The organism is Corynebacterium sp. zg254, from assembly GCF_024701495.1.
Classification (GTDB): domain Bacteria; phylum Actinomycetota; class Actinomycetes; order Mycobacteriales; family Mycobacteriaceae; genus Corynebacterium; species Corynebacterium zhongnanshanii.
Genome location: NZ_WIAR01000002.1, coordinates 1 through 57,671 on the forward strand (window position 1 = coordinate 1; position 57,671 = coordinate 57,671).

At 61.0% G+C, this 57,671-nt stretch carries 49 protein-coding genes and 1 tRNA gene (1 of these 50 running past the window's edge); 18 read left to right on the forward strand and 32 right to left on the reverse strand.

Features of this window, described 5'->3' with window-relative positions:
- Window positions 1-299: 299 nt before the first annotated feature.
- From tyrS to infC, 17 genes are all read right to left on the reverse strand, one after another.
- The gene (gene tyrS, locus GC425_RS05630) at window positions 300-1,571 is read right to left on the reverse strand and encodes a tyrosine--tRNA ligase (protein WP_151844316.1); all 1,272 of its coding nucleotides are present in this window, start codon (window positions 1,569-1,571) and stop codon (window positions 300-302) included.
- A 51-nt stretch (window positions 1,572-1,622) separates the two neighbouring features.
- Window positions 1,623-1,787: a Trm112 family protein gene (locus GC425_RS05635; protein WP_151843167.1), complete on the reverse strand. Its 165-nt coding sequence runs from the start codon at window positions 1,785-1,787 to the stop codon at window positions 1,623-1,625.
- 28 nt (window positions 1,788-1,815) lie between these two features.
- The gene (locus GC425_RS05640) at window positions 1,816-3,075 is read right to left on the reverse strand and encodes a hypothetical protein (RefSeq protein WP_151844317.1); all 1,260 of its coding nucleotides are present in this window, start codon (window positions 3,073-3,075) and stop codon (window positions 1,816-1,818) included.
- 54 nt (window positions 3,076-3,129) lie between these two features.
- The gene (gene argH, locus GC425_RS05645) at window positions 3,130-4,581 is read right to left on the reverse strand and encodes an argininosuccinate lyase (RefSeq protein ID WP_151844318.1); all 1,452 of its coding nucleotides are present in this window, start codon (window positions 4,579-4,581) and stop codon (window positions 3,130-3,132) included.
- Window positions 4,582-4,641: 60 nt separating this feature from the next.
- Window positions 4,642-5,838, reverse strand: a complete 1,197-nt coding sequence (locus GC425_RS05650; protein ID WP_151844319.1) for an argininosuccinate synthase — start codon at window positions 5,836-5,838, stop codon at window positions 4,642-4,644.
- A gap of 103 nt (window positions 5,839-5,941) precedes the next feature.
- On the reverse strand, window positions 5,942-6,406 hold the full coding sequence (gene argR, locus GC425_RS05655) for an arginine repressor (RefSeq protein WP_151844320.1): 465 nt from the start codon (window positions 6,404-6,406) through the stop codon (window positions 5,942-5,944).
- Complete coding sequence (argF, locus tag GC425_RS05660) at window positions 6,391-7,305, reverse strand: ornithine carbamoyltransferase (protein WP_151844321.1); 915 nt, start codon at window positions 7,303-7,305, stop codon at window positions 6,391-6,393. Before argF ends, argR begins: the two co-directional genes overlap by 16 nt.
- A gap of 3 nt (window positions 7,306-7,308) precedes the next feature.
- A complete protein-coding gene (locus GC425_RS05665) occupies window positions 7,309-8,568 on the reverse strand; it encodes an acetylornithine transaminase (RefSeq protein ID WP_151844322.1) in 1,260 nt (419 codons plus the stop codon).
- Window positions 8,561-9,487, reverse strand: coding sequence for an acetylglutamate kinase (argB, locus tag GC425_RS05670; RefSeq protein ID WP_151843542.1), 927 nt, complete (start codon window positions 9,485-9,487; stop codon window positions 8,561-8,563). Before argB ends, GC425_RS05665 begins: the two co-directional genes overlap by 8 nt.
- A 73-nt stretch (window positions 9,488-9,560) precedes the next feature.
- Window positions 9,561-10,769: a bifunctional glutamate N-acetyltransferase/amino-acid acetyltransferase ArgJ gene (argJ, locus tag GC425_RS05675; RefSeq protein ID WP_151844323.1), complete on the reverse strand. Its 1,209-nt coding sequence runs from the start codon at window positions 10,767-10,769 to the stop codon at window positions 9,561-9,563.
- A 6-nt stretch (window positions 10,770-10,775) separates the two neighbouring features.
- Window positions 10,776-11,801: an N-acetyl-gamma-glutamyl-phosphate reductase gene (gene argC, locus GC425_RS05680; protein WP_151843158.1), complete on the reverse strand. Its 1,026-nt coding sequence runs from the start codon at window positions 11,799-11,801 to the stop codon at window positions 10,776-10,778.
- Between the two features lie 111 nt (window positions 11,802-11,912).
- Window positions 11,913-14,468 (reverse strand): phenylalanine--tRNA ligase subunit beta, encoded by a 2,556-nt coding sequence (gene pheT / locus GC425_RS05685; protein WP_151844324.1) that lies wholly within the window; start codon window positions 14,466-14,468, stop codon window positions 11,913-11,915.
- Between the two features lie 53 nt (window positions 14,469-14,521).
- Window positions 14,522-15,577 carry a phenylalanine--tRNA ligase subunit alpha gene (gene pheS / locus GC425_RS05690; protein ID WP_151843188.1) on the reverse strand — a complete coding sequence of 352 codons (1,056 nt, stop codon included), beginning with the start codon at window positions 15,575-15,577 and terminating at the stop codon, window positions 14,522-14,524.
- Window positions 15,578-15,669: 92 nt separating this feature from the next.
- Window positions 15,670-16,515: an RNA methyltransferase gene (locus tag GC425_RS05695; RefSeq protein WP_192930398.1), complete on the reverse strand. Its 846-nt coding sequence runs from the start codon at window positions 16,513-16,515 to the stop codon at window positions 15,670-15,672.
- A gap of 115 nt (window positions 16,516-16,630) precedes the next feature.
- Window positions 16,631-17,014 (reverse strand): 50S ribosomal protein L20, encoded by a 384-nt coding sequence (gene rplT, locus GC425_RS05700; RefSeq protein ID WP_151843155.1) that lies wholly within the window; start codon window positions 17,012-17,014, stop codon window positions 16,631-16,633.
- A gap of 73 nt (window positions 17,015-17,087) precedes the next feature.
- Complete coding sequence (gene rpmI / locus GC425_RS05705; RefSeq protein ID WP_151843154.1) at window positions 17,088-17,282, reverse strand: 50S ribosomal protein L35; 195 nt, start codon at window positions 17,280-17,282, stop codon at window positions 17,088-17,090.
- Window positions 17,283-17,340: 58 nt separating this feature from the next.
- Entirely contained in the window at window positions 17,341-17,862 is a 522-nt protein-coding gene (gene infC / locus GC425_RS05710; protein WP_151843153.1) for a translation initiation factor IF-3, read from the reverse strand.
- Between the two features lie 367 nt (window positions 17,863-18,229).
- On the opposite strand from infC, the gene GC425_RS05715 reads away from it, so the two are divergent.
- Complete coding sequence (locus tag GC425_RS05715; RefSeq protein ID WP_151844326.1) at window positions 18,230-20,158, forward strand: hypothetical protein; 1,929 nt, start codon at window positions 18,230-18,232, stop codon at window positions 20,156-20,158.
- A 37-nt stretch (window positions 20,159-20,195) separates the two neighbouring features.
- A complete protein-coding gene (locus GC425_RS05720) occupies window positions 20,196-20,891 on the forward strand; it encodes an NAD(P)H-binding protein (RefSeq protein ID WP_151844327.1) in 696 nt (231 codons plus the stop codon).
- Between the two features lie 33 nt (window positions 20,892-20,924).
- On the opposite strand, the gene GC425_RS05725 is transcribed toward GC425_RS05720, so the two are convergent.
- Together GC425_RS05725 and uvrA are read right to left on the reverse strand one after the other, a co-directional pair.
- Window positions 20,925-22,472 carry a SulP family inorganic anion transporter gene (locus tag GC425_RS05725; protein ID WP_231699739.1) on the reverse strand — a complete coding sequence of 516 codons (1,548 nt, stop codon included), beginning with the start codon at window positions 22,470-22,472 and terminating at the stop codon, window positions 20,925-20,927.
- Window positions 22,473-25,376, reverse strand: coding sequence for an excinuclease ABC subunit UvrA (uvrA, locus tag GC425_RS05730; protein ID WP_151843150.1), 2,904 nt, complete (start codon window positions 25,374-25,376; stop codon window positions 22,473-22,475).
- Between the two features lie 120 nt (window positions 25,377-25,496).
- On the opposite strand from uvrA, the gene GC425_RS05735 reads away from it, so the two are divergent.
- The 3 genes from GC425_RS05735 to GC425_RS05745 all read left to right on the forward strand — a co-directional run bounded on the left by GC425_RS05735 (window position 25,497) and on the right by GC425_RS05745 (window position 29,627).
- Entirely contained in the window at window positions 25,497-26,126 is a 630-nt protein-coding gene (locus GC425_RS05735) for an MBL fold metallo-hydrolase (RefSeq protein ID WP_231699740.1), read from the forward strand.
- Between the two features lie 189 nt (window positions 26,127-26,315).
- On the forward strand, window positions 26,316-27,176 hold the full coding sequence (locus GC425_RS05740) for a DoxX family membrane protein (protein WP_151843148.1): 861 nt from the start codon (window positions 26,316-26,318) through the stop codon (window positions 27,174-27,176).
- 75 nt (window positions 27,177-27,251) lie between these two features.
- Window positions 27,252-29,627, forward strand: coding sequence for an ATP-binding domain-containing protein (locus GC425_RS05745; protein WP_151844329.1), 2,376 nt, complete (start codon window positions 27,252-27,254; stop codon window positions 29,625-29,627).
- On the opposite strand, the gene GC425_RS05750 is transcribed toward GC425_RS05745, so the two are convergent.
- From GC425_RS05750 to GC425_RS05765, 4 genes are read right to left on the reverse strand one after another with little or no spacing between them, the layout of a single operon-like run.
- Window positions 29,624-30,067 (reverse strand): universal stress protein, encoded by a 444-nt coding sequence (locus GC425_RS05750; RefSeq protein ID WP_151844330.1) that lies wholly within the window; start codon window positions 30,065-30,067, stop codon window positions 29,624-29,626. The genes GC425_RS05745 and GC425_RS05750 overlap by 4 nt on opposite strands.
- Window positions 30,068-30,094: 27 nt before the next feature.
- A complete protein-coding gene (uvrB, locus tag GC425_RS05755) occupies window positions 30,095-32,221 on the reverse strand; it encodes an excinuclease ABC subunit UvrB (RefSeq protein WP_151844331.1) in 2,127 nt (708 codons plus the stop codon).
- A gap of 9 nt (window positions 32,222-32,230) precedes the next feature.
- A complete protein-coding gene (gene coaE / locus GC425_RS05760) occupies window positions 32,231-32,830 on the reverse strand; it encodes a dephospho-CoA kinase (protein ID WP_151844332.1) in 600 nt (199 codons plus the stop codon).
- A gap of 18 nt (window positions 32,831-32,848) precedes the next feature.
- Window positions 32,849-34,159, reverse strand: coding sequence for an acetyl-CoA C-acetyltransferase (locus GC425_RS05765; protein ID WP_151843144.1), 1,311 nt, complete (start codon window positions 34,157-34,159; stop codon window positions 32,849-32,851).
- A gap of 194 nt (window positions 34,160-34,353) precedes the next feature.
- On the opposite strand from GC425_RS05765, the gene GC425_RS05770 reads away from it, so the two are divergent.
- The 3 genes from GC425_RS05770 to GC425_RS05780 all read left to right on the forward strand — a co-directional run bounded on the left by GC425_RS05770 (window position 34,354) and on the right by GC425_RS05780 (window position 37,363).
- Entirely contained in the window at window positions 34,354-35,700 is a 1,347-nt protein-coding gene (locus GC425_RS05770; RefSeq protein ID WP_151843143.1) for a 3-oxoacyl-ACP reductase, read from the forward strand.
- A gap of 13 nt (window positions 35,701-35,713) precedes the next feature.
- Window positions 35,714-36,646 carry a MaoC/PaaZ C-terminal domain-containing protein gene (locus tag GC425_RS05775; protein WP_192930399.1) on the forward strand — a complete coding sequence of 311 codons (933 nt, stop codon included), beginning with the start codon at window positions 35,714-35,716 and terminating at the stop codon, window positions 36,644-36,646.
- A 156-nt stretch (window positions 36,647-36,802) separates the two neighbouring features.
- On the forward strand, window positions 36,803-37,363 hold the full coding sequence (locus GC425_RS05780; protein WP_151844333.1) for a DUF421 domain-containing protein: 561 nt from the start codon (window positions 36,803-36,805) through the stop codon (window positions 37,361-37,363).
- A gap of 87 nt (window positions 37,364-37,450) precedes the next feature.
- On the opposite strand, the gene rpsA is transcribed toward GC425_RS05780, so the two are convergent.
- A complete protein-coding gene (gene rpsA / locus GC425_RS05785; protein ID WP_151843141.1) occupies window positions 37,451-38,917 on the reverse strand; it encodes a 30S ribosomal protein S1 in 1,467 nt (488 codons plus the stop codon).
- 167 nt (window positions 38,918-39,084) lie between these two features.
- On the opposite strand from rpsA, the gene GC425_RS05790 reads away from it, so the two are divergent.
- On the forward strand, window positions 39,085-40,008 hold the full coding sequence (locus tag GC425_RS05790) for a DUF368 domain-containing protein (protein WP_257822460.1): 924 nt from the start codon (window positions 39,085-39,087) through the stop codon (window positions 40,006-40,008).
- Here GC425_RS05790 and polA read toward each other — a convergent pair.
- Window positions 40,005-42,653, reverse strand: a complete 2,649-nt coding sequence (gene polA, locus GC425_RS05795; protein ID WP_151844335.1) for a DNA polymerase I — start codon at window positions 42,651-42,653, stop codon at window positions 40,005-40,007. The genes GC425_RS05790 and polA overlap by 4 nt on opposite strands.
- Window positions 42,654-42,898: 245 nt before the next feature.
- Between polA and GC425_RS05800 the strand changes: the two genes are divergently transcribed.
- Together GC425_RS05800 and GC425_RS05805 are read left to right on the forward strand one after the other, a co-directional pair.
- Window positions 42,899-43,150, forward strand: coding sequence for a helix-turn-helix transcriptional regulator (locus GC425_RS05800; RefSeq protein WP_151843138.1), 252 nt, complete (start codon window positions 42,899-42,901; stop codon window positions 43,148-43,150).
- Window positions 43,147-44,388: a type II toxin-antitoxin system HipA family toxin gene (locus GC425_RS05805; protein ID WP_151844336.1), complete on the forward strand. Its 1,242-nt coding sequence runs from the start codon at window positions 43,147-43,149 to the stop codon at window positions 44,386-44,388. Before GC425_RS05800 ends, GC425_RS05805 begins: the two co-directional genes overlap by 4 nt.
- A gap of 46 nt (window positions 44,389-44,434) precedes the next feature.
- On the opposite strand, the gene pdxT is transcribed toward GC425_RS05805, so the two are convergent.
- Window positions 44,435-45,013 (reverse strand): pyridoxal 5'-phosphate synthase glutaminase subunit PdxT, encoded by a 579-nt coding sequence (gene pdxT, locus GC425_RS05810; RefSeq protein WP_202879024.1) that lies wholly within the window; start codon window positions 45,011-45,013, stop codon window positions 44,435-44,437.
- 34 nt (window positions 45,014-45,047) lie between these two features.
- A complete protein-coding gene (pdxS, locus tag GC425_RS05815; RefSeq protein WP_151843135.1) occupies window positions 45,048-45,950 on the reverse strand; it encodes a pyridoxal 5'-phosphate synthase lyase subunit PdxS in 903 nt (300 codons plus the stop codon).
- An 81-nt stretch (window positions 45,951-46,031) separates the two neighbouring features.
- Between pdxS and GC425_RS05820 the strand changes: the two genes are divergently transcribed.
- Window positions 46,032-47,372, forward strand: a complete 1,341-nt coding sequence (locus GC425_RS05820; RefSeq protein ID WP_151844337.1) for a PLP-dependent aminotransferase family protein — start codon at window positions 46,032-46,034, stop codon at window positions 47,370-47,372.
- 25 nt (window positions 47,373-47,397) lie between these two features.
- Here GC425_RS05820 and GC425_RS05825 read toward each other — a convergent pair.
- Window positions 47,398-47,471: transfer RNA gene (locus tag GC425_RS05825), tRNA-Leu, on the reverse strand.
- 144 nt (window positions 47,472-47,615) lie between these two features.
- Between GC425_RS05825 and GC425_RS05830 the strand changes: the two genes are divergently transcribed.
- A complete protein-coding gene (locus GC425_RS05830) occupies window positions 47,616-49,001 on the forward strand; it encodes a PepSY domain-containing protein (protein WP_231699741.1) in 1,386 nt (461 codons plus the stop codon).
- On the opposite strand, the gene GC425_RS05835 is transcribed toward GC425_RS05830, so the two are convergent.
- Window positions 48,976-50,910 (reverse strand): acyltransferase family protein, encoded by a 1,935-nt coding sequence (locus GC425_RS05835; protein ID WP_151844338.1) that lies wholly within the window; start codon window positions 50,908-50,910, stop codon window positions 48,976-48,978. The genes GC425_RS05830 and GC425_RS05835 overlap by 26 nt on opposite strands.
- Window positions 50,911-51,012: 102 nt before the next feature.
- Window positions 51,013-51,528 carry a methylated-DNA--[protein]-cysteine S-methyltransferase gene (locus GC425_RS09895; RefSeq protein ID WP_151844339.1) on the reverse strand — a complete coding sequence of 172 codons (516 nt, stop codon included), beginning with the start codon at window positions 51,526-51,528 and terminating at the stop codon, window positions 51,013-51,015.
- 43 nt (window positions 51,529-51,571) lie between these two features.
- Here GC425_RS09895 and GC425_RS05845 point away from each other — a divergent pair, with 43 nt between their 5' ends.
- From GC425_RS05845 to GC425_RS05855, 3 genes are all read left to right on the forward strand, one after another.
- Window positions 51,572-52,549 (forward strand): ABC transporter substrate-binding protein, encoded by a 978-nt coding sequence (locus GC425_RS05845; protein ID WP_151844340.1) that lies wholly within the window; start codon window positions 51,572-51,574, stop codon window positions 52,547-52,549.
- Window positions 52,546-53,475 carry an amino acid ABC transporter permease gene (locus GC425_RS05850; RefSeq protein ID WP_151844341.1) on the forward strand — a complete coding sequence of 310 codons (930 nt, stop codon included), beginning with the start codon at window positions 52,546-52,548 and terminating at the stop codon, window positions 53,473-53,475. Before GC425_RS05845 ends, GC425_RS05850 begins: the two co-directional genes overlap by 4 nt.
- A gap of 65 nt (window positions 53,476-53,540) precedes the next feature.
- Window positions 53,541-54,293 carry an amino acid ABC transporter ATP-binding protein gene (locus GC425_RS05855; RefSeq protein ID WP_151843182.1) on the forward strand — a complete coding sequence of 251 codons (753 nt, stop codon included), beginning with the start codon at window positions 53,541-53,543 and terminating at the stop codon, window positions 54,291-54,293.
- Here the strand turns inward: GC425_RS05855 and GC425_RS05860 are convergent.
- Entirely contained in the window at window positions 54,290-54,703 is a 414-nt protein-coding gene (locus tag GC425_RS05860; protein ID WP_151844342.1) for a hypothetical protein, read from the reverse strand. The genes GC425_RS05855 and GC425_RS05860 overlap by 4 nt on opposite strands.
- 58 nt (window positions 54,704-54,761) lie before the next feature.
- On the opposite strand from GC425_RS05860, the gene GC425_RS05865 reads away from it, so the two are divergent.
- Window positions 54,762-56,129, forward strand: coding sequence for a DUF4921 family protein (locus GC425_RS05865; RefSeq protein WP_151844343.1), 1,368 nt, complete (start codon window positions 54,762-54,764; stop codon window positions 56,127-56,129).
- Between the two features lie 21 nt (window positions 56,130-56,150).
- The gene (locus GC425_RS05870; RefSeq protein ID WP_151844344.1) at window positions 56,151-57,386 is read left to right on the forward strand and encodes an amidohydrolase; all 1,236 of its coding nucleotides are present in this window, start codon (window positions 56,151-56,153) and stop codon (window positions 57,384-57,386) included.
- Here the strand turns inward: GC425_RS05870 and GC425_RS05875 are convergent.
- Window positions 57,364-57,671, reverse strand: the 3' portion of a protein-coding gene (locus GC425_RS05875; protein ID WP_151844345.1) for a hypothetical protein. Its footprint extends 1 nt past the window's final position; 308 of the gene's 309 nt are visible here — the last part of the coding sequence; only part of the start codon is in view: it crosses the right edge, with 2 bases visible at window positions 57,670-57,671; the stop codon is at window positions 57,364-57,366. The two genes, GC425_RS05870 and GC425_RS05875, sit on opposite strands and share 23 nt — an antisense overlap.

A 57,671-nucleotide genomic window follows, 5' to 3' on the forward strand; every position in this document is an offset into this window, starting at 1 on the left:
TTCCTGCCCCTCCCCTAACAACAACCCCACACAATCACTCTGTGTGGCCTGTCCGGGAGCCGGTGTCGGTCGCTCTGACTTGAACTAATCTACACACAACCCACACACAACACAAATCCCCAGCTCACAGCCCCAAAAACACCACACACAAACACACCAAAAACACAACCAACGGCACAAGGCGTGCACAGGCTGCGACTGGGTTAATTGCAGGAAGTGTAGCGAGGTCGATGCCAGGCAGCTCTCACAACGAAAGAAGGTCCGTGTTCCTCATGTCGAGGATCACGGACCTTGAACCCTTACGCCGTGCGCACCTTCGCTCCGGCAAAGCGCTTCTTGCCCTTGCGCAGCACCAGCCACTGTCCATGCAAAAGATCATCCGCTGATGGCGACCACTCAGGATCCTCAATGCGCGCGTTGTTGACATACGCTCCGCCCTCACCCACGGTACGACGCGCAGCGCCCTTGGACTTCTCCAAACCGGATTCCACCAACAGATCCACGATGGTGGCCTCCTGGCCGACCTCAGCAATCTCGGTCTCCTGCAAGGACGCGGCCAGCGTCGATTCATCCAGATCGGTGAGCTCCGCACGGCCGAACAAGGCCTGCGCGGCCAACTCCACGGCCTCCGTGGCCTCGGCACCGTGCACCAGTGTGGTCATCTCGCGCGCCAGAGTGCGCTGCGCCTCGCGCTTGAACGGCTCCGTCTCCACCTTCTCCTGCAGTGCGTCGATCTCCTCCTTGCTGAGGAAGGTGAACCAACGCAAGTAGTCGATCACCACAGAATCACCGGCGTTGATGAAGTACTGATACCAGGAGTACGGGCTAGTCAGCTCCGGATCCAACCACAGCTTGCCGCCACCAGTGGACTTTCCGAACTTGTTGCCTTCGGCGTCGGTCACCAAGGGGACGGTGAGTCCGTGGACCTTCGTACCACTCACGCGGCGGTTGAGATCCACGCCGGAGACGATGTTGCCCCACTGATCTCCACCGCCGATTTGCAGCACGCAGCCAAATTCCTTGTTCAGGTGCACATAGTCGTTGGCCTGCAGAAGCATGTAGGAAAACTCGGTGTAAGAAATGCCATCGGATTCCAAACGGCGCTTCACCGTGTCTCGATCCAGCATGGTGTTCAGGGAAAAGTTCTTTCCGAGGTCGCGCAGGTAATCAATCACGCTCATGCGCGCGGTCCATTCGGCGTTATTCACCATGATGGCGTGATTGTCACCGTAGTTGTCCGAAAAATCGACGAAGGCTTGCAGCTGCTTTTTAATGGATTCCAGGTTTTCCGCGACCTGCGCGTCGGACAGCATGGAACGCTCCCCCACATCACGCGGGTCGCCAATCATTCCCGTTGCTCCACCCGCCAACGTAATCGGACGGTGACCAAACTCCTGGAAACGCTTCAGCATAATCAGCGGCACCAAGTGACCGGCGTGCAAGGACGCTCCCGTGGGGTCAAAGCCGCAGTACAGCGTAATCTTGTCTTCGGCAGCCTCACGCAGCGCCTCAATATCTGTGGACTGGTTAATCAATCCACGCCACTGGAGCTCATCGATAATATTTGACATTACTATTCCACCATTTCTCTCACGTGTTATCGAAAACTGTATGGCCGCGCTCTACAGCGGCCAGTCCACGGCCTCATCAACCAGCAAGACAGGGATTCCGTCTTGAATGGGATAGGCCTTGTTCAGACGGGGGTTAACCAGATAATCGCCGTGATCCTCAAGTGGTTGCTTATCTTGTGGACATGCCAAGATCTCTAGGAGCTGTGGATCAATCATGCAGATCAGTCTAGCCGCTTGAATGCGTTCAGGAGCGATCAGCCTGGCACGGCGGCTTAATTGCTTTTTCGGAGTCCGTGACCTGCATGAACGCCGATGTGACTGTGCTGGAAGCCGGCACCTCCAGTTCAATGTTCCTCCGGCAGCTCGGCTGGTTGAAGTCCATGATGACTGCGCTGGCGCGCGACGAACCATCTTCCGCCGATTCTGAAGCCCCGCCGAAAAGCGCATAGACGTAGGCCCCATCAGCACTAGTCGCAGTCAAGTTACGGCGATCCATATAGTGCTGCGAGAACTCCACCGATGATGCCACCTCGCCCTTATACATATCAATGACGGTGACTGTGCCCTTGTCATTGATCGTGGTGAGCATATCGCCGTTGATGGCACCGTAAGAACCATCGATATCGTCGGAGTTAGCCTTCTTCACCGGGCGCTTCCCCGCCACCTTATAGCGCGGGCCATCCTTTTGGATTCCCAGATTAATCACACCCCCGGAGCCGTCATCGGCAACCAAACGATGATGCTTCCTCTCACAATCCAATTGATTAATGTCCCACGGGCGGGCGGCGAATTCATAATCAATAGGGTACGTTTCCACACCATTTTCTTCGGTCCAGGTCACCAGACTTGCCACACCTGCACCCGAATTACCCACAAGCGTGGAGGGCTTAAACTCCAGCCACAGCGCCGATCCATCATCGCACGCGGTGAGGGATGTAATATCCGCCTTGCGGGTAATCACCCGATTGTTGATGTCTCCACTGCCCTGACCTGATGCTGAATGTAATTTAGCGATGCGTGTCCGATCCGCCGTTCCGCCGTCTTCGGGAGGCAGGTCAAAGGCCATGATCGTCGTGGAAAAATGTGGGGAAGAATCCGACGCCGCCAGCGCGGCGTTCTCATCAACCTCCGGCACAGGCAAGGCCTTCACGCGCGTGCCCGAGGAGTTCAAGACCGCGATGGCGTTCTTATCGGCCACAGCATAGCCGTCGGCGAAGCGCTCCAAGCGGGAATCCTTCACGGCAGCTACCTGCGTAGACACGTCCGCCACGGGCTTTCCTTCAGAAGAAAAGCCTTGAACCTGCGCAGTTGAGCCCGAGCTCACGAGCGCCATTAGAGGTGCGGCACCCGCGAGCTGTTCACCCGGCGTCTGGTCCAAACGATGCTTCACGACGGTGCCGGACTCTTCCACAGGGGAGCTCGGCTCCTCCGAGTCCCCGCAGGCGACCAGCATCGCCCCGCAGACAAACAGCGCTGCGAGTGTTTTAGAGTTCTTCAGGAGCATGCTTCACCACGTCGCCCACGTACCACAGCACGTCAACCAGAACACAACCACGAACTAGTGATTGCTAGGGATTGGAGACTGCTCCGCCCATGCGCGGTCCTGCTGAGCTTGCTCACGCACGCGCTCGCGCTGCTCAGCCACCCGCACACCCGCGGTACCACCGCGGGTGGCGCGGGAGGCAACGGCGCCGTCCACGGTCAGCACCTCGCGAACCTCTGGGGTCAGCGCCTCGTGAACGCTCGCGAGCTCGGCGTCGGTCAGATCGATGAGATCCACACCCCGGGATTCGGCGATACGGACGCACGATCCTGACGCCTCGTGTGCCACGCGGAACGGCACGCCCTGGCGCACCATCCACTCGGCCAAATCGGTGGCGAGGGTGAACCCTGCAGGGGCGAGCTCGCGCAGACGCTCGGGGTGGAACGTCAGCGTGTCCACTAGGCCGGCCATCGCGGGCAGCAGGAGGTTCAGCTGGGAGACGGAATCCACGATCGGTTCCTTGTCTTCCTGCAGATCGCGGTTGTAGGCCAGCGGCTGAGCCTTCAACGTGGCGAGCAGGCCCGTTGCGTTACCAATCAAGCGTCCAGTCTTGCCTCGGGTGAGCTCCGCAACATCCGGGTTCTTCTTCTGAGGCATGATCGACGAACCAGTGGACCACTCATCGGCCAAAGTGACGTACCCAAACTCCGGCGTGGACCACGCGATGATCTCCTCCGCCAGACGCGACAAATCCACCGCGGTTTGGGCCAGCACGAACGCGGTCTCGGAGGCGAAGTCGCGAGAACTCGTGGCATCAATGGAGTTGTCCGCTGCCGAATCAAATCCCAATTCCTCAGCGATCGCCTCCGGATCCAGAGCCAAGGAGGAGCCGGCCAAGGCACCCGAGCCGTACGGGGAGACAGCTAGGCGTCGATCCAGGTCACGGAAACGCTGAATGTCTCGCTGCAACGGGTGAGCATGTGCCAGCAGCTGGTGGGCCAGCAGCACAGGCTGGGCGGCCTGGAAGTGGGTCTTGCCCGGCATAATCGCCTCAGGATGGCGGTCGGCCTGCGCCAGCAGAGCATCCACCACATCCGTCACACCGGCGGCGATGTCACGCAGAGCATCGCGCACCCACATGCGGAACAACGTAGCAACCTGATCGTTGCGGGAACGGCCAGCACGCAGGCGACCTCCCACCTCAGGACCCACGCGGTCAATCAAGCCGCGTTCCATGGCGCCGTGAACATCCTCGTCGGAGGCTTCGGGGCCAAAGGTTCCGTCAGCCACATCCTTGCCCAGCTGCTGCAGACCCTCGATCATCGTGGCGAGGTCTTCCTCAGACAGCAGTCCCGCACGGTGCAGCACGCGGGCGTGGGCCTGGGACGCCAAGACGTCGTACGGTGCCAGAACCCAGTCGAAATGGGTGGACTTGGACAATGCCGCCATGGCGTCCGTTGGGCCGCCCGAGAAGCGGCCTCCCCACAGTGCGCCTTCGTTGGTGCCGTGTGCGGATGGTGCAGACATGAAGAGTCCTTTACTGAAAGGTTGGGAACGGGTGTGAGGTGGCCGGGCTGTTCCCGGCCGTTAGTTGGCCAAGTCGCGGCGTGCGGCGATCTTGGAGGACAGACCGTGCAGCTCCACGAAACCACGAGCCATGGACTGGTCGAAGGAATCGCCCTCGTCGTAGGTGGCCAGGTTGAAGTCGTACAGGGAGCTGCCGGAGCGGCGGCCGTTGACCGTGATGGAGCCAGCGTGCAGCACCAGGCGGATGTCGCCGTTGACGTGCTCCTGGGTGGAGTCGATGAAGGCATCCAGGGAGCGCTTCAGTGGGGAGAACCACAGGCCGTCGTAGACCTGGTTGGACCACTCGGCATCAATGCCGCGCTTGTAGCGGGCCAGCTCGCGCTCAATGGTAACGGCTTCCAAAGCCTCGTGAGCCTTGATGAGGGTCACGGCACCTGGGGCCTCGTAGACCTCGCGGGACTTGATGCCGACCAGGCGGTCCTCCACCATGTCCAGACGACCGACGCCCTGCGCACCCGCACGACGGTTCAGCTCCTCGATGGCCTGCAGGACGGTAACCTTCTTGCCGTCGATGGCCACAGGCTTGCCCTTTTCAAAGGAGATGATCACTTCGTCAGGAGCCTGGCCCAGTGCTGGGTCCTCGGTGTAGGCGTAGACGTCCTTTGTGGGGGCGTTCCACAGGTCCTCCAGGAAGCCGGTCTCCACGGCGCGGCCCCACACGTTCTGGTCGATGGAGAATGGGGACTTCTTGGACTGTTCGATAGGGATGCCGTTGTCCTCGGCGAAGGCGATGGCCTTCTCACGGGTCCATGCGTAGTCGCGGACAGGAGCGATGATGTCCAGGTCTGGGGCGGTGTTAGCGAAGCCCACTTCGAAGCGGACCTGGTCATTGCCCTTACCGGTGCAGCCGTGGGCCACAGCGGTGCCGCCGTGCTCCTTCGCGGCATCAGACAGGTGCTTCACGATGAGCGGACGGGAGATGGCGGAGACCAGTGGGTACTCCTTCATGTACATGCCGTTCGCCTTGATGGTGGGCAGGCAGTACTCTTCAGCGAACTCGTCGCGGGCATCGACAACGATGGACTCCACGGCGCCGGCGCCCAGTGCGCGCTGGCGCACGGTCTCCATGTCCTCGCCTCCCTGTCCCAGGTCGATAGAGACGCAGACAACCTCCGCGTTACGCTCCTTAGCAATCCAGCTAATGGCAACGGTGGTGTCCAAACCGCCCGAGTATGCGAGAACTACGCGATCCTTCATGGTGTTCCTTTCCTTCATGCCCGTGTCACCGCTGTCTGTCCCAGCGGTTGAGCTAATCGTATGTGTCTAGTCTATAGGGTTGTGTGTGTTGTTCCGACGGAGGCTAGGCCTGCGCAAGCCCCTGGAAGTACTCGCCTAGCTCCTGGCCGTTGAGTGGCTCCCTCGCCAGGACGAATACCGTGTCATCGCCGGCGATCGTGGCCACCACTTTGGACACGCCCGAGCGGTCCAGGATGCTGGCCAGGTATTGCGCCGCTCCTGGGGGTGTGCGCAGCACGGCGATGTTGCCGGAGTGGTCGTAATCCACCAGCAATTCGCCCAGCACGCGACGGAGTTTATCCGGCCCATCCACGCGCAGCTCGTCGGTGAGCGTGTAGTAGATGTCGCCGTTGCTGCGCACTTTCTTCGCGCCCAGGTCCACCAAGTCACGAGACAGCGTAGCCTGGGTTACCTCGATTCCGCGTTCCTCCAGAATGCTCAGCAGCTTGCGCTGGCTGGATACCTTTTCTGACCCGATGATCTTTCCGATGAGATCCTGCCGGGCAGTCCGGGTCATCGGAGCAGCCATACCAGCAATGCCTTCTGTGCGTGGAGGCGATTTTCTGCCTCGTCGAAGACCACGGACTGTGGCCCGTCGATGACCTCCGCCGTGACTTCGCTGTCGCGGTAGGCCGGCAGGCAGTGCATGAAGATCGCGTCCGAGGCAGCCGTGGCCATCAGCTCGGCGTTGACCTGGTAGGCCCGCAGCGCCGAGCGGTCGATGCTGGGGTCCATGCCCATGGAGACCCAGGTATCGGTGATGACAACATCCGCGCCGTTGGCATCGATGGCATCCGTGACAGTCACCGTGGCTCCGGTTTCGGCGGCGCGCGCTCGCGCTCGTTCCACGAACGTGCTCTCCGGCTGGAACCCCTCCGGCGCAGAGATGGTGATGTTGACGCCCGCCGTGGCGAATCCCAGCATGTAGGAGTTGGCCATGTTGTTTGCACCGTCGCCGAAGTAGACGGCATTCAAGCCCTTCAGCGTGCCCTTGTGCTCCTTGATGGTCTGCAGGTCCGCCAGGATCTGGCAAGGGTGAAAGTCATCGGACAGGGAGTTCACAATCGGCACCGTAGCAGTCTCCGCCATCTGGTGCAGGTTGTCGTGCGCTCCGGTGCGCCACACGATCGCGTTGACGAACCGGGACAGCACGTTGCCTGTGTCCTGGAAGGTCTCACCCTTGCCCATTTGCGAGCTGCCGGCGTCCACCACAATGGGGTTGCCGCCGAGTTCGGTGATGCCGGCGTCGAAGGAAAAACGGGTGCGGGTGGAGGTTTTATCGAACAGCACGGCGATGCTGCGTCGGTCCAGCAAGTCGCGGTACTGATTGTCGTAGCGTTGCGCTTTAACTTCTTCCGCCAGCGCGAGCACCTCTGCCTGCTCTTCCGGCGTGAGGTCATCATCTGCGAGGAAATGACGAATGGCCATGTGTTACTCCGATTCCTTGGTTGGTGCGCCCGACTGTGCCGCGCGGTTATCGTCCAGCATTTTTTTAATTTTTTCGACGCCCAAGCGCGCGTCCTCCCGGCTCAGATTCAGCGGCGGCACAATGCGCAACACATCGGGCGCCGGGCGATTAATAATCACTCCATACTCGAGCGGGTCGACCTCCAGCGGACTGTCCAGCACCACGCCCAGCATCAGTCCGCGTCCGCGGATCGTGGTGACGGATGGGTCCTTCTCCAGTTCGGACGTGATGTAGGCGCCAATCTCGGTCACGTTGTCCAGGATGTGCTCGTCCTCGATGGTGGTGATGACGGCGTTGGCTGCAGCGCAGGCAATGGGATTGCCGCCGAACGTGGTGCCGTGCGAGCCCTTGACCAGCAGCTGCGCCGGTGGCAGAGCAATGCACGCGCCGATCGGCATGCCGCCGCCCAGTCCCTTGGCCAGGGTGATGACGTCAGGGACGATCTGCTCCACCTGATAGCCAAACCACGCGCCCGTGCGCCCCATGCCGGCCTGGACTTCGTCCACGATCATGAGGATTCCCAGCTCATCGCACAGCTGGCGTACCTCGGTCAAAAAGCCCTCCGGAGTGGGGATCACTCCCGTTTCGCCCTGGATAGACTCCAGGACGATCGCCGCGGTGTCCTCATCGGCCATGCGGCGCAGCGCCTCGATGTCGCCGTAGGGGTAGTACTCCACGCCGCCCGGCAACGGCAGGAATTGCTGTTGCTTATCCGGCTGCCCGGTCAGCGCCAACGCTCCCATCGTGCGCCCGTGGAAGCCGCGTTCCGCGGCGAGAATCTTCGTCCGACCCGTCGCGCGGGCAATCTTGAAGGCCGCCTCGTTGGCCTCCGCACCGGAGTTTGCGAAAAACACCTGCGCGGACTGTGGGTCGTGCGCCCACTCCCCGTCCAGATGCTGCGCGATCAGGCCTTTCAGGCGCGTGGCCAGCGTGATGACCTGGGGGTGCGCGAAGTTGTTGGACACGTGGCCCAGCGTGCTGACCTGTTCGGTAACAGCTCGGACAATCGCAGGATGGGCGTGTCCCAACGCATTCACCGCGATGCCAGACAGGAGGTCCAGGTACTGCGCGCCGTTGGCGTCGAATACGAAGGATCCCTCGCCCCGCACCAGTTCCAATTGAGGGGTGCCATACGTGGGCATCAGGGCACTATCCCATTGCTGCTGCCATGGCGCACTCTGGTTTTCCTGCGCACTCTGCTCAGGATTCGTTGTTTTAGGCATGAACGCCCTCCCAATCGTCTTCCACAACCATCGTTCCAATACCGCCAGAGGTCATCAGCTCCAGCAGCACCGAGTGAGCAATACGCCCATCAATCACATGCGCGGCCTTCACCCCTGTGCGCAGCGCGTTCAGGCACGCCTCCATCTTCGGAATCATGCCCGAATCCAGCGTAGGCAGGATGTCCGACAACGCCTGCGGATCAATCCGGGACACCAGCGAATCCTGGTTCGGCCAATCCGTGTACAGTCCCTGCACGTTGGTGAGCATGACCAGGCGCTCCGCGCCCAATGCCGACGCCAACGCACCCGCCGCGGTATCCGCATTGATGTTGTAAATATCACCGTTGACATCGGGGGCGACGGTGGAAACCACCGGGATGCGACCTGCCTCAATGAGGTCCATCAGCGAATCCGCCTGGACGTGGGCGATAGAACCCACCCGCCCCAGGTCGACCTCTTCCCCATCAACGACGCCGAAACGCTTCTCTGCCGTGAACAGCCCGGCATCTTCACCGGAGGTACCCACCGCATAGGGACCGTGCTCGTTGATGAGCCCCACGAGCTCGCGGCCGACCTTGCCGAACAGCACCATGCGGACGTACTCCATCACCTCGGGCGTGGTGACGCGGAAACCGCCCTTGAACTCGGATTCCAGTCCCACGGCGTCCAGCATCTGGTTGATCTGTGGGCCTCCGCCGTGAACGACCACGGGGCGGGCGCCCACGGCGCGCAGGAACACCATGTCGGCGGCGAAGGCTCGGCGCAGCTCATCGTCGATCATGGCGTTGCCGCCGTATTTCACCACCACGATTTTTCCCTGGAAATGCAACAGCCAGGGCAGAGCCTCTGCCAGCACATGGCTGCGCATCTCCGGGGTGAGGTTGGTGATGTCGGGAAGGGCTGAAAAGTTATTAGCCATAGCTCTCACTTAAAAACTAGGAACGGGTGCGGTCGGGCGTTGACGCTTTTTATGACGGTATATCCAGCTCTTTTTATGTGGAGTATTCCGAGTTAATTTCCACGTAGGCATAGGACAGGTCCGTGGTCCACACAGTGGCGGTTCCGCCCTTGCCTGTGCCTAGGTCCACGGTCACCGCGATGTCCGTGCCCGTGAGATCCACCTCGCGAGCATTCGGAGCACCCGTGGAATTGATGCAGACCGGCGAGCCGTTGAAGGACACGCTGATCTTCTCCGCCTCCATCTCCACCGGGGCCATGCCCACAGCGGCCAGCACGCGGCCCCAGTTCGGATCACTTCCGAACATCGCGCACTTAAAGAGGTTGTCGCGGCCGATCACCCGGGCGGCCTCCTTGGCCTCGGCGTCGGTGGCCGCTCCCTCCACCGTGATGGACACGCGCTTGGTCACACCTTCCGCGTCCGCCTGCAGCTGCATCGCAATATCCAGGCACACCTGGTGGATTGCGCGCTGGAACTCCTCCTCATCGGGAGTCACACCGGACGCGCCCGAGGCGAGCAACAGCACCGTATCGTTGGTGGACGTGGAGCCGTCCACATCCACGCAATCAAACGTGGTGGCAGTAGAGGCACTCAAGGCTTTCTGTGCAGCCTCGGGGGAGGCAAGCTTGGCGTCGGTGGTAATAAAGACCAACATGGTGGCCAGGGACGGAGCGAGCATGCCCACCCCCTTGCCCATGGCACCAATCGACCAGCCATCGCCCTGGTAGACGGCCTGCTTGGAGACCGTATCGGTGGTCATGATCGCCTCGGCGGCGGGGCCTCCGGCTTCGACATCGGAGGACAGCTGCGGCACCAGCGCGTCCACGCCAGCTAAGACCTTCTCCATGGGAAGAACATCACCGATCAGCCCGGTGGAGCACACGGCAACGTCCTCGGTATCAATGCCCAACGCCTGGGCCACGTGGTTCGCGGTGGTGGCTGCGTCCTTATCTCCCTGGGCGCCATTGCACGCATTGGCGTTGCCGGCATTGACAATCACGGCCTTGAACTGTCCATTGTGGTGGGACTGGGTCAGGCGCACCGGGCTTGCCGTGACCTTGTTGCGGGTAAACATCGCCGCAGCATGAAAATCCGGGCCGTCGTTGCGCAACAGGGCCATATCCGGCTTGCCCGACGGCTTGATGTGCGCCGTGGTAGAGGCAACGGAAAAGCCCTGGGGAACGGTCACGCCCACAGGACGTGGCTGCGTGGCCGTGGACTGCTCACTGTGGAGGTCGCTCATCGTTTCTTACATTCCTGTCTGCGGCAGACCCGCGGTTTCGTCCCACCCCATCATGAGGTTGAGACACTGCACAACGGCACCGGCGGTGCCCTTCGTCAAATTATCAATGGCGCTGGTGGCGACGATCATCCCGTCATTCACCGTGACCTGGAGGTGCACCATGTTGGACCCCACCACGTTCTTGGTTTCTGGCTGCTGGCCTTCCGGCAGCAGGTGCAGGAACGGTTCGTCTGCGCAGAAGGCCTCATAGGCGGCACGTACTTCCTGGGCGGATGCCTGGGTCCTGGCCGTCACGGTGGTGAGAATGCCGCGCGTAAGCGGTGCGAGGACCGGGGTGAAGGTGACGTGCACGTCCGTGTTTTCTGCGGGTGCGACCTCCGCGAGGTTCTGCGTGATCTCCGGGGTATGGCGATGCGTGCCCACGCCGTAGGCCCGGAGGTTACCCATCGTTTCTGCACCCAACAGGTTGACGGCAGCCTTCTTTCCTGCGCCGCTCACTCCCGTGACGGACACCACGCTTACCTGTGGTTCCATCACCCCAGCGTGGATGCCCGGCAGTGCTGCAAGGGTGGCTCCGGTGGGGAAACAGCCAGGGGCGGCCACGAAGCGGGAAGTCTTGATGGCCTCTCGATGGCCGGGCATTTCCGGGATGCCATAGGTTTCGTGGCCCGCGTATTCGGTGCCGTAGTACTTCTCCCAGTCCGCCTGGCTCTTCAAGCGGAAATCAGCACCGCAGTCGATGACCTTCACGGACTCGGGCAGCTCCGCGGCCAATGCGGCGGATACGCCATGCGGCAGGGCGAGGATGGCAACGTCTGCGGTGGCGAGCACCTCGGGCGTGGTGTTTTCTACTACTCGCTCTGCCAGTGGCGGAAGGCTGGGGACCAGATCACCAAAGCGGGCACCCGCGTTAGACGCTCCAGTCAGGGGACCGATCTGGAAATCTTTGGTGTAGCCTGGGTGATTCAACAGCAGGCGGAGGGCTTCTCCGCCTGCATATCCTGTGGCACCGGCAATCGCGATAGTGAGCATGCCCCTATCATGCCCGACGATACTCCGCATTGCAAATTATGCAATATAATGAGAATTATTCATTGTGGGGTTGCGGGAGGGTCCGCACGAGAGGGCGCTATGCGCGCTGCCTTATGCGCGCTGCACCGCGCCCACGCGACGAGACGCCTCGGCCAGAGCAGACTCGCGTGCTTCCGAGGCCTCTTCCTCCGTCAACGTCCGGTCCACGGCGCGGAAGCGCATGCTGAACGTCAACGAGCGCTTGTCGGCACCCACGACCTCCGACTGGTACACGTCGAACAGGCGAATCTCCTCCAGGAGCTCCCCGGCGCCCTCACGGAGGGCATCCTCCACATCCTGCGCCGGCGTGGATGCGTCCACCACAACCGCCAGATCCTGCAGCACCGCCGGGAAGCTGGACAGCACCGGACGGGGGAACTTCTCCTCCAGTGGCAGCAGATCCGCGTTCAGCTCCATCGCTACGGTACGGGCAGGGATCTGCGCGCGCTCACACACCTGAGGGTGCAGCTCACCGGCATGGCCCACCACGGTATCTCCCACCAGGATCTCCGCGCAGCGTCCTGGGTGCCACGGCAGGTACTCCGCGTTACGGAAGCTAAACTCCACGCCCGCAGCGCGTCCCACCACGCGTGCCGCCTCAATGGCATCGGCAGCCTCAAACGGCACCGCGGGACCCCACGTACCCTGCAGTTGGCGCTGACCCGAGGCAATCATCGCAACGTGCAACGGCTGCTCCGGCAGGGACTCCAGCAGGGAGCGCAGCTCCTCATCCTCTGGACGCTGCGCAACCGAGAGCATCGGAGACTTCTGCTCCGCCTGAGTTGGACGGGACACCTGCTCCACGCCATACAGCGCCACATCGCGCTGACCACGCGTCACATTGCGGCGCAAAGAGTCAATCATGGACGGAAGCAAGGTGGTTCCGATGGTTGCGTAATCCGCCTCCAGCGGGTTCAACACCTTCACAGCAACCCGACGCGGGTCCTCGTCATCCAAGCCCCACACGTCGAACACATCGTTGGCGATAAACGGAGTAGGAAGAATCTCCGCATAGCCCGCCCACGCCAGCGCGTGGTTGACGCTGCGACGCATACGCTGACGTGGGGTGTAGCCACGTCCAGCCGGCGCAGTAGGAACAATCGACGGGATATCCTCCAGGCCCTGCAAGCGCAGAACCTCTTCCACCAGGTCAGCCGGCATCGTCAGATCTGGACGCCAGGATGGTGGGGTCACCTCGATCTCACGCGCACCCAGGCCATCGCGGTGGCCGGTCTCGCGAACGGTACAGCCCACCTCGCGGAGTCGAGAGATAGTGGTGCCGTCCGGGTACACCATGCCAGCGGTGCGGCCCGGGCGGGAGGTGTGCATCAGGATCTGCGGCATCTCTGGCGCAGATCCCACCACCGTGCGGCCTTCCACAACCTCGCCGCCGGCGATCTGTGCCAGAAGGGCGACGGCAAAGTCCAGTGCCTCATTGATGACCTGCGGATCCGTGCCGCGCTCGAAGCGGCGAGACGCCTCCGAGGACAACTTGTGCCGGCGGCACGTGCGCGCCACCGTGATCTGATCCCAGTGCGCCGCCTCGAACAGGACGTCCACAGTCTCATCCGAGATCTCGGACGTGGAGCCGCCCATCACGCCTGCCATGGACTGGATGCCGTTATCGTCGCAGATCACCACGTCTTCGGCATCCAGGGTGCGTTCCACCCCATCCAAGGTGGTGAGCTTCTCTCCCGCCTCAGCGCGGCGCACGTGCAATCCGCCCTGAACCTTCGCCGCGTCGAAGGCGTGCATCGGCTGACCCAGCAGGAACATCACATAGTTCGTCACGTCGGTCGCAGCATTGACCGGACGCTGTCCACACAGCATCAGCTCACGCTGCATCCACAGTGGGGACTCGGCCGTTGGGTCGATCCCCACGACCTTGCGCATGCCGAACACGGAGCACCCGGTGTTGTCGTCCACGGACACATCGTAGATCTCTCCGTCGGTACCCGGCAGGCCCGCGAACAGATCGTTACTGAGTGCCGCCGCCGACGGATCCGTCGCAGGATCGCGGAACTGCAACGCGAAGCTGGAGCCCAGCTCGCGGGCCAACCCGCGAGCGCTCAACGCGTAGCCGCGGTCCGGCGTGATGTTGACATCAAACACGGTGTCACCCAACCCCAGAATCCCACGAGCGTCATCTCCGACGGACAGCCCGTGGTCCGCAAGCTCGGCGTCGGAAATGGTAATAATCCCGGAGGACTGCTGCGTCAGGCCCAGCTCGGCGGCGGAGCACATCATTCCCTCGGAGATCTTCCCATAGGTTTTGCGCGCGGAAATCTCGAAATTGCCCGGCAATACACTGCCTGGAAGCACCACGACAACGTTATCGCCCTCGCCAAAGTTCCGAGCACCGCAAATGATGTGCTGCAACTCGCCCGTACCATTGGCCTGCCCCACGTTCACATCGCAGTAGCGGATCGGCTTCTTAAAGCCGTCCAGCTCCTCGATGCTCTCCACGCGGCCGATGCACAGCACGCCGGTGGTTTCCGGGAGTGCCTCGTAGCCCTCCGTCTCGAAACCTACCTTCACGAAGCCAGCATCGAACTCCTCGCTCGACACAGACCATCCAGGGTTTGCGGTCTGCAGGATCCTGGTCAGCCAAGACTGGGAAATCAGCATGTTGTTCTTAATTCCTTTTCTTTTACCCTGCGAAGATCTACGTTCGCCTAGGACTATCCTCGGACACCAAAGGGAAGAGTGAAACGAACATCTCCCTCCACCATGTCACGCATGTCCGGCAAACCATTACGGAATTGCAGGGTGCGCTCGATGCCCATTCCAAAGGCAAAGCCCTGGTACTCATCGGGGTCAATGCCCGCCGCGGTCAGCACATTGGGGTTCACCATGCCGCAGCCGCCCCACTCGATCCATCCTGCGCCTCCCTTCTTGTTCGGGAACCACACGTCCACCTCCGCAGAAGGCTCCGTGAACGGGAAGTAGTTCGGACGGATGCGCGTCTTGGTCTCCGGCCCGAACAGCGTCTTTGCCAGGTGATCCAGCGTGCCCTTGAGATGAGCCATCGTCAGGCCCTTGTCCACGGCCAGCCCTTCCACCTGGTGGAACACGGGAGTGTGCGTGGCATCCAACTCGTCAGTGCGGAACACGCGGCCCGGGCAGGCGATGTAGATGGGAACCTCGCGGTCCAGCATCGTGCGCATCTGCACCGGCGAGGTGTGCGTGCGCAGCACCTGCGAGGAACCCGCGGGCGCGATGTGGAACGTGTCCTGCAGCGTACGCGCCGGGTGGTCCGGGATGAAGTTCAGAGAGTCGAAGTTGAAGTATTCCGCCTCCACCTCAGGGCCATCGGCAATCTCCCAGCCCATGCCCACGAAAATGTCCGCGATCTGCTCGGACAAGATCGTGATGGGGTGCTGCGCGCCCACCTGACCGCGCGTGGTTGGCTGCGTCACGTCGATGCGCTCGGCCTTGAGCACTTCCTCGTTGCGCTTTATCTCCAGAGCTTCCTTGGCCACCGCGTAGGCCTTCTCCACGCGCCCACGAGCCATGTTAACTATGCGGCCTGCATCTTTACGTTGGTCTTTCGGCAGTGAGCCGAGGCGTCGACGAGCAGCGGGGATGGGAGCCTCATCACCCAGGTGTTTGCGCCGAGCCGTGGCCAGCTGATCCAAATCCTCAGCGGCGGAAAACGCCTGTTCGGCCTGTTCAGCGGCGGCATTTAGGCTGGCTTCGGTCAACTCGACGTCGTGAGCATCTCCGGAATCAGTCACTGATTCAGACACGTTAGTGGGCTCCTCATCTGGCACATAGGCGTTAGGACATTATTAACGAAATAATCATACTCGCTGGGCATCACAGACGCTCAGACGAGGGGGTCCAAGGCGGCACGATCGTCGCCGTCGTCGCCCGAACTCAAGGCCTTCGCGGATTCATAGAGACATATCGACGCCGCCGTCGCGAGGTTCAGCGATTCCGCCCGTCCCCGGATGGGGATGCGCACGCGCACGTCTGCCTCTGCAAGAAGTTCCTCACCGAGCCCATGGGCTTCGTTGCCGAACAGCCATGCGGTGGGCTTGGACAACAGATCCCCGGCGTGGTCGAGGCTCACCTCCCCATCGGCCGACGTGGCCACAATCTGCAGACCATGCGCCCGCAGGCGGCCCAGGACGTCCTTGATGCCGGTGTGGCGCGCGACGGGCAGATGGAACAGGGATCCAGCAGTGGAACGCACAGCCTTGGGAGATTGCGGATCGACTGACTCACCGGCAAAAATGCAGGCATCGGCACCCATCGCGTCGGCGACGCGGATGAGCGTGCCGGCGTTTCCGGGATCATTAGTTTCAACGGGAACGCTGACGAGCTGCGGCCGACCCGCCAAGGCCTTGTCCACGCTCCACAGCACAGGCTTGCACACGGCGAAAATGCCAGTGGTGTGCACGGTATCCGAGAGGTGCTTCGCGGCACGCTCGGTGATGAGGTGAGTGTAGATGTTGAGGTACTTCGCGCTGCGCACGATGGGCTCGAAGCGCTCGGCTGCGGCTTCGGTGAGAAAGAGATCGGTGGCGGAGCCGGTGGCTACGGCGGCTTCTACCGAGTTCTCCCCTTCCGCCAGGAAGGCCCCCATTTTTCTGCGGGCTGCGGCGCGGTGAAGCTTTGCGGCTTTCACCACTCGTGGTGTTCGCTCCGTGAACAGCTCTGTCTCAGACATGCTCTCTACTGTACTGGACATGTGGTTCGTTCCATACCGAGCCCATGATGCACGAAACCCCGCGTCGGACGGCACGAAATGCCGACCCGAGGCGGGGTGTATTCCTCGCTGACTCTTACTGGGCAGCTGGAGCGTTCACGTCCTCTGGCAGAGCTGCCTTGGCAGCGTCGCACAGAGCGGTGAATGCGTCGAAGTCGTTGACAGCCAACTCAGCCAGGATCTTGCGGTCAACCTCGATCTCGGCCAGGCGCAGACCCTGGATCAGGCGGTTGTAGGTGATGCCGTTCTGGCGTGCACCTGCGTTGATGCGCTGGATCCACAGCTTGCGGAAGTCACCCTTACGAGCGCGACGGTCGCGGAACTCGTAGGTCTTGGAGTGGAGCATCTGCTCCTTAGCCTTGCGGTACAGGCGGGAGCGCTGACCACGGTAGCCCTTTGCGGAGTTGAGTACTTCGCGACGCTTCTTCTTAGCGTTCACTGAGCGCTTGACACGTGCCACGGTGATACGTCCTTTACTTAGTTGTGTGGTTCTAGTGGGGCAGTTTCTTTACTGGGGTCTAGTGAAGAGGCGATTAAGCCTTACCCAGCAGACGCTTGATGCGCTTGGTGTCCGCAGGGGCTACATCCTCGGTGCCCTTCAGACGACGAGTACGACGGGAAGGCTTGCCCTCCAGCAAGTGACGGCGGTTAGCCTGCTCGCGGCGCAGTTTACCGGAGCCGGTGATCTTCACGCGCTTAGCGGTGCCCTTGTGAGTCTTCTGCTTCATGTTGGTGAAATCCTCAATTAATTAGTCGAGTGGTGACCAGAGATCTGATCGGAACTACTTACTTCTTGCCCTTGCGGACTGGGCCAAGAACCATCGTCATGTTGCGGCCGTCTTGCTTGGCGCGGGTCTCCACAACGCCGTGTTCTTGCACGTCGTTGGCGAGGCGCTCCAGCAGACGGAAGCCCAGCTCGGGACGGGATTGCTCACGTCCGCGGAACATGATGGTGACCTTGACCTTGGAGCCCTTATCGAGGAACCGCACTACGTTGTTCTTCTTGGTTTCGTAGTCGTGGTCGTCGATCTTCGGGCGGAACTTCTGCTCCTTCACCACAGTCTGCTGCTGGTTCTTACGAGACTCGCGGGCCTTTTGAGCCTGCTCGTATTTGAACTTGCCGTAGTCCATGATCTTCGCCACGGGCGGCTTTGCGTTCGGGGCGACCTCAACAAGATCGAGGTCTGCTTCATAGGCCAGCTTGCGTGCGTCGTCGGTCTTGACGATGCCAACCTGTTCTCCGCCTGGACCGACGAGTCGGACCTCAGGGACTCGGATTCGGTCGTTGATGCGAGCTTCAGCGCTAATGTGAACTCCTCAGTAGCAGTGGTTACATGTGTTACCGCTTTTCCGAAAAGTAATGAATCCCCCCATGCACGATGCTTTCTGCGATGACTCGCCATCCATGGCGACATGCGCACGAATATGCATGGTTTACCTGAGCCCAAGTCCAATCCGACTGTCCGGTGGTGGTCACGAGGTGGGAGAAACTCCACTTTGCAGTCAAGAGCTGTATCGATATTTTCAGTCGAATCTCGAACAGATCTTGAACGGTAGTGCCGATAGTGTAGCACCCCTGCCTACTCTAAACAAATTACCCCTGGTCATTTCTCCAGCGATTCAGCTATGATCCCTCTCAAAACTATTTCACACGCGTCGTGTCTAAGGGGGACACATGAACACTAGTGAATCCACGACCACTGCCACAACCGATCAGATACTTCGAGACATCAGCAGGATTCTCAAGGCCAACAGCACGGCCCAGTCACAACTAGCCGTTCGCATTGATCGCTTTATCCGGGCTCAGTCCACGCTCGCTGCCGATCAGTCTGCGGCTGCTGAACCTCAACCCGCAACTGTCGCACCGCAGCCCGTGTCCGTTGCGCCGCAGCCCGCAGCTGCACCCAGCGAACCCGCTCAATCCATCGCGCAGCCGCCGCGGGGACTTCCGGCGTTTCCTCAATCCCATTCTTCGACGCCCACCTCTCTCCCCTCTCGCCGCACACCAGGAGGCAGGGGCTCTGTGTTCCACAGGCCGCCTGCCGGTGCGTCTGTACAGCCATCGAGCACCACCGGCGCAGTCGGCCATCGTTTTCCTCGCCGGAGCATAGAGTTCAACACCACTCGTATTCTGGCGATCTTCGGATCTATCATCACCATCATCGGCCTGGTCTTTTGCGCAGCCCTTGCCCTGGCGTCCGGGGTCATCACTCCGCAGATGATGGTGTGCCTCGCGGGAGTTCTGTCCGCAGCCTTCATTGCTGCGGGTGTGGTGACGCACGCCCGCAAGATGCCGGATGTTCTGGCGCCGAGCCTTGTCATCGTCGGCGTGATGGGTGGCCTGGTCGATGTGTGGATTGCTGTGTACGGCATTGAGTGGCTGACACCCGAAGTGGGCGCGGTTCTCATCAGCGGGATCTGCGCCCTCGGTACTGCGTTGGCGTTTGTGTGGAAGCACGAGACTCTCGCGGTCATCGTCACAGCTCTATCGCCGATCTTTATCGTTCCCATTGCCCTCATGGTTCTGGCCGAGGGGCACTTCACGGTGCCGCAGAGTATGTACTTTTCAGCATCGGTGGCGCTCAGCGCGCTGATCGGCTTTGCCGCTCGGTGGGGTCACGCATGGAAAAACCTGAACATCACGGCCACGATTGTGTACGTGGGCGGCATGATCCTGGCGCTGTCCAGCGTGCCAACTCTCTTTGTTCTGGGCTCCTTGGCGTTGATTATTCTCACCGTTCTGGCGTTCCGCTCGGAGGAATTGCCTGCACGGGACAGCGCATTCACCACAATCGCTATCACGGTCACACCGGTAGCTCTCCTGGTGCTCGAGGAACCTCTGGCGGCAGTGATCTATGCGCTGGTTGCCTCTACTTTTTCCACCGCGATCACCATGATCGCCGTCAATAGCCCGCAGGCACATGAGCGATGCGTGTCTCTGGCGCTGGCCATGAACCTGGGCGGCTTGGCTACGGCACTGGTGGTGAACTTTTACTCTCAGCCGTTCACCAGTCCGCTGTCCATCCTGTCCGGAGTGGGAGTGGCGGCCCTCACCTCGGTTCTTGTCGCTGTTCGAGCTAGGGTTCCGCATGCCCTGGTGGTGTATTGCCTCATCGCTGTGGTGATCACTGCCTACCCACACGCACTCGCCTCGTGGTTCCACTACGAAGACACGCTACTCCCGGCCGCGCCCGTTGTTCTGGTGGCCACCTCAGTGGCGTTGGCCTATGCGGCGGTTCACTGGAAGAGCCTCATCACCTTGAACCAGCCCGCGCCCATCATGGCTGGCTTTGTCGCACTCGTTACGAGTTCCGCGTGCATTCCAGCGCTGTTTCAGCTGGTCCACAACGGTCACATGAGCTTCATGCTGGCACACACCGTCATTTCGCTTCTGTGGATTGTGCTAGGAATTGTGGTTCTGCATCGCGGTGTCACCTCGACTGGCCTCGGGGTCATCGTGGTTGCATTCCTGAAGTTGATCTTCTGGGATCTTTCGGTGCTGGGTGGCGTGGTTCAGGTCATCGCGTTCATTGCCTGCGGTTCGCTGCTCTTGCTGGCAGCGGGCTTACGCGAACGGCATCAACACTCATCCCCTCAAAAATAGGTGGCACGTCAACTAATCCGTCGGTACAGTCGAAAATATGACTACATCAACGAAGAAGGTTCTGTACATCGGCGGCCACGGAAAGATTGGACTGCTGTCCACCAAGAAACTCTCTGCGCAGGGCCACAAGGTTCACTCCCTCGTGCGCAATCCTGACTACACCGCCGACGTCAACGAGGTCGGCGGCGAGGTTGTGCTGGCTGACATCACCAAGCTCAGTGTTGATGAATGGGCCGACCTCCTGACATCCTTCGATGATGTCGTCTGGGGAGCCGGCAACGGTGGCCGCGGCGGCGCGGACGTCACCTGGGCCGTTGACCGCGACGGCGCCCTCGCCACCATTGAGGCCTTGGAGAAGCTCCAGTCCGAAGGCCGCCACGTGCCGCGGTACTTCATGATTTCTTACCTCGGCGCCACCACGAACACGGCTGAGGAATCCTCCGAGTCCTGGTACGCCTACGTGGAGTCCAAGAAGGCTGTGGACCTTCGCCTGGCCGAAACCTCGCTGCCCTACTTCATCCTGGGGCCTGCAACCTTGACAGATGAGGACGCTGCAGGCATCACCGTGCTGCCACAGCCCCTCAACAAGGACACTCTTCCGGAGGAGTCCGAGCTGAAGACTTCCCGTGAGCTCGTGGCCGACGTAGTGACCGAGCTGGTGGGCCGCGATGAGTTCCCGTCCCAGAGCCCACTGGAGTTCATCGACGGTGAGGACGCAGTGTCCAGCATCTAGACACGCCCCTCACCACCGGGCACTGCGGTGCCCCTACTCCCCTAGTTTTCCGCTCAGCAGATCTAAACGGCGTTGGGACTCCCCGTCGAGTCCCTTCATCTCTACGCTCAGGTCTCGCTGGGCGTATTTTCTATGCACGCTATCCAGCGTCGCCACGGTAGACGCATCCCAAATCTCCGCCTTGGTCAAATCAATAATCACCCGATCCGCGCCGCTGAGCTGATCCTCGGTGTAGTCGAAGGAGTACACCAGGTCGTTCGATGATGCGAAAAAGAGCTGCCCCGTGACCTCATAAATAACGACGCCGGGCTCACCCTCATCCACGCGTCTCTCCACCGTCACGAGGTGTGCAATCCGACGGGCGAACGCCACCATAGCGGTGAGCACGCCACAGAACACCCCGATGGCCAGATTGTCCGTCAGCAACGTCGCCACCACGGTGATCAGCATCACCAGCGTTTCGGACAGCGGCATCTGCTTCAGAGTGGTCGGCGCGATCGAATGCCAGTTGATGGTGGTTCCTGCAACGATGATCATGACGGCCACGAGGGCGGCCATGGGAATCCGGCCGACGGTGTCGCCAAGCAGGAGTATGAGGACGAGGAGGAATACTCCACCCATGAACGTGGACAGACGCGTGCGCGCCTGAGCGCTCTTGACGTTAATCATGGTCTGGCCGATCATGGCGCACACACCAATGCCGCCGATCAGGGCAGACAAGATATTTCCCACGCCCTGCCCGTAGGATTCACGGGTCTTATCGGAGTGAACGTCCGTGATGTCATCCACCAGTTTCGCGGTGAGCAGGGACTCCAGTAATCCCACCAGCGCCACACCCACCACGTACGGTGCCAGCACCGACAGGGTGTCCAGGGTGAGGGGGACATCCGGAAGGAACAAGCCCGGCAGCGAAGTGGGCAGCTCCCCTTGGTCGGCAACGTCCGGCACGTTCCATCCGAAGGCCCACACAGCGCCTGTCAGGATGAAGATCGTGACCAGCGGCGCGGGGATGACCGTGGTCAGACGCGGCAGTCCCAACATGATGACCAGCCCCACCGCCACGAGCGCGTAGACCAGCCAGGGCACGTCGATGAGGTGATCCATCTGTGCGGTCAGCATGAGGATGCCCAGCGCATTCACAAAGCCCAGCATCACACTACGGGGAATGAAGCGCATCAGCTTGGCCACTCCGACAGCAGACAAAATGACCTGCAACGCTCCGGCAAGGAGCACTGCGGCGACAACGTAGTCCACTCCGTGGCTGGCAGACAGTGGGGCGATCACCACGGCCACGGATCCCGCGGCGGCGGACACCATGGCCGGTCGGCCTCCCGTGAAGGCGATGGACATCATCATGATCACGGAGGCGAAGAGCCCAACCTTGGGATCCATCCCGGCCAGAATGGAGAAGCTCAACACCTCAGGGATCAAGGCCAGGGCAACCGCCAGGCCGCCGAAGAGTTCCTTCCGGATCCGTGAGGGCGAACTTACGGCATAGCCAAATGAACTCACGATCCCGGTGGGAGCTGGACCTTCTTCGTGGGAGCCTCGCTGAATCGCGTGTGTATCCAGCGCGTCCACCTATGCGTTCTCCTTGTCTCGTGCGCGGTCATCCGTGCGCTCCTCCGTGTGGGACTTCTCCAGCAGAGGGCGGAGGTAGTGACCTGTGTAGGAACCCTCCACGCGGGCCACGTACTCCGGAGTTCCCTCGGCCACCACGGTGCCTCCACCGGATCCTCCCTCGGGACCCATGTCCACAATCCAGTCTGCAGCCTTGATGACATCCAGGTTGTGCTCGATGATGAGCACGCTGTTGCCCTTGTCCACCAGCCCCTGGATCACCAGCATTAGTTTCCGGATGTCCTCAAAATGCAGGCCCGTGGTGGGCTCATCCAGGATGTAGATGGTGCGGCCGTTCGAGCGCTTCTGCAATTCGGCGGCCAGCTTCACGCGCTGCGCCTCACCACCGGACAGCGTGGTGGCGGCCTGTCCCAGACGGACATAGCCCAAGCCCACATCCACCAACGTATTGAGGTAGCGAGAGATGGACGTAACGGGTTCAAAGAACTCCGCGGCGTCGGTGATCGGAAGGTCCAGAACCTCGGCGATGTTCTTGCCCTTGTATGTGACTTCCAGCGTCTCGCGGTTATAGCGAGCACCCTGGCACACCTCACACGGCACGTACACATCCGGCAGGAAGTTCATCTCGATCTTCAGCGTTCCGTCGCCGTGGCAGGCCTCGCAGCGCCCACCCTTGACGTTAAAGGAGAAGCGTCCCGGACCGTATCCACGAACTTTCGCTTCGGTGGTCTCCGCGAAGAGCTTGCGGATCTTATCGAACACGCCGGTGTACGTTGCCGGATTGGACCGCGGAGTACGTCCAATCGGACTTTGGTCCACCTGGACCAACTTGTCCAGGTGCTCCAGGCCGTCCACGCGCTTGTGGTGGCCAGGAACCACGCGGGAGCGATTCAGGTTGTTGGCCAACACCTTGGCCAGAATCCCATTGACCAGGGAGGACTTACCGGAACCAGACACGCCCGTGACCACGGTCAACACGCCCAGCGGGAAGGACACGTCCACGCCCTTGAGGTTGTTCTCCTCCGCGCCGCGCACCGAGAGCATCCGCTCACGATCCACCTCCCGACGCGAAGAAGGAACCGCGAGCACCTTCTTCCCGGACAGGTAGTGGCCGGTCACCGACTCCTCGCACTCAAGAATTCCAGCCGGGGCGCCCTGGTAGACCACTTCACCACCAAACTCACCGGCGCGCGGCCCGATGTCCACGAGCCAGTCGGCGGTGCGGATCGTGTCCTCATCATGCTCCACCACGATCAGGGTGTTACCCAGGTCGCGCAGATGCTCCAGGGTGTGGATCAGGCGTTCGTTGTCGCGCTGATGCAGACCGATCGACGGCTCATCCAACACGTACAGCACGCCGGCGAGGCCAGAGCCGATCTGCGTGGCCAGGCGAATGCGTTGTGCCTCGCCACCGGACAATGTCCCAGCCGATCGAGACATCGACAAATAGTTCAGACCCACGTCTAGCAGGAATCGAAGGCGAGCTTGAATCTCGCGCAGCACAGCACCCGCGATCATCTCCTCCCGTTTATTGAGTGTGAGGGAATTGAGGAACGCGCTGGCGTCGGAAATAGAAAGATCAGCAAGCTCCGCAATGCTCAAGCGGCGCTCCCCAGCGGCGATGGTGACGGCCAGCACCTCCGGCTTGAGGCGGGCGCCGCCACAGGAGCTGCAGGGCACCTCGCGCATGTAGGAGAGGTAGCGTTCCTTCGACGCCTCGGAGTCCGTCTGGTCCAGCTTGCGCGTCAGAAACGGCATCACGCCCTCGAACGGAGCGGTGTAGTTGCGCCCACGTCCGTAGCGATTGCGGAAGTTCACCGTGATCTTCGTGGAATGGCCCTTCAAAATAGCCTTCTTGTGGGCAGCGGACAGGTCCGAGTACGGAGCCTTCGGATCAAAGCCCAGCTCCTTGCCCAAGGCCGCGAGGAGCTTCTCGAAGTATTTGGAGTTCGGGGAACCCGCCCACGGTGCAATGGCCTTATTCAGTGGGGCATCCTCGTCCGGGATGACCAGTTTCTCATCCACTTCCAGGGCCGTGCCCAACCCGTCGCAGGTGGGGCAGGCACCATAAGGCGAGTTGAAGGAAAACGTCCTGGGCTCCAGCTCGTCCAGCGCCAAGGCGTGGCCGTTGGGGCAGGCCATCTTTTCGGAGAAACGACGGTAGCGGACCGGATCCTTCTCATCCAGGCTCACGAAGTCCAGCACCACAATTCCATCGGCGAGGTTCAGTGCCGTTTCGATGGAATCCGTCAGGCGCTGCTTCTGGCTAGGTTTGACCTGAAGACGATCCACCACCACGTCGATATCGTGCTTGACCTGCTTTTCCAGCTTCGGCGGGTTCGAGAGTTGATGGACCTCGCCATCCACCTTCACGCGGGAATAGCCCTGGGACGCCAGGTCCTCGAAGAGATCCACAAACTCGCCCTTGCGGGTACGCACCACGGGGGCCAGCACCTGGAACTTCAGCCCCTCCTCCATCTGAAGGATCTGATCCACAATCTCCTGGGGAGTCTGGCGCTGAATCACCTCGCCACACTGGGGGCAGTGCGGCGTGCCGGTGCGTGCGTAAAGCAGACGTAGATAGTCGAAGATCTCCGTCACAGTGCCCACGGTGGACCGAGGGTTGCGGTTCGTGGACTTCTGATCGATGGAGACCGCTGGGGACAGCCCTTCGATCAGCTCTACGTCCGGCTTATCCATCCGCCCGAGGAACATGCGGGCGTAGGAGCTTAAGGACTCGACATACCGACGCTGACCTTCGGCAAAAATCGTGTCAAAGGCCAGGGAGGACTTACCCGATCCGGACAAGCCGGTGAAGACAATCATCTTGTCACGAGGCAGGTCGATGTCCACGCCCTTGAGGTTATGCTCACGTGCTCCGCGCACAATTAGCTGATCAGCCACAGTAAATCAGTATCCAAACTATCGTTATCGGCATCGGAAGTTAATTGAACACCTATTCTACTCAAACCTCCGACATTCGCCCCAACGCCGCAAGAGCGCACGATGCGTAGGGTGGTCACTATGAGCACTACGCACCCAGAATTCTTTCACATCTCCGTGGGCAGAATGGACAACAACTGCTGGCTGATCTGCATGGGCGGAGACGCTCTGCTGATTGATGCCGCCACCGATGCCCCCGCACTGCTGGAGTTGGCGCGCGAGCATGGCGTGACCATCACCGACGTCCTCACCACGCATCGCCATGCCGACCATGTGCAGGCCTTGGCGGAGGTGCTGCAGCATACTGATGCGCGCCACCATGCCCCGAGACTCGACGCCCCAGCGCTGCCCTCCCCGGCCGATCGGACATATGGCACGGACTCCGGGGAGACGCAACCCCTGGATCTTGCGAGCAGTGCCTTGAATACATTGGACCTCCAGGTCGTGGAGCTTCGTGGCCACACCCCGGGTGGCCTTGCCGTTCTCCATCTGGACAAGCAGCAGCCCCAGGCATGGGTGGGCGATTCCGTCTTCCCGGGAGGGGTGGGCAAGACAACGTCCGACGAGGACTTCACGCAATTGCTGAGTGATGTGGAGGAGCGGATTTTCACGCTTCCCGACAACACCCTTCTGCATCCTGGGCACGGCAACTCCACCACGGTGGGCGCGGAGAAGCCTCATGTGGACGAGTGGCGCGAGCGCGGCTGGTAAATCGGACGGGACGAGAATGCGTCTTCGAAGGCGCCACCGTTGGCGCCATCATAGACGCCACTGTTGTCAGCACAATCCTTCCCTTGCCACGCGAAAAGTGCACGTGAGAGGGGTGAAGCTGCACGGCGGAAGCTTTTTCGGTATTAGTTGATAGCAGACTAAAAACACCACGAAGGGTTAGGACTACATATGATCCGCAAGATTGCTCATACTCTGGTCGCCTCGGCATTCATCGTCGACGGTGTGCAGACTCTGCGCAACCCCAAGGAGCACGCTGGCGAAGCCAAGGCCGTCATCGGACCTGTGCGCTCCGTTCTGCCTCCTCAGTACGCCAAGGCCATCCCTACCGACGGCCCAACCCAGGCACGCATCCTGGGAGGCACGAAGGTAGCCGCCAGCGCGCTGGTGGCAACGAACAAGGCCCCACGCTTGGGTGCATTGGTTCTGGCTGCAATCCAGATCCCCACCACCCTGAACCGCAACGCCTTCTGGAGCGAGAGCGACAAGAACAAGAAGCAGCAGAAGCAGACCGGCTTCTTGACGGACGCCACCTTGCTGGGCGGACTGCTGGTGACCAGCATGGACACCCAGGGCAAGCCGTCCGTGGCGTGGCGCGTGAAGAAGGCCATGCCAGGTAAGTCCGAGCAGGAAAAGATGCTGGCCAACGCCCAGGACCGCTCCAAGGAACTGGCGGAGACCGCACAGGCACAGGCATCTGACTTCTTCGGAACCGCGAAGGAGAAGGTCGCCGAGGTTGCACAGACCGTCTCCGAGTACGTGGACGATAACAAGGATGACTGGAAGGAGTCCGCACTGGACTTCCGCGACCAGGCTGCGGAGAAGGCCTCCGAGCTGCGCGACCAGGCCGCTGATTTCGGCAGCCAGGCATCCGCCTACGCCCAGGAGCAGGGAAAGGCTGCCCGTGAGCGCGCTCAGGAAGCTCAAAAGCAGGGCCGCAAGGAACTGAAGAAGGCCCGCAAGGAGGCTAAGAAGCGTTCCAAGAAGGCGCGCAAGCAGGCTAAGAAGGCTGCAAAGAAGTACAACTTCTAAAGCGCACGCCCTCCCCCACGCTCGCTGTTCCAGCACTCCCCCGGTCACCGAAAAGGTGACGGCAGGTGGGAATGCATGCACCCCAGTCCGTTGTTGACTGGGGTGCCAGTTTTTATCTTCCGCGAAAGGACATCGTTGAGCATCCACGAGGAACAACGCCACCTCGACCAGCTCCTGGCGCTGATTGCCACACGCCGGGAAGCATTGGAAGCACGCCTGAAAGACGTGCGCAAAGAAGCGGACATCGACGATCCTCAGGGCCTCATGATGCGCGACCGCGAGGCCGCAGATATTACCGCCCGGTTGCAGACCCTCACCGCCGCGGACGTGGGACTCATGTTCGGCCGTATTGATGTGGAAGATCCCACCGACGACGACCCGGATAACCCAGTCACCATCGACGGCACCGTGGTCGACCGCCGCTACATCGGCCGCATTGGCGTCCACGACAACGACGACGCCATGCGGACACTCCTCATGGATTGGCGCGCCCCGCAGGCCCGCCCCTTCTACCTAGCGACCACCCTGCACCCCCAAGGTGTTCACACGCGCCGCCACATCAAAACCCGGGGCCATAAGGTCATTTCCTCCAGCGACGAGACGCTCATTGCCCGCAGAACCTCCGCAGGAGACGCGGCCCCGGCAACGACAGGGGGCGGCGTCGGTCAGGAACAGGCATTGTTGGATGCGGTGAACGCAGCGCGCACGCCGCACATGCGCGACATCGTGGAGACCATCGCAGCGGAGCAGGACACGATTATCCGCAGCCCGTACCGCGGGGTGACGATTGTGCAGGGCGCGCCGGGCACGGGCAAGACCGCGGTGGCTCTCCATCGCGCGGCGTATCTGCTGTACACGTGGCGCGAGCAGCTGGCGAACACGGGTGTGCTTATTATTGGGCCGAATGCGCGCTTTTTGAATTACATTTCCCAGGTTCTTCCCTCGCTGGGAGAAACGGGTGTGGTGTTGGCTACTCCGGGGACATTACTGCCGGGTGTATCCACCATTCCTGAGGAGAATCTCCTGGCCCGTGAGGTCAAGGGCTCGGTGGAAATGGTCCACATTCTGGCATCGGCGGTAAAAACGTGGCAAACAGTGCCTGACGAGCCGCTGGAATTTGTGGTGGATGGCATTTCTCTGTCCCTAACTCCCGCACACGTGCGCGCGGCTCGCACGCGGGCTCGGCGTTCTCGTAAACCGCATAATCAGGCCCGCAGCATCTTTATCAATCACGCCTTGGATACGCTCACCGATGTGTTGGCCGAGCGCATCGGTGCGGATCCTTTGGGCGGACAGAATTTGCTCTCAGGGGCGGACAAGGCGCAGCTTCGGGATGACCTGGGCACCGAGCCCGATGTGGTGGAGGCCGTGGGCGAGCTGTGGCCGGAACTCACCCCAGAGAAGGTGCTCCGGCGCCTCTACACCGACCCCGACAATCTGGCCGAAGCAACCGCCGAGTACGACGAGTCCACGCGCGCCGGCCTCACCTCCCCCGCCCAATGGACCGACGCTGACGCTCCGCTGCTCGACGAGCTCTCCGACCTGCTGGGAGTTGTGGACAACGAGGAATCCGCCGAGGCTGAACGGGAGGAATGGCGCGAGGCCATCGCCGATGCCCAGGATGCGCTGGACATTCTGACGGGCTCGGCGTCCCAAGACTTGGATGATGGGTTCGATGCGGAAATCCTCATGGCGTATGACATTGTCGACGCCGAGGCTCTCGCCAAACGGCACACGTTACAGGAAAAGCGCACCACGGCCGAGCGCGCTGCTGCCGATATCCGGTGGGCTTTTGGTCATATCATTGTCGATGAAGCGCAGGAATTATCAGAAATGGCGTGGCGCATGGTGTTTCGCCGCAGTCCGAATAGGTGGATGACTCTTGTCGGTGATCCTGCGCAAACGGGTAATCCTGCCGGAGTGGATCAATGGTCGCAGACCCTATCACCCTTCGTAGGTGATCGATGGAAACTCCACGAACTGACGGTCAATTACCGCACCCCGCGGGATATTTCCGAGGTGGCTAATTCTCTACTTGCCGATATTGCGCCGGATCAGGACGCCCCGGTGGCGTTGCGAGAATCTGGAACTGGTATTCGCCAGATTTCCGGACAAGAATTGTTCACTGCCTTGCCGGAGATTCGCCAGCGCGCCGGAGAAGGATTAGTGGGCGTTATTTCTGCCACATCCCAGGCCAGTTCCACGCTGGAATCGGCACTGCACGAGCGCGGCGTGGGAATAGACGAGCACGTTATTTTCTGTGATATTTCCGCCGCCAAGGGCCTGGAGTTCGACGAGGTTGTAGTGGTGGAACCAGCCGAGTTCCTGGAGGCCAGTCCGCAGGGGCTCAACGATGTGTACGTGGCACTGACGCGTGCGACCCAGGGCCTCACCATCGTCAACGATGGTGGCTTTGAGTGGGACAACCTGCCCCCAGCGCACAATGACTAATCCACGGTGTGGACGATCATCACATCGCACTGGGACTGCCGGGCCACATCGGCCGGGACGCTGCCCAGCAGTCGCCCCGTCAGGGAGTTGATACCGCGGTTACCCACCACCAGCAGGTCCGCATCCACTTCGGTCACCACAGACATGAGGGCCACCACAGGGGCGCCGGCCTTCATCTTCGCGGTGACGTTGGTCGCACCCTCGTCCTTGGCCTCCTTGAGCGCCGCGGCCAACACTTCGTTGGCGTCCGGCTCCCCCACCACCACACGGGAATCATCTCTGGAGGAGTTCGCCACGTCCGCATCTTGGGGGTAGTAGGCGCTCGCCAGCACCAACTCTGCATCAAACGCTGCGGCAATGGCTGCCGCGCGACGAACTGCCAAAAACGAGGATTGGGAACCGTCGGTTCCCACAACAATGGTGCCGAACATAGTCACCATCCTATACGTTCGGGCTCTTCCCCGGGGCTACATGCCCGCGTCGATCATTCCCTTGAGTTCCTTCTTCAAGTCCATAATCTCGTCACGCAGCCGGCCGGCTAACTCGAACTTCAACTCCCGAGCGGCCTCCTTCATCTGCTCGGTCATCTGAGCAATGAGCTTCTCCAACTGCTCCCGGGCCATGGGCTCCCCCTCTGGAGTGAATGCCCCATCGGTCGCGAGCTGGGCGTCGGTATTCAGGGACGTCTCCCCCGCAGACGGCGAATATTCATCGCTGCCGAATTCCGCGACTTGGTCAAGGATGTCCGCGATTTTCTTCCGCAACGGTTGAGGATCGATCCCGTGCTCCTCGTTGTAGGCAATCTGCTTGGCACGGCGACGTTCGGTTTCGTCAATCGCGTAGGCCATGGATTCCGTCACCTTATCCGCGTACATGATGACCTCGCCGGAGACGTTACGCGCGGCGCGTCCGATCGTCTGGATCAGAGAACGGGTGGAGCGGAGGAATCCCTCCTTATCCGCGTCCAGGATCGCCACCAGGGACACCTCCGGCAGATCCAGACCCTCACGAAGCAAATTGATGCCCACCAGCACGTCATACTCGCCGAGGCGCAGCTGGCGCAGCAGCTCCACGCGACGCAACGTGTCGATGTCCGAGTGCATATAGCGGACCTTCACACCGTGCTCCAGCAGGTAATCCGTGAGGTCCTCGGCCATGCGCTTGGTCAGCGTGGTCACCAACACGCGCTCGTCCTTGTCCGTGCGGCGGCGGATCTGCTCGATCAGATCATCAATCTGGCCCTTGGTGGGGCGCACCTCCACCTTCGGATCGACCAGGCCGGTCGGACGGATGACTTGTTCCACGAACTCGCCACCAGCGGCCGCGAGCTCATAGTCTCCGGGGGTCGCGGACAGGTACACGCACTGGCCTTTGCGGTCATCAAACTCCTCCCACGTCAATGGGCGGTTGTCCAAGGCGGAGGGCAGCCGAAATCCGTGCTCCACGAGGTTGCGCTTGCGGGACGCATCTCCCTCGAACATTCCCCCAATTTGGGGGACGGTCACGTGGGACTCGTCGATGATGGTGAGGAAGTCTTCGGGAAAGTAGTCGATCAGGGTCGCGGGGGCCGAGCCTGCCTCTCGCCCATCGATGTGCCGCGAATAATTCTCAATGCCGCTGGTGAAGCCGACCTGTTGAATCATTTCCAGGTCATATTCCGTGCGCATGCGCAGGCGCTGGGCCTCCAGCAGCTTGCCCTTATTCTCAAGCTCCTCCAGCCGCTCTTCTAGCTCCTCTTTAATGGACTCGATCGCCTTTTCCATGCGCTCCGGCCCCGCCACATAGTGCGTTGCGGGAAAGATGCGCAATTCCTCTACATTGCGGATCACATCTCCCGTCAACGGGTGAATGTAATACAGGGTATCCACTTCATCGCCGAAGAACTCCACGCGCACGGCTAATTCTTCATAGGCCGGTATGATATCGACCGTGTCCCCCTTCACGCGGAATGTTCCACGGGTAAAGGACATGTCATTGCGCGTGTATTGAATATCCACCAACAGGCGTAGGAACTTGTCCCGGTCAATCTCCTCACCTACCCGCAGCACGGCGGAACGATCCAGGTAGGACTGAGGCGTACCCAGGCCATAAATGCAGGATACAGACGATACCACCACCACATCACGCCGGGACAGCAACGCCGACGTAGCCGAGTGACGCAGGCGTTCAACGTCCTCGTTAATGGAAGAGTCCTTCTCGATATACGTATCAGACTGGGCGATGTACGCCTCCGGCTGGTAGTAGTCATAATAGGAGACGAAATACTCCACCGCGTTATTCGGAAGAAGGCTGCGGAGCTCATTGGCCAACTGAGCCGCGAGGGTTTTATTCGGCGCCATAACCAGCGTGGGGCGCTGAACTTTTTCAATCAACCACGCGGCGGTGGCGGATTTACCCGTACCCGTGGCACCCAAGAGAACAATGTCGCGCTCGCCGCGATCGAGGCGTTCGGCTAATTCCCCAATTGCTTTGGGCTGATCGCCCGCGGGCTCATACTCACTAATGACCTGGAATGTGCCAGGAGTGCGTTCGATATCGCCGACGGGGCGGAATTCAGAATAGGATAGCTCTGGTCGCTCAGCTGCAAATGCCATGTCCACAGTCTAGCGTTGCGAGGCACACACGGTCCTCCACAGTTCATCGACCTGCTCCAGCAGCTGCTGCTGCGTGCCGTTGTTGTCCAGGACGGTGTCCGCTGCGGCGAGGCGGGACTCCCTGTCAATCTGTGCCTGGATACGACGCCGGGCGTCGTCCTCATCGAGCCCGCGATACTCCACGAGCCGCGACACACGCAGATCATCCTCCGCGTCCACGACCACCACGTGATCCATGGCCGTGTACTCGCCATTTTCGATCAGCAGCGGCATGTCGTAGACCAGAACCTCAACCCCGGCCTCGCGAGCCTGTGCGAAGCGCTCGCGGGTCAACTCCTTGATACGGGGGTGAGTGATGGAGTTGAGTTTTTCGGTCAGCTCCGGGGAGCTGAAGGCCTGCCGGGCCAATTCCGCACGATGGAGCGTGCCATCGGGATTCAGCACACCCGGAAACGCGGCATCCAGTTCAGCCAAAGTCGGCTGGCCTGGCTCCACAATCTCGCGGGCAATGAGATCGGCGTCCACCACGGTGGCTCCCAGCTCGCTGAGGCGGCGGGACACCGTGGATTTACCGGAACCGATTCCTCCGGTCAGGCCTAGAGTGAGCATCGAGTGTATATTCCTCGATTAGCGCTCAACGATGGCAACGATGCCCTGGCCACCTGCTGCACAGATGGATACCAGGGTACGGCCGCCGCCGTTTTCTTCCAGAACCTTCGCTGCGGTGGCGATGATGCGTCCACCGGTTGCAGCGAATGGGTGACCTGCAGCCAAGGAGGAGCCCTTGACGTTCAGCTTCGCGCGGTCGATGGAGCCCAGTGGAGCATCCAGGCCCAGGCGGTCGCGGCAGTAGTCCTCGGACTCGAAGGCCTTGAGGGTGGCGATGGTCTGGGATGCGAAGGCCTCGTGGATCTCGTAGAAGTCGAAGTCCTGCAGAGTCAGGCCGTTGCGCTTCAGCAGGCGTGCGATGGCGTAGGTGGGGGACATCAGCAGGCCGTCTGGGGTGAGGCCGTCGTGGCCGTGGAGGAAGTCCACGGAAGCAACCTCGGAGTCCACCAGGTATGCACGTACTGGGATGTTGTGCTCCTTCGCCCACTCCTCGGAGGAGATCAGGACGGCGGACGCACCATCGGTCAGCGGGGTGGAGTTACCGGCGGTCATGGTGGCCTTGATGCCGTGCTGCTCTGCATCCTTCTTACCGAAGACTGGCTTGAGTTTCGCCAGCTTCTCCACGGTGGAGTCTGGGCGCAGGTTCGTGTCGCGCTGTACCCCCAAGTAAGGGGTCATCAGGTCCTCGAAGAAGCCTTCCTCGTAAGCCTTAGCCAGCTTCTGGTGGGACTCTGCGGCCAGCTGGTCCTGCTCCTCGCGGGTGACGTTCAGCTCACGCGCGGTGATGGCGGCGTGCTCACCCATGGACAGGCCGGTGCGTGGCTCACCGTTGTTGGGCTGCTCTGGTGCGAACTGTGCTGGACGCACGGATCCCAGCAGCTTCAGGCGGTCCTTGCCGGTCTTTGCGTTGTTGACAGCGATCAGGGTCTTGCGCAGCTCATCGTTGACGGCCAGAGGTGCATCAGAGGTGGTGTCCGTACCACCGGCGATGCCGGACTCGATACGGCCTGCTGCAATAGCGTCACCCACGTGCACCAGCGCGGCCAGTCCGGTTCCGCACGCCATCTGCATGTCAACAGCTGGGGTGTAGGAGGACAGAGCGGAGCCGAGAACAACTTCGCGGGTCATGTTGAAGTCGCGGGAGTGCTTCAGGACGGCACCTGCTGCAACCAGACCCAGCTCTTCGCCCTGGAGTCCGTAGCGGGCAACCAGGCCGTTGATGGCTGCGGACAGCATGTCCAGGTTGGATGCCTTGGAGTATTCCTTGTTGGAGCGGGCAAACGGGATGCGGTTACCGCCGAGGATGGCGACCTTGCGTGGGGCGTTCATAAGAACTTTTCCTCCGATTTTTGTGGAAAGTGACAAATTTATGGCTAATCCCGGTACATCGACCGCGATCACGCCGTAAGGTTATACATGTAAACATACAATGTCACGGCGGACCATGAAGCCAAATTGGACGAACCACTGTCCATTCTAGTGAAATGGTTGCCAGACATTACCGATACTCAAGGAGTTGACACGTGCCTCAAAACCAGGACGCATACCTGAAGTTCATTAATTCCGATGCAGGAAAGAAGATCGCCAAGCAGGTCGGAATGCCTGTTCCTACCAAGCTTCGCCGCTACAAGGCCGGCGAGCCTGCTCTGGACGGTCGCGTACTTCTGGGTGGTTCCGGTCGCTTGGTAAGCCGCATCGAAGAGATGTTGGCCGACGACTACAAGATCACCACCACCGTGGGAGACAACAAATACGCTGCCTTCGTCTTCGACGCAACGGGCATCACCAAGCCAGAAGACCTGCGTCAGCTGTACGATTTCTTCCACCCCATCATGCGTCAGCTTCAGCCATCTGCCCGCATCTTGGTTATCGGAACCACCCCTGAGCTGGCAGCAAACTCCGACGAGCGCATCGCACAGCGCGCACTGGAGGGCTTCACCCGCTCTGTCGCGAAGGAGCTGCTGCGCGGAGCCACCGCACAGCTGGTCTACACCTCCCCTGACATCTCCGCTGACCTGGCTGGCCTGGAGTCCACCCTCCGCTTCATCCTGTCCGGCAAGTCTGCCTTCGTGGACGCTCAGGTCATCCGCGTGAACGCTGACGAGGCATCCGCACCTGCCTCCTGGGACACCCCATCTGAGGGCAAGATCGCTGTTGTCACCGGTGCTGCTCGCGGCATCGGCGCCACCATCGCCGAGGTTCTGGCACGCGATGGCGCAAAGGTGATCTGCGTGGACGTTCCACAGGCTGGCGAAGCTCTGGCAGAGACCGCTAACCGCGTCAAGGGCACCGCCCTGCCACTGGACGTGACCGCCGCGGACGCCGCTGACAAGCTGAAGGAGCACGCCGAGGCTCGCCACGGTGGACCAATCGACATCATCGTGCACAACGCCGGCATCACCCGCGATAAGCTGCTGGCCAACATGGACGAGGGCCGCTGGGACGCCGTCATCGCCGTAAACCTGGCCGCTCCTGTGCGCATCACCGAGGCTCTCCTGGACAACGGTGGCCTGAACACCAACGGTCGCGTGATCGGCGTAGCCTCCATCGCCGGTATCGCCGGTAACCGCGGCCAGACCAACTACGGTGCAACTAAGGCCGGCGTGATCGGCTTCGTGGATTCCTTCTCCGACGCCCTGGCCGACAAGGGCATCACCGTCAACGCTGTGGCCCCTGGCTTCATCGAAACCCAGATGACCGCCGCGATCCCATTCGGCACCCGCGTGGGTGGCCGCGTTCTGTCCTCCCTGAACCAGGGTGGCGAGACCGTGGACGTTGCCGAGACCATCGCCTACTTCGCCGCTCCTTCTTCCCAGGCCGTCACCGGAAACGTTGTCCGCGTGTGTGGCCAGGCAATGATGGGTGCGTAAAAGGGAAACAATCATGACAGTGACCTACAAGGAACTCCCATCCATCCCCGTGTTGATGGATGAGTACAAGAATGCAGTGAAGGACATTGTGCCGGGCGTGGGAACCAAGCGCGTGGCCAAGGACAATCCAACCACGGCCTTCGAGGTAAAAGGCGTGAAGGTGGATCCAAACCACCTGGCGGAGTACGCCTCCGCCACGGGCTTCCGCCTCACCAACGAGCTGCCGCTGACCTACCCGTACGTGCTCAGCTTCCCGATCGTAATGAAGCTGCTGACCGCGAAGGACTCCCCCCTCAACGCGGTGGGCATGGTGCACCTATCCAACTCCATCGAGCAGACCCGCCCACTAACCGTGGACGACGTGCTAGATTTCCGCGTCCATGCTGAAAACCTGCGCCCCCACACGAAGGGTGTGCTGCTGGACGTGGTGACCGTGGCCTCCGTGGATGGCATTGACGTGTGGACCCAGACCTCCGCGTTCCTGTCCAAGGGCGCGAAGCTGTCCAGCTCCTCGCCGTTCAAGAACCTGGAGCCGACCAACGGCCGTATCGTGGATCCCATTTCCTTCGACGCCGACACCGACGATGCCTTCGCCCGCGTCCGTGTCACCGCTGACGATATCAAGGTGTATGCAGAGGCCTCGGGTGACAAGAACCCGATCCACATCTCTGGTGTGGGCGCGAAGGCCTTCGGCTTCCCAGCCACCATTGCTCACGGCATGTGGACTGCGGCACGCCTGGTGTCCTCCCTCGAGGGACTGGTTCCAGCTGCAGCTCGCTTCAAGATTGAGTTCGCAAAGCCCGTGACGTTGCCCGGCACCGTGGCGATTGTGGCGCAGCCTGCTGGCGACAAGGCATACCCCGTGCCGTCCCAGTGGAACCTGCAGGCACGCAAGAGCTCCAAGCTGGACACGCTGCACGCCAGCGCTTCCATCGAGAAGCTCTAAAAGCAACGGCCTAGACAAGGCCGTCAGAGCAAGGCCGGTTCGCGAGTGTATCGCGAACCGGCCTTTTCCACGTTCCGGGACGGTGACGAGATGCAGGTGAGATGAGGGCCGGCGTCGATAATAATGGGGATCAACGCAGGACTATGATGACAAAGTATGGAGGAGCTGCACAGGCATTTTGTAGAACAGATAGAAATCGACCCGTCGCGCATCCCGATTGTGGCGCTGTCCGCGGTGGTGATTTATCTCTTTTTCCTCATCCTTGTCCGAACGTTTGGTGTGCGCGTGATGTCGAAAATGACGGCATTCGACACGGTTGTGCTGATCATGTTCGGTGCGGTGGCGGGACGTGTGATTATCGGTCACCCGCCCACCCTGGCCGCCGGCGCGATTGGGCTTGTAACGCTCATGCTGCTGGAGGCGGCTCTGGGAGCGGCGCGTAAGCAGTCGGGGTTGCGGCGGGTGTTCGATGAAAAGCCACACGCGGTGTTCGCGCACGGACAGTATTTGGACAAGCAGATGCGTCACTATCACATCTCAAAGTCCGATATGCGGATGGTAATGCGACGTGCGGGCATTCATCATCGGAATCAGGTGCAGCTCATTGTGCTGGAACCCACGGGTGAAATGTCGCTCTTCCGCGCGGGAGAGCCGTTGGAGCGAGAGCTGTTTAAGGGGGTTCAGGGAATCCCGGATAGTTTCTGGGCTGACGCCTGACGAAAAGCACAAAAGAAGAAGGGCATCCATCGTGTGATGGATGCCCTTCCTGCTTCCGGCGTGTGTCAGCCGTGCAGTGCGGTGATCTTACTCGCCGCCGGCCAGCTTCTCGCGCAGAGCAGCCAGCTGCTCGTCGGAAGCCAGAGTGCCTGCGTCCTCAGCGGAAGAGTCGGAGGAAGCGGAGCCCTTAGAGTCGTTGGACTCGGAGGAGTAGCCGCCCTCGCCGTTGGCAGCAGCCTCGGCAGCAGCTGCGCGGTTGCGCTCGATCTGAGCGGTGTGCTGGGTGTGGCGACGCTCTGCCTCTGCGTAGCGTGCCTCCCAAGCCTCGCGCTGCTCGTCGAAGCCTTCCTTCCACTCGTTGGTCTCTGGGTCGAAGCCCTCTGGGAAGATGTAGTTGCCCTGCTCGTCGTAGGAGTCAGCCATGCCGTACTTGGATGGGTCGAACTCCTCGTTGTAGTCCTCGTCAGCCTGCTTGACGGACAGGGAGATGCGACGACGCTCGAGGTCGATGTCGATGACCTTGACCATCACTTCCTGGCCAACGCTCACAACCTGGTCTGGAACCTCAACGTGGCGCTCAGCCAGCTCGGAGATGTGTACCAGACCCTCGATGCCCTCTTCCACGCGGACGAATGCACCGAATGGCACCAGCTTGGTGACCTTGCCCGGAACAATCTGGCCGATTGCGTGGGTACGGGCGAAGACGCGCCATGGGTCTTCCTGGGTTGCCTTCAGGGACAGGGAGACGCGCTCGCGGTCCAGAACAACCTCGATAACCTCGACGGTCACTTCGTCGCCCACGGAGACAACCTCAGATGGGTGATCGATGTGCTTCCAGGACAGCTCGGAGACGTGAACCAGGCCGTCTACGCCACCCAGGTCCACGAAGGCACCGAAGTTGACGATGGAGGAGACAACACCCTTGCGGACCTGTCCCTTCTGCAGCTGGTTGAGGAACTCGGAGCGAACCTCGGACTGGGTCTGCTCCAGGAATGCGCGGCGGGACAGCACAACGTTGTTGCGGTGCTTGTCCAGCTCGATGATCTTTGCTTCGATCTCCTGGCCGATGTAAGGCTGCAGGTCGCGAACACGGCGCATCTCGACCAGGGAAGCAGGCAGGAAGCCGCGCAGACCGATGTCCAGAATCAGGCCGCCCTTGACAACCTCGATAACGGTACCGGTAACTGGCTCGTCCTTCTCCTTGAGCTCCTCGATGGCGCCCCACGCACGCTCGTACTGTGCGCGCTTCTTGGACAGGATCAGACGACCTTCCTTGTCCTCCTTGGTGAGAACAAGAGCGTCGATAACGTCGCCGACCTCAACGACCTCACCTGGGTCTACGTCGTGCTTGATGGACAGTTCGCGGGAAGGGATTACACCCTCGGTCTTGTAGCCGATATCAAGCAGAACTTCGTCGTGATCGACCTTCACGACGGTGCCTTCGACAATGTCACCATCGTTGAAGTACTTGATGGTTGCGTCGATGGCTGCCAGGAAATCCTCAGCGGAACCAATATCGTTGATGGCTACCTGAGGTGCGTTGTTGGTGGACATGTGTTAGTTGTCTCCGAAACGGACTCGAATAGAAAACGGACAATTGCAAAGCACGCCCGCGTGGGCGCACAACATTGCAAATGTTACACAGCTTGTACTATCTGCGCAAACGCGCCACACCGCAGAAAAACGCCTCCGTGGAGGGGTTTTGTTTATAGTGGTAGCCAATGAGCATCCTACTTAACATCATCCGCGGTGCCCTGATCGGAATGGCTGAGCTCGTTCCTGGGGTTTCAGGAGGCACCATTGCACTTGTCACCGGCGTATACGAAAGAGTCCTAGCCCAAGCAAATCTTGTCCTCGACGGACTGAAGCTCCTGGTCAAGGATCGTTCTGCAGCAATCCAGAAACTCAAGAGCGCAGACTGGCTGTTTCTTATCTCCCTCCTCGTCGGCATGACAGCAGTTGTGGTATCCATGGCCGGGGTGATGGAGGCGTTCGTCACTGATCAGCCCGTGGCCTCCCGCGCGCTGTTCTTCGGCATGGTTCTGGTCTCCCTCGTGGTGCCACTGTCCATGATCAACAAGGAAGCTGTCTCGCGAAACCTACCCGTCGCCATCGTGGCGTTCATCCTCGCCGCCGTGGCCACGTTCCTCCTCACCGGCGTGACCAGCGCGCCTCAGTCCAACCCCAGCCTCATCGTCGTATTCTTCGCGGCCGCTGTAGCCATCTGTGCTCTGGTGCTGCCAGGCGTTTCCGGTTCCTTCTTCCTATTGGCCGTGGGTCTCTACAGCGCTACGATGGGCGCGGTTCATGAGCGCGACCTTGTCTACATCGGCGTATTCGCCCTGGGCGCCCTCACCGGCATCATCGCCTTCGTGCGCATCTTGGAGAAACTCCTGGAAGACCACCGCGACATCACGCTGGTGGTCATGGCCGGCCTCATGTTCGGGTCCCTGCGCGCCCTGTGGCCGTGGCAGGATGAGAGCGCCAACCTTGAGGCACCCTCTCAGGACATCGGGTTGGCGATCACTCTGTTCCTCGCAGGCGCCGTTGCGGTGGCCATCATGGTGGGTCTGGAGCGTGCCTTTAGCGCGAAGAAATCCACCGACGACGCCGACGCCAGCACCTCCCCTGCTCTAGAAGGCTAGTGCCCGGCAGCATCCCAGTTCTCGCCGTCACCGGCGGACACGTCGAGCGGCACGCGGAGCTCTGCGGCGCCATCCATCTGCTCACGCAGAAGCTGGCGCACCTCGTCTAGCTCTCCTGGGGCTACCTCCACCACCAATTCATCGTGGACTTGTAGCAGCACGCGGGAGCGGAATCCCCCGTCGTTCAGTGCCCGATCCACCCGGATCATGGCCAACTTAATGATGTCTGCCGCCGAGCCCTGGATGGGAGCGTTCAGCGCTGCACGTTCTGCGTTGTCGCGCGCCACCCTGTTCGAGGAGTTCAATTCCGGTAGGTAACGCCGGCGTCCAAAGATCGTCTCCGTGTATCCGGTCTCCCGGGCAACCTCCACTACGTGGTCCAGATATTTCTTCACACCGCCAAAGCGCTCGAAGTAGTTATCCATGATGCGCTTGGCTTCTGCGGTGGAAATGGACAGCTGTTGGGAGAGGCCAAAGCTGGACAATCCGTACACCAAGCCGTAGGACAGGGCCTTTACTTTTCGGCGCAGATCGGGAGTGACTTCGTCCACGGGCACATCGAATACGCGGGAACCCACGTAATTGTGAAGGTCCTCGCCGGATTGATAGGCCTCAATCAAACCACGGTCTTCGGACAGGTGAGCCATCACGCGCATTTCAATCTGGGAATAGTCCGCCGTCAACAACGTCTCATAGCCATTGCCCACCACGAAGCAGGAACGGATAATGCGCCCCGCCTCGGTGCGAACGGGAATGTTTTGAAGGTTGGGATCCGAGGACGATAGGCGCCCCGTGGCCGCACCCTTTTGATTGAAAGTGGTGTGGATGCGCCCATCGCCCTCAATGGCGTTCACCAATCCGTCGATGGTGTTTTTCATCTTCAGATACTCGCGGTGCTGCATCAGATAGCCCAGGAATGGGTGATCCGATTGCGCCGCGAGTTTCTCCAGTTCCGCGGCCGCCGTGGAATATCCGGTCTTTGTCTTTTTCGTTTTCGGAAGGTCCAGATCCTCGAAGAGAACCTTTTGCAGCTGCTTCGGGCTCGACAGGTTGAGGTCGGGAACTCCCGCCACGTCACGAGCGGCATCCACGGCCAGCTGAACCTTATCCTCGTAGTCCTGTGCCAATGTCTCCAAATGGGAGCGATTGACCGAGATTCCCGTCGCTTCCATCCGCGCGAGAATCAGGCACAGTGGCACTTCCAGGTCGTAATAGAGCTCATCCGCCCCGGCCTCCAGCAGCGCGGGCGCGAGCACCCCCACCAATTCTGCGATGGCCTGGGCACGCTCCAGCCCTGTAGCGTCCTCACTCAATTCTCGGCCCACGTGACGCTGCACAACGTCTTCCAATGTGTGAGTGCGCACATCCGGTCGCAGCAAGTATGCCGCGATGGAGGTGTCATGCTCCACGCCTGCGAGGCCGTTCATCTGCTCTGGGGCTATCAGGGACGTCTGCTCGGCGTCGTCCTGATGGGACACGGTGATGACGCCTTGGTCGATTAAGGCGTGAAAGGCCAATTTGGTGTCGTGGAACCATTTCGGGGAATCCGAATCCAGCCACTGTTGCAGTGCATCAAGATCCTTGGTGGAAATCTCAGCAAGGTCAATGGCCACGCCCACGTTATCGCGATCCAATAACGCCAGCGTTTCTCCGCTGATATCCACCGAGATTGGCGTGGAGGAACGCTTTTTCAGCCATCCGGCGAGCTTTCCTTCGGCAATATCTTCTTGGGTAATAGGAATGGCGTCCGCGTTATCAAATTCCACTCCCAGTGTGCGAAACGCTCGAGTGCGAAGGTTGGCGCCAAACTGCAATTCCTCAAAGACTTCGAGGGCATCTGCGGCCTCAATGTCTTGAGGCTTCAGCTCATCGAGGTCTTTAACAAGATCCAGGTCGCGCACCATTTCCGTAATGTCGCGGGCAAGCGTGACATTGTCGATATTATCGCGCAGAGACTGACCCACTTTGCCGCCGATGGACTCAATATTGTCTATGACCCCCTGCAAGTTGCCGTATTGCGTGATCCATTTTTGCGCCGTTTTTGGTCCGACGCCGGGCACACCTGGCATATTGTCCGATGTATCCCCTCGAAGCGCGGCCAAATCCGGATATTGAGCGGGCGTGACTCCATACTTTTCTTCCACGGCTGCAGGGGTAAATCGGTGCAGCTCGGAAACACCCTTCAGTGTGTAGAGCACGGTCACGTCATCGGTCACCAGTTGAAGAGAATCGCGGTCACCTGTGCAAATGAGGGTGTTCATTCCTGCTTCATGTCCCCGCGTGGCAAGGGTGGCGATAATATCGTCTGCCTCATAGGACTCCTTATCGAGAGTCACAATTCCGAGGGTTTCCAGCGTTTTTCGGATGAGGTCAATCTGCCCTTTGAACTCCGGTGGTGTGGAGGGACGCTGCGCCTTGTAGTCAGGGAAGGATTCCTCTCGGAAGGTCGGTCCGGACAGGTCGAATGCGGCGGCAACGTGGGTGGGCTGTTCCTGCTCCATGAGGCCCAGGAACATCCCTAAGAAGCCATAGACTGCGTTCGTGTGTTGGCCACCCGTGGTGGAGAAGTTTTGTGCGGGAAGTGCATAGAACGCGCGGAAGGCCAGGGAGTGGCCGTCGAGGAGCAACAGCTTCTTGTCAGTCATGAGCTCTACTCTATACGTCGCCCCTGACATCAGGATGAGGCGATCTGGCCACAGCACACATAATCGGCACGTTCGTGCCGAAGTTCTAGGGGTAAGTCATACCGCGAGCTCATTATCGCCTTTTTCGGCACGATCATGCCGAAAATGCTTGCTCCGAAGCGACACGGCCGTATATCATGGATAAATCAGCACGTTCGTGCCGATCAACTCATCCCAACGCCACGCGCCCTTGAAAAGGAGCCATCATGAAAGCTTCCGAGATCGGCATCTTCGCCCGCGAACAACGCCGGAAACTACAGCTCACCCAAAGAGATCTGGCTGACCTTGCAGACGTGTCCGAGAGGTTCATCCGGGAGCTGGAAAACGGCAAGCACACAACCCAGTTAGACAAGACCATTGCCGTCTTGTCCGTTCTAGGGTTCGATCTGGAACCGGTTCCTCATAATCAGGTCTATGTGGACCACTTTCAGCTAGCCACGCAGGGCCACAACTCATGAGCAACAACACCCCGCCCCAGGGCAATTCCCTGCCCCACAACAGCACCACAGCGCACCATGCCATCCATCGCGCCGACGTGTGGGTCGGCGCTGCCTTGGTGGGGAACCTCACGTCGTACAGCGATGGCACCACAGAATTTCTCTACAATCAGGAAACCTTGGCACACGGTGGACCGGCCGTCGCGACCACCTTTCCCGTGCGGGACAACGCCACCGTCACCACGGGCGGAGCTCTCCCTGCATTTTTCTCCAACCTTCTTCCTGAGGGCCGGCGCCTGTCTACCTTGAAGAAAAACTCCAAGGTCTCCATGGACGATGAGCTGGGTTTGCTCCTTCACGTGGGCGCCAACACCATCGGCAACGTGGCAGTGGTCCCCCAGGGGCAACGTCCCCACCCTCACAGCGCACAACTCACCATGAACGAGGACCTGGATTTCACTGAGGCGCTATCCAGCGCCGGTATTGTGGATCCCTCGGCGCTACCTGGTGTCCAGGACAAAGCCTCGGCCCGCACCATTGCCGCACCCACAGTATCCGATGGTGTGGACTATATCCTGAAAGTCTCACCACCGGAATATCCGAAACTCGTCGAAAATGAATCGGCCTGCTTTGAGATGATCCGTTCTGCGAAAAAATGGATCCCTGCCGCCTCAGCCACGGTCATCCACGACAAACACGGCCGCTCAGGGCTGTTGGTCACCCGATTTGATAGACACGGTGACACCTTGTTCCCCGTGGAGGACTCTGCACAATTATTGAATATTCCCCCGGCAGCAAAGTACTCCCCAACCATGGAAGACGTTGCCTCCGCAATCCTCACGGTCAGCAGGCGCCGCGCACTCGATGCCCAGAAAATTGCCTATCTCGTGGCGTTCGCATGGCTCACGGGCAACGGCGATATGCACGCAAAAAATATCTCCGTGATCAACACTGGCGAGGGATTTGAATTAGCTCCGGTATATGACATTCCCAGTACTCTCCCCTATGGCGATCACACGTTGGCCTTAAGCGTTGCCGGGGCCACAGATAACCTGAGCGGAAAAAAGTTTCTCAGTTTCACCCACTCAATCGGCTTGAGCGATCGGGCCGCCCGAACGGTGATGGATCGCTCCCTAGCAACCACTGAAGGAGCTGCAGAGAAAATCATCCAGGCCACAGATTTCGATATTCGCCGAGCACGCGATCTCAGACGCGTCCTCGGCAAGCGGCGAAACCTGTGGCTGGATGCCCTGGAGTAACGCACAGCAACGACCTGCATCACGCTTGCCCCAGAAGCAACACCACCTACGAGCGGCAGCCGCGCAGCCACGCCACGTGCAGCGTGGTCTCCCCGTTTTCCTCCGGGTGAAAGCTCACCGCCGTGATGTGCCCCTGGCGTACCGCCACGATCACGTCCTCCCCATCCGCATCCTGAGTCGAGGCGAGGACCTCCACGCCGCCGCCCACCGCGGTAACGATCGGCGCGCGGATGAAACTGGACTCCACCGTCTCACCGTCGATAGTGAGGGTCCGCTCGCTGGAGTTGCGCTGACTACCGAAGGCATTGCGCCGCACCGTCACGTTCAGCACGCCCAATGTCTGTTGTCCCGACGCCGGGTTCTCTAACTCCCGGGCCGCATAAATCAAACCGGCGCACGTGGCTAAGGTGGGCAGCCCTCCCTCGATGGCGGCCGTCAGCGGCTCCGCCAGCTCAAAGGTTCGAGCCAGCTTGTCGAACACGGTGGATTCCCCGCCGGGCAGGATGAGTCCGTCCAGGCCATCTAGGTCCTTGGGAAGCCGCACTCGGCGCGTGTGCGCGCCGAGTTGCTCCAAGATGGCCAGGTGTTCTTCTACTCCACCTTGCAGGGAAAGCACACCGATCACGGGAGCCGTGTCAGGAGACGCAGCAGGCACCGGTTTACCAGCCACGCTCTGCCAGGCGGTGTGGAGCGGGAACGTCGTTGACGTTGATGCCCACCATGGCCTCGCCCAGACCGCGGGAGACCTCGGCGAGCACGGCAGCGTCGTCGTAGGCGGTCGCAGCCTTGACGATAGCCTTCGCGCGAGCCGATGGGTTTCCGGACTTGAAGATGCCCGAGCCCACGAACACACCCTCGGCGCCCATCTGGCGCACCAGGGCGGCGTCAGCTGGGGTGGCCACACCACCGGCGACGAACAGGACCACGGGCAGCTTGCCGGTCTCGGCAACCTCGGCGACCAGGTCGTACGGCGCCTGCAGCTCCTTCGCAGCAACGAAAAGCTCGTCGCGATCCAGCTTCTGAATCCGAGCGATCTCGGACTTGATGGTGCGCAGGTGGCGCACAGCCTCGGACACGTCACCGGTGCCGGCCTCACCCTTGGAGCGGATCATGGCAGCACCTTCGGTGATGCGGCGCAGCGCCTCGCCCAAGTTGGTTGCACCACAGACGAACGGCACGTCAAAATCCCACTTGTTGATGTGGTGGGTGTAGTCAGCTGGGCTCAGAACCTCGGACTCGTCGATGAAGTCCACGCCCAGCTCTGCCAGGATCTGGGCTTCCACGAAGTGGCCGATGCGGGACTTGGCCATCACGGGGATGGACACGGCGTTGACGATGCCGTCGATCAGGTCTGGGTCGGACATGCGGGCCACGCCACCTTGCGCGCGGATGTCGGCGGGGACGCGCTCCAGTGCCATGACGGCGGAGGCGCCGGCGTCTTCGGCGATCTTTGCCTGCTCGGCGTTGACCACGTCCATGATCACGCCGCCCTTGAGCATGTCTGCCAGGCCGCGCTTCACGCGGGTGGTTCCGGTACGGTTGTTAGTCTTCTCGTCAGTCATAGACACCATCATCCATCTTTCAAGTGGTATAGAACAAGATCCACTATAGACCAATTGAATTAGACCACTTAGAGTGTGTCTATGAACATTGTTCTGGACCACTCGGATGCACGCCCCCTACCAGTGCAAATATGCGCCAGTATCCGCTCGCTCGTCGCCGAGGGGCTGCTAGAGCCCGGCGAAAAACTCCCGTCCACCCGCATCCTCGCGGAACAATTGGGGGTAAGCCGCGGCACCATCGTCACCGCCTTTGACCAGCTCATCGCCGAGGGCTACCTGGTCGCACGACACGGATCCGGAACTCACATCAACCCCGCACTCACTCCCAAACCGCTCCACCCCCACAATCACCCCTTGCCCGCGCCCCCGGAGCAACCCCTCAACGAGCTCACTCCCGGACTGCCCGACACGCGCGGACTCGTCACCCCCGAATGGCGCGCCGCATGGCGGGACGCGGCCGCCAATCCCACGGACCTCTTCAGCCCCCTAGGCCTCGAGGCTCTGCGCCGCGAGATCTCCCACCACCTGCGCCACATGCGCGGCTTTTCCATCGACCCGTCCCGCATCGTCGTCACCGCAGGTGCCCGCGACGGCATGGAACTATTCCTGAAAACGCAGCCGTCGAACCTGACAGTGGGCGTCGAATCACCCGGGTATCCCAGCCTGCGCCAAATCCCGACGGCACTCGGCCACACCCTGGTGGACATCCCCACGGACGGCGACGGCCTCACCCTCCCCACCACCCACGTGGACGCCGTCATCGCCACCCCCAGCCACCAATACCCCTACGGCACATCCATGTCCGCCACCCGGCGCACCGAACTCGTGGCCTGGGCACGCGACAACGAACGCTGGCTCATCGAAGACGACTTCGACTCCGAACTGCGCTATCTCGGCCAACCCCTACCCGCCCTAGCCAGCCTCGATCCCGAACACACCATCCTGCTCGGCACGTTTTCCTCCGTGATCTCCCCCTCCATCGGCTGCGGCTATGTGGTCTTCCCCGCCTCCCTCATGCCCCGCGTGGAGCAGATCCGCGACATCTTCCGCTGCCCAGTCTCCAGCATCACTCAACAAGCCCTCGCCACCTACCTCGCCAGCGGTGCTCTGCGCAGGCATACGGGCCGTGTTCGCCGTTCCTACCGACGCCGCCGCGACCTAGTCACGAACTCTTTTCAGGGAATACCGGATGTCACGTTGTTGCCGATCAACGGTGGGCTCCACGCGGTGCTGCTGTGTCGCGATCCTGAGTCGCTGCGCGCGCGTGCCCGGCGGCGGGGCGTGGGGCTGACACTCCTGGCCGACTATTGGGGCGGTGCCCACGCTGACGAAGGCATTGTGCTTGGGTTCGGCCACTTGAGCGATAGCGAGCTGGAGGAGGCGCTGGGGATCATTGCTGAGGAACTGAAAAACACCCCTTGAGGGGTCAAGGGGTGTTTTTCTCGCGTGCCCTTGGTGAGACTCGAACTCACACTGGACGGGTTTTGAATCCGTTGCCTCTGCCAATTGGGCTACAAGGGCGATAGCGGACACTTTACCTTACCCCCGTCACAAGCTACAAACGTGCAGATAAATACCATGTACGAGCCTCGAGCGGGGGTTCCCTACTCCCCTGTGAGTTATCTACTGTGGAACTCTTTTATGGTTCTTCACGACTAATAGTTTGTGTCTATATTTAGAAGGATTCATACGCTGGGTGGCATCTTCATTGCCCCATTAATGTTCGTAGCCGCGCTCAGTGGCTTCTTTTACGCCCTCGCCCCCACCATCGAACGTGGTCTCTACCACCAAGAGATGACAGCCGACGGCGGCCAAGCACAATCGTTGGACAAGCAGGTGGACGCCGCACGCGCCGTGCACCCCGACCTGGACATCGCCAGGGTCCAGTCCAGTGACAACCCCAAGGCCACCACCAGAGTGCTGTTCGCAGATCCCGATCTGCCCTCCAAGAGCTACACACACGCCGTGTTCGTCGATCCGGCATCGCTGGCCATTAAGGGCGACCTCGTGCAATACGGAGGATCCGCAGCACTGCCCTTCCGCACGTGGCTGTCCCAAGGCCACCGCAGCCTCTGGCTCGGCGAGCCCGGCCGCATCTACGCCGAAATCGCAGCCTCGTGGCTCGCCCCGTTCGCGATCACAGGCCTGTTCCTCTGGTGGACCACCCGCAAGCGAACCAGGAAGAACGCCACGCGCGCACAGTCTGCCCGTATGAAGAACGTGGGCCGGCACAGCACCATCGGTGTGTGGATCGCACTCGGCATGCTGTTCCTGGGAGCGTCTGGCCTGTCCTGGTCGCTGGTCGCAGGTGATAACATCGCCGCGGTGCGCGAGCAGTTGCAGTGGCAAACCCCGAGCATCTCCGCCACCGCACCCGAGCACACCGATCACGGTGCCGGCGACCACACCACCCCAGATCCCGCCGCAGCGAACGCGCACGCTGAGCATGCAGCCTCAAGCGCACAGGTCGGACACGGCGACCACCACGCCGCCCACGCCTCTCAGGATATCTACCAGCACATTAATGCTGTGGCCCGGCAGGCCGGCCTCACCGGCGTGTTGGACATTAAGAGCCCGGCGGAGCCCGGCGCGCTGTGGACCGTGAACGAAACTCGCCAGCCCTTTTCCTTCTCCACGGATGCCGTGGCCATCAACCCGGACACCATGTCCGTGGCCAACACCCTGAAGTTCTCCGACTGGCCGATCGCCGCACGGCTGACCACGTGGGCCATCCAGCTACACATGGGAACCCTATTTGGCATCTACAGCCAGATTGCGCTGGCAGTCCTGGCGCTGGGGCTCATGGCCTCCATCGTGATCGGCTACATCATGTGGTTCCAGCGCGTGCGGAAGAACGCAGCCCGCACGCTCGCTCCGTCCTTCCGATGGAATCAGACGTCCCTGGGCGTGCGCATCGCGCTGATCGCAGCACTGATCGGCTACTCGATCATCGCCCCACTATTCGCTGCCTCACTCGTTGTGGTCATCCTGCTGGGCGCAGTCATCCAATACGCAGGCAAGCGCACTAGCCCACGCACTTCTGAGGGATAACCTTGTCATCGTCCACCCATTGCTGCAGAGCTTGCTTCACCGCCCGCGCGTAGACCTTCTGGCCTGCGGGCGCAGGGTGGATCTTGTCATCAATGAGCACGGACGTATCCTCAGCGGCCAGGTTGCAGAAGTCGCCCACATACACATTGGGGTACTTCCTGGCGTATTCGTAGACCTGGTCGCGCGCGCCATCGAGCCATTCCTTGTGCCCGTAGGGGCTCATCAGCACAATCACGCGGTCGGGTCCCAACTGGTCGATGATCTCATCGAGCTGGCCTGGGAAGGCCTCGCCGTTGGTGCCGAATCCCAGCACCACGAACTTGTCCAGAGTCTGATTGGCCTCCATCGCGCTGACAATGTCCGGAACCGCGACGTAGTGACGGGATACTTCGCCGTCCACGTAAATCCCTGGGAAGAGATCCTCCAGGCCCTCCGTGCTGGCCAGCATCACCGAGTCACCAATGCCCGTGATCTGGTCACCCGTCGGCATCGTCCGAGAGACCGATTGGGCTGCGATATCCGCCTTCTCCGCCGGCTTCGTCTGACGCGCCGCCGCGGCTTCCAACTGTTGCTCCAACTGGGTTTTCTGCGGAGCGGTGGCCACACCATACACGGTTCCCGCGACAGCACACAGCACCACGACTGCTGCGACGACGGTCCAGCCGCCCTTCAACGAGGACAACGTGCCACGGATACCTCGGCGTCGGAATGGAGTTTCGATCAGGCGGTAGGACAGGTCAGCCAGCGGCAGGGAAATCACGACGGCAACCACGCCCGGCAGCCACCACAGATCCGTATCGATCAGGCGATCGGCAATCTTCACCACCGGCCAGTGCCACAGGTACAGGGAAAAGGAGCGATCACCCAACCACCGCATCGGGGCCACGCGGAAAAATACCGACGCCGGCCCGGATTCATTCACGACCGCCCACACAACAAGGGCTCCGGCGATGTTGGCCGCGACAATGCCTCCTTGATAGGCCACCGCCGAGGTGTCCTTGAGGAACAAGAAGAACAAGACCAACGCCACGAGCCCCACAGTTCCAGCGGAGCCTGCGGCAAACGAGTGCTTCCGAGGCCAGGAGTCCACGAACACCCGGCGCGAATCCGTCAGGAGCACCGCCACAGTCACACCAATCAGCAGGCCGAAAGCGTGGGTGTCCGTGCCGTAGTACACACGGGTGGGGTCGGCATCCGGGGAGTACAGCGTGGCCATCGCCACGGCAGACGCCACGCCAGCCACCACGGCGAAGAGCCCCAACAGCGGGGCGCTGCGACGATGCCCCTTGCGTGCCAGGGCAAACAGCCCCACCACAATGAGCGGCCAGATGACGTAGAACTGCTCCTCCACGGCCAGGGACCAGTAGTGCGCGAAAATCTGCACCCCGGAATCCGCGAAGTAGCTCTGGGAATCGGCGATTTGCACCCAGTTGTTCACGAAGAACAGCGTGCCGAGGAACTGCTTGCCGAGCCCCACCGCCAGGTCTCCCCCGAGCATGCCGACGATGGCGCTGGTGATCAGCAGCACCGTCAGTGCTGCGGGGAGAATGCGGCGCACGCGCCGGGTCCAGAACTGCTTGAGGCTGATGCGCCCGTACACGGCGTGCTCGCGAATCAGCAGGGAGGTGATAAGAAATCCGGAGAGGACGAAGAACAGGTCAACACCCAGGAAGCCTCCGGGAAGCACGTCGCCGAAAAAGTGATAGATCATCACCGTGGCGACCGCGAGGCCGCGCAATCCGTCCAGGCCGGGAACCCTGCGGATCATGTAGCGACGCATCTGAGCCGGCTGAGACCACTGAGCTGGGGACGTATCCAGATCAATCAACGGGCCAGGCTGGGAATGCGCGCGCGACGTGGCCGTGTGCGTGGTTTCTGAAGGCTCAAAGAGACTAAAGGAGGTGCGCATAGGGAGTTACTTTAGCACTCACCCGTCTATGTTTTTAGTGTCTTTTCGCAAGCGTGCAGCTCGCGGGGCATGGAGAACTACTGCTCAGGGGCTTCCTCCGATTCATACCGACGCCGACGGCAGTACTCCCTCAAGGCGCAGAAGATGAATCTTGCGGTCCATGCCACCGGCATAGCCCGTGAGAGCACCATCCGCGCCGACGACTCGATGGCAGGGCACCACGATGCTGAGGGGGTTGCGGCCCACAGCCTGCCCCACGGCACGGGCGGCACGTGGCCGGCCAATCGCTGCGGCGATCTCGCCATAGGTGCGCGTCTCACCCCGCGGGATGGTGCGGAGCTGCTGCCACACCTGTTGTTGAAGCTCGGTGCCCGTCGGGGCCAGAGGCACCGTCCACTCCACAGAACCACCGTCGAAATACTCACGGAGTTCCTCCGCCACGCGGGCCAGAATGGGATGGGAGGCCGCGGGGACGCACAGCTGGGCGTCGAATATCGGGAAATACGTCTGCCCCTGAAACCAGCAGCCCGTCAGCGCACGACCATCAGTCGCGACGGTGATGGTCTCCAGCGGTGAGGGGACTTCGGCGAAGTGGGAAACGTGTACACGCGGTGCCATAGCGCTTTCTATAATATACAGGTATTCGGTTATACTTCCCGTCATGGTGAACCGTTACTCCCGAGCAGCTGGCGCAGGCCTCCTCGCCTGTGCGATGGCACTGACCTTGGGTGCATGCGTCACGAATGAAGAACAGGGCAACCCCGAAGGCTGGGTCCGCATCGCCCCAGAGCCCGTTCCAGAACTCGCAGCCCTCGTCCCCGACAAGATTCGGAAGCAGGGAAAAATCATTGTGGGAACCAACCCGCCGTATGCACCGAATGAATTCAAAGACTCCAGCGGACAGATCATCGGCTTTGAAATGGACCTCATTCGAGCCGCGGGATCCATCCTGGACCTGGACGTGGATGTACGTCAGACGGACTTCACCCTGATTCTTCCGGGCATTTCCGCCGGCACCATTAACGTGGGCGCCTCCGCGTTCACAGACACCGAGGAACGTCAGAAGGTCTACGACTTTGTGGACTTCGTTAGCGCTGGTATCGCCTGGGCGACGCAGCCCGGCAACGAGGGCGCAGTTGACCCAGACAACCCCTGCGGCTTGACCGTGGCCGTGCAGCAGGGTACCTACTCCGATACGGATGAGGTCCAGTCGAAATCCGACGAGTGCGTGGCGCACGGCAAGCCCGCCATCAAGAAAATGGTGTACCCCACCGCCGATGCAGCGGCCACAGCCACGATTCTGAAGCGTGCCCAGGCGTTCTCCTCGGACTCCCCCGTCATCTCCTACGCGGTCAAGCGCAGCGACGATCGGCTTGTCCAAGTGGGAAAGGCCTTCGACACAGCGCCCTTTGGCTGGGCTGTAAACAAGGATGATCCTCTGGGACCAGCACTCGCCGCAGCCCTGCAGCACATGATGAACACAGGCGACTACGACAAGATCATGGCTCCGTGGGGGCTGGAAGAAGCGAAGATTGATGCAGTGACCTTCAATGCACAGCCCTTCACCTCCCCCGTCAGCACCGCACCACAGACGTCGCGTCGCACGCACTCCCCTCGCCGAAAGAAGACACGCCCATGACCCCGCATACAAAGAAAATGCCTAAGGAAATCAAGGCCGTTCCCCTGCGCCACCCCGGACGCTGGATCGCCGCGGCCATTCTGCTCGTTCTGGCTGCACTCTTCGTCATTTCTTCGGCGCGCAACGAGGCCTTCCACTGGGATACCTACTTCCAATATCTCTTCGATACTCGCTTGCTGGTGGCAGCCTGGAAGACCATTTTGCTGACCATTTTCTCCATGGCGCTGGGCTTGATCGTCGGCGCCATCGTGGCGGTTCTGCGCATGTCGCCCAACCCCGTGTTGGGCGGCGTGGCATGGGTATACCTGTGGATCTTCCGCGGCACGCCGGTGTACGTGCAGCTGATGCTGTGGGGTCTTGTAGGTTCCATCTACCAGGTACTCAATGTGGGAGTTACCGAGTTCGACCTGCAGGAGCTGCTGGCCAACACGTTCCTGCTGGCCATCATCGGTCTGGGCTTGAACGAAGCGGCCTACATGGCTGAGATCGTCCGCGCGGGTATTCAGGCCGTCCCCGAAGGCCAGTCCGAGGCGTCCAAGGCACTCGGCATGACGTGGTGGCAGAACATGCGCCGGACCGTCCTGCCACAGGCCATGCGCATCATCATTCCTCCGACAGGCAACGAATTCATCTCCCTGCTGAAGACCACCTCGCTTGTCATCGCGATCCCCTACACGGCTGAGATTTTCGGTCGCGCGAATGACATCTCCAACAGCCTGTTCCAGCCAGTGCCCCTCATGCTGGTGGCCGCCACGTGGTACCTGGTCATCACCTCGGCACTGATGGTCGGCCAGTTCTATTTGGAACGCTATTTCGCACGCGGTTCCTCCCGGAACCTGACCTCCCGCCAGCTGGCAGCTCTCGCGGATGCCGAGGGAGTACTGCCCCGCAACGTGACCGTCAACGACAAGAACACCGACAACTAGGAGACATGACTGTGAGCACCACCCCTGCACCAGAATCCCGCAGCGCAGCCGCCTCTGCGGACACCATGATCTCCATCCAGAACGTGTGGAAAAAATACGGTCGCCTGGAGATCCTCAAAGGCATCGACCTCGACGTCCCCGCCGGCACCGTTACCTGCCTCATCGGCCCGTCTGGTTCCGGTAAGTCCACCCTGTTGCGGTGCGTGAACCACCTGGAAAAGATCACCGCGGGACGCATCTACGTCGATGGGGAACTCATCGGCTACCGGGAGAAAAACGGCACCCTGTACGAAATCTCGGAGAAGGACGCGGCAGCCCAGCGTGTGGAAGTGGGCATGGTGTTTCAACACTTCAACCTCTTCTCCCACCGCACGGTGTTGGAAAACATCATCGAGGCACCGATCCAAGTGCGGAAAGAAAACAAGGACGAGGCCATCGCCCACGCCCAGGAACTCCTGGAACAGGTGGGGCTGGCGCACAAGGCGGACGCCTACCCCGTGCAGCTGTCCGGTGGACAGCAGCAGCGCGTGGCCATCGCGCGCGCCCTGGCGATGCGGCCGAAGCTGATGCTCTTCGACGAGCCGACCTCCGCCCTGGACCCGGAGCTGGTGGGTGAAGTACTGAACGTCATGCGCCGCCTGGCCGACGACGGCATGACCATGCTGGTCGTCACCCACGAGATGGGCTTTGCCCGCGAGGTGGCGGACACAGTGGCCTTCATGGATGGTGGCGTGATCGTGGAGCACGGGCCGTCAGAGCAGGTGATCAACGACCCTCAGCATGAGCGTACGAAGGAGTTCCTCTCCAGCTTGCTCTAAGGCCGTACCTCCACGTGCCAGGGAACACGTGGAGTTCCGGCGTCGTCTTTGACCTGGCGTAGCAACGGCTCCGCTGGGTCTTTTTCGCGTGTGGTGAGCAGCTCGGCGAAGTTCATCGTCAGCCCCGAAATGGATCCCATGGTGTAGTCGCGCACGGTCACCGTGAGCTCCCCGCCGGTGGGCTGCGCGTCAGGATCGTCCTCGCTGAGATCGCTCAAGTCGTCGCTTTCGCTCCCTCCGTGGAGCTCGACCCACGTCGCCACCAGCTCCGGATCCGGGGCCAGTCCCGTGGTCACGGTGAAGTCGGCATCCAAGGCGCCTTCTAAGGCGGCAATCATCGATCGGAAGTCCTGTTCGATGGCGTTGTGCTCCTCGGCGGTGGCAAGGGTCCGGAAATTAATAGTAGGCATGCACATTAGTGTGACACACAGGTCCCTTTTGGTCGATATCTGCACTAGAATCCCTAGTGTGATTGGCTCAAATTCCTCGCGTCCCGCGCCCGTTCCCCCGTTGACGACCCTGCCAGACGGCACGATCAAGCAGGTCAACCCTTTTTCCGGTACCGAGGTGTGGACGGTGCGCGGCCGCGGCGATCGCCCCAAAGACATCATTGAGGAGCACAAAAACTCCGCCGAACCGATCGCCAACAGAGACGCGGCGTCCGTGTTTGGGCTGGACAACATGCTGGACACGCCGCCGGAAAAGGCGCGCCTCATCATTGACGAGGATGGGGATCCCCGCATTGTGCGCGGTGTTCCCACCACTGAGCTGCACTCCACCGATCCCCTCTTCCGCCGTGTGGCTAATCTCTACGAGATTCTCACCTATGACTACTGGCTGCTGAACTACGGCTACCAGATGAATGCCTCCGCCGGCATGCACATGACCGACTACCTGTCCACCCCAGAGGGGCAGGATCACGTGGAGTCCATTCTGCGCCAGAAGTGGCAGACCCAGGGCATGCCCGCCGAGGAGATTGACGCTCAGTTCACCGAGGACCGACGTATGCAGACCCTCTACGAGAAGTCCCGCATGCTGTTCGCCGGTGGGCACGATGTGATCATCGCCCGGGACCACTACATCCCCGGCGCCACCACCACCGATCAGCTGGCCAGCTCCGGCGAGTTGAGTTGGCAGCACCACCGTCTGTTCATTGCCTTCACTGTGGATGGGATGGATCAGCTCTACCGCCAGAACCGCTATGTGCGCTACGTCGCGGCGTTCCAGAACTGGCTTTCCCCTGCGGGTGCGTCCATAGAGCATCTGCATAAGCAGTTGGTGGCTATCGATGAGCACGGCTTGCAAAACGAGGTGGAGATCGCCCAGGTGCGCTCCAACCCGAACATGTACAACGAGTGGGCCGTGGACTACGCGGCCCGCCACAACCTGGTCATCGCGGAAAATGACCATGCCATCGCTTTTGCCGGCTTCGGGCACCGCTGGCCCACTCTTGAGGTGTTCTCCAAATCTGCGACCACGGAGCCGTGGCTGATGAGCGATGAGGAACGGGATTCCATGGCGGATCTGGTGCATGCCTGCCATGTGGCCTCCGGCCCGCTGATCCCCACCAACGAGGAGTGGCTACACCGCCCGCTGGATGTGGATGTGCCAATGCCGTGGCGCATCGTGATCAAGTGGCGCGTCTCCACCCTGGCCGGTTTCGAGGGCGGCACGAAGATCTACATCAACACCACCAGCCCCATGGATCTCAAGGATGCGGTGCTGGCCACGCTCACCACGGCCCGTGAAGAGGGCCGCCTGGCTCCGGGTATTCGCCTGGGCGATGAATGTGATTTCCGCCCGAACTCTCTGAAGTACAACCCGGCCGTGCGCTAGCACGGGCGTACACTGTGGGTCATGACTGCCGCTAAGATCTCTGATTTCATTAACCATGATCTCCCGGACTTGAGCTGGACCCGGGACTTCTACGAATGGATGCACGCCCACCCGGAGTTGAGCCTGCAGGAAGAGAACACCGCGCGCTTCATCACCGAGAAGCTGCGCGAGTTCGACTGCCAGATCACCACCGGTATCGGCGGCCACGGGATCACCGCTGTCTTCACCAACGGCAAGGGTCCGAACGTGCTTATGCGCGCCGATTTTGATGCGCTGCCGGTCACCGAGAACACAGGGCTGCCCTACGCCAGCACCCATGACGGGGTGATGCATGCCTGTGGACACGACGCCCACACCACCGCACTCATCGCCCTGTGTGCTGTGCTCGACGCACGTCGTGACGTATGGTCGGGTACCTTCACCGCCCTGTTCCAACCGGCGGAGGAGGTCACCCAGGGCGCATCGAACATGATCACGGACGGTCTGGCCAAAGCGATCCCCACCCCCGAGGTCTGCCTCGGTCAGCACATCGTGGCTGGTGCGCCCGAGACCATCATGTCTGCCCCGGGGCCAGTACTCGCCGCGTGTGACACCATCACCGTCGAGTTGTTCGGCAAGTCCGCGCACGGCTCCCAGCCCCACGAATCCATCGACCCTACCTACCTGGCAGCCCTCATCGTGGTGCGCCTGCAGGGCATCGTGGGCCGCGAAGTCTCCCCGTCTGACTTCGCTGTGGTGACGGTGGGAACGCTCAGCTCCGGGCACACGAACAACACCATCCCAGAATCAGCCACGCTGGTTCTCAACTGCCGCTTTTATGACACGGCCGTGCGCGATAAGACCTACGCGGCCATCGAGAGGGTCATTCGGGGTGAGTGCGTGGCGTCGGGGTGCGTGAAGGATCCCATCATCACCTATAGCGCCCACGGCGAGCTCACGGACAACGACGCCGACGTGTTCTACCACGTGCGCCCCATCTTCGACGAGGTGTTTGGAGATAAATCCATCGACGCCGAACCGTGGACAGCCTCCGAGGATTTCTCGGAAATCCCCCGCCACTTTGGCGTGCCGTATTTGTTCTGGACGGTCGGCGTGACCGAGCAGGAGGTGTGGGAGTCCGGCACCGACATTCCGGGGAACCACTCACCGCTGTTCCACCCCACGGCGGGTTCGGTCAAGGCAGCAGAAAAGGCGGCCATCGCCGCAACGCTGAGCTACCTGTGGAAGGACGAGGTTACCGCCGCCGGGCCTCGGTGAGGGCCTGGCGAAACGCCGCCTCATCCAGCTGAAGCGCATCCCTCTTCGTGAGGCGATGCACCACCGTGGGGCACTTCAGGCACCGAGGACGATCCTGGCAGCACTTGTCCTTGACGAGGCCGTGCTCCAGAATGAGGCGGGCCTTGTGCAGCTCCTTGGTGGACCCCACAGCACCGGGCTCCCCCAGGCGCACGCGCTTGGACTTGGACTTATGCTTGTGCTTTTTTTGCCCGAAGGCCGGGGCATCGTGGTGGCTGGAGAGCGACTTTTTCTTTTTTCTGCCCA

Bases quoted from the DNA above. Each gene is read 5' to 3' on its own strand.
- tyrS (WP_151844316.1), bottom strand. From the start codon at position 1,571: ATGTCAAATATTATCGATGAGCTCCAGTGGCGTGGATTGATTAACCAG.
- GC425_RS05635 (WP_151843167.1), bottom strand. From the start codon at position 1,787: ATGATTGATCCACAGCTCCTAGAGATCTTGGCATGTCCACAAGATAAG.
- GC425_RS05640 (WP_151844317.1), bottom strand. From the start codon at position 3,075: ATGCTCCTGAAGAACTCTAAAACACTCGCAGCGCTGTTTGTCTGCGGG.
- argH (WP_151844318.1), bottom strand. From the start codon at position 4,581: ATGTCTGCACCATCCGCACACGGCACCAACGAAGGCGCACTGTGGGGA.
- GC425_RS05650 (WP_151844319.1), bottom strand. From the start codon at position 5,838: ATGAAGGATCGCGTAGTTCTCGCATACTCGGGCGGTTTGGACACCACC.
- argR (WP_151844320.1), bottom strand. From the start codon at position 6,406: ATGGCTGCTCCGATGACCCGGACTGCCCGGCAGGATCTCATCGGAAAG.
- argF (WP_151844321.1), bottom strand. From the start codon at position 7,305: ATGGCCATTCGTCATTTCCTCGCAGATGATGACCTCACGCCGGAAGAG.
- GC425_RS05665 (WP_151844322.1), bottom strand. From the start codon at position 8,568: ATGCCTAAAACAACGAATCCTGAGCAGAGTGCGCAGGAAAACCAGAGT.
- argB (WP_151843542.1), bottom strand. From the start codon at position 9,487: ATGGCTAATAACTTTTCAGCCCTTCCCGACATCACCAACCTCACCCCG.
- argJ (WP_151844323.1), bottom strand. From the start codon at position 10,769: ATGAGCGACCTCCACAGTGAGCAGTCCACGGCCACGCAGCCACGTCCT.
- argC (WP_151843158.1), bottom strand. From the start codon at position 11,801: ATGCTCACTATCGCGATTGCCGGTGCCACAGGATATGCAGGCGGAGAA.
- pheT (WP_151844324.1), bottom strand. From the start codon at position 14,468: ATGCTGATTTCCCAGTCTTGGCTGACCAGGATCCTGCAGACCGCAAAC.
- GC425_RS05695 (WP_192930398.1), bottom strand. From the start codon at position 16,515: ATGTCTGAGACAGAGCTGTTCACGGAGCGAACACCACGAGTGGTGAAA.
- rpmI (WP_151843154.1), bottom strand. From the start codon at position 17,282: ATGAAGCAGAAGACTCACAAGGGCACCGCTAAGCGCGTGAAGATCACC.
- GC425_RS05715 (WP_151844326.1), top strand. From the start codon at position 18,230: ATGAACACTAGTGAATCCACGACCACTGCCACAACCGATCAGATACTT.
- GC425_RS05720 (WP_151844327.1), top strand. From the start codon at position 20,196: ATGACTACATCAACGAAGAAGGTTCTGTACATCGGCGGCCACGGAAAG.
- GC425_RS05735 (WP_231699740.1), top strand. From the start codon at position 25,497: ATGAGCACTACGCACCCAGAATTCTTTCACATCTCCGTGGGCAGAATG.
- GC425_RS05740 (WP_151843148.1), top strand. From the start codon at position 26,316: ATGATCCGCAAGATTGCTCATACTCTGGTCGCCTCGGCATTCATCGTC.
- GC425_RS05745 (WP_151844329.1), top strand. From the start codon at position 27,252: ATGCACCCCAGTCCGTTGTTGACTGGGGTGCCAGTTTTTATCTTCCGC.
- GC425_RS05750 (WP_151844330.1), bottom strand. From the start codon at position 30,067: ATGGTGACTATGTTCGGCACCATTGTTGTGGGAACCGACGGTTCCCAA.
- uvrB (WP_151844331.1), bottom strand. From the start codon at position 32,221: ATGGCATTTGCAGCTGAGCGACCAGAGCTATCCTATTCTGAATTCCGC.
- coaE (WP_151844332.1), bottom strand. From the start codon at position 32,830: ATGCTCACTCTAGGCCTGACCGGAGGAATCGGTTCCGGTAAATCCACG.
- GC425_RS05765 (WP_151843144.1), bottom strand. From the start codon at position 34,159: ATGAACGCCCCACGCAAGGTCGCCATCCTCGGCGGTAACCGCATCCCG.
- GC425_RS05775 (WP_192930399.1), top strand. From the start codon at position 35,714: ATGACAGTGACCTACAAGGAACTCCCATCCATCCCCGTGTTGATGGAT.
- GC425_RS05780 (WP_151844333.1), top strand. From the start codon at position 36,803: ATGGAGGAGCTGCACAGGCATTTTGTAGAACAGATAGAAATCGACCCG.
- rpsA (WP_151843141.1), bottom strand. From the start codon at position 38,917: ATGTCCACCAACAACGCACCTCAGGTAGCCATCAACGATATTGGTTCC.
- GC425_RS05790 (WP_257822460.1), top strand. From the start codon at position 39,085: ATGAGCATCCTACTTAACATCATCCGCGGTGCCCTGATCGGAATGGCT.
- polA (WP_151844335.1), bottom strand. From the start codon at position 42,653: ATGACTGACAAGAAGCTGTTGCTCCTCGACGGCCACTCCCTGGCCTTC.
- GC425_RS05800 (WP_151843138.1), top strand. From the start codon at position 42,899: ATGAAAGCTTCCGAGATCGGCATCTTCGCCCGCGAACAACGCCGGAAA.
- GC425_RS05805 (WP_151844336.1), top strand. From the start codon at position 43,147: ATGAGCAACAACACCCCGCCCCAGGGCAATTCCCTGCCCCACAACAGC.
- pdxS (WP_151843135.1), bottom strand. From the start codon at position 45,950: ATGACTGACGAGAAGACTAACAACCGTACCGGAACCACCCGCGTGAAG.
- GC425_RS05820 (WP_151844337.1), top strand. From the start codon at position 46,032: ATGAACATTGTTCTGGACCACTCGGATGCACGCCCCCTACCAGTGCAA.
- GC425_RS05835 (WP_151844338.1), bottom strand. From the start codon at position 50,910: ATGCGCACCTCCTTTAGTCTCTTTGAGCCTTCAGAAACCACGCACACG.
- GC425_RS09895 (WP_151844339.1), bottom strand. From the start codon at position 51,528: ATGGCACCGCGTGTACACGTTTCCCACTTCGCCGAAGTCCCCTCACCG.
- GC425_RS05845 (WP_151844340.1), top strand. From the start codon at position 51,572: ATGGTGAACCGTTACTCCCGAGCAGCTGGCGCAGGCCTCCTCGCCTGT.
- GC425_RS05850 (WP_151844341.1), top strand. From the start codon at position 52,546: ATGACCCCGCATACAAAGAAAATGCCTAAGGAAATCAAGGCCGTTCCC.
- GC425_RS05855 (WP_151843182.1), top strand. From the start codon at position 53,541: ATGATCTCCATCCAGAACGTGTGGAAAAAATACGGTCGCCTGGAGATC.
- GC425_RS05860 (WP_151844342.1), bottom strand. From the start codon at position 54,703: ATGCCTACTATTAATTTCCGGACCCTTGCCACCGCCGAGGAGCACAAC.
- GC425_RS05870 (WP_151844344.1), top strand. From the start codon at position 56,151: ATGACTGCCGCTAAGATCTCTGATTTCATTAACCATGATCTCCCGGAC.